Origin of the sequence: Pseudomonas sp. RIT-PI-a (assembly GCF_001187875.1) — a bacterium.
Taxonomy (GTDB): Bacteria; Pseudomonadota; Gammaproteobacteria; order Pseudomonadales; family Pseudomonadaceae; genus Aquipseudomonas; species Aquipseudomonas coleopterorum.
Genome location: NZ_LGIR01000031.1, coordinates 115,344 through 171,475, shown reverse-complemented (window position 1 = coordinate 171,475; position 56,132 = coordinate 115,344). Strand labels below are relative to the sequence as shown.

Annotated in this window: 52 protein-coding genes; 15 read left to right on the top strand and 37 right to left on the bottom strand. The window is 62.0% G+C overall.

The window, feature by feature from the left end:
- Nucleotides 1–520: 520 nt before the first annotated feature.
- From AC788_RS18005 to AC788_RS17985, 4 genes are all read right to left on the bottom strand, one after another.
- Nucleotides 521–1,270: a FadR/GntR family transcriptional regulator gene (locus tag AC788_RS18005; protein WP_049861925.1), complete on the bottom strand. Its 750-nt coding sequence runs from the start codon at nucleotides 1,268–1,270 to the stop codon at nucleotides 521–523.
- Between the two features lie 341 nt (nucleotides 1,271–1,611).
- Nucleotides 1,612–3,018: a hypothetical protein gene (locus tag AC788_RS18000; protein ID WP_152965764.1), complete on the bottom strand. Its 1,407-nt coding sequence runs from the start codon at nucleotides 3,016–3,018 to the stop codon at nucleotides 1,612–1,614.
- 474 nt (nucleotides 3,019–3,492) lie between these two features.
- Entirely contained in the window at nucleotides 3,493–4,053 is a 561-nt protein-coding gene (locus tag AC788_RS17990) for a response regulator transcription factor (protein ID WP_049861922.1), read from the bottom strand.
- Entirely contained in the window at nucleotides 4,050–5,309 is a 1,260-nt protein-coding gene (locus AC788_RS17985; RefSeq protein WP_049861921.1) for an ATP-binding protein, read from the bottom strand. The genes AC788_RS17990 and AC788_RS17985 overlap by 4 nt, the downstream gene beginning before the upstream one ends.
- Before the next feature lie 200 nt (nucleotides 5,310–5,509).
- Here AC788_RS17985 and AC788_RS17980 point away from each other — a divergent pair, with 200 nt between their 5' ends.
- From AC788_RS17980 to leuA, 13 genes are all read left to right on the top strand, one after another.
- Nucleotides 5,510–6,220, top strand: a complete 711-nt coding sequence (locus AC788_RS17980; protein ID WP_049861920.1) for an SIMPL domain-containing protein — start codon at nucleotides 5,510–5,512, stop codon at nucleotides 6,218–6,220.
- Between the two features lie 102 nt (nucleotides 6,221–6,322).
- The gene (locus AC788_RS17975) at nucleotides 6,323–7,924 is read left to right on the top strand and encodes an ABC transporter substrate-binding protein (RefSeq protein ID WP_049861919.1); all 1,602 of its coding nucleotides are present in this window, start codon (nucleotides 6,323–6,325) and stop codon (nucleotides 7,922–7,924) included.
- Between the two features lie 256 nt (nucleotides 7,925–8,180).
- Nucleotides 8,181–9,782, top strand: a complete 1,602-nt coding sequence (locus AC788_RS17970) for an ABC transporter substrate-binding protein (RefSeq protein WP_049861918.1) — start codon at nucleotides 8,181–8,183, stop codon at nucleotides 9,780–9,782.
- Nucleotides 9,783–9,994: 212 nt separating this feature from the next.
- Complete coding sequence (locus AC788_RS17965; protein WP_049861917.1) at nucleotides 9,995–11,593, top strand: ABC transporter substrate-binding protein; 1,599 nt, start codon at nucleotides 9,995–9,997, stop codon at nucleotides 11,591–11,593.
- Between the two features lie 162 nt (nucleotides 11,594–11,755).
- Nucleotides 11,756–13,135 (top strand): OprD family porin, encoded by a 1,380-nt coding sequence (locus AC788_RS17960; RefSeq protein ID WP_049861916.1) that lies wholly within the window; start codon nucleotides 11,756–11,758, stop codon nucleotides 13,133–13,135.
- Between the two features lie 72 nt (nucleotides 13,136–13,207).
- A complete protein-coding gene (locus AC788_RS17955) occupies nucleotides 13,208–14,803 on the top strand; it encodes an ABC transporter substrate-binding protein (protein WP_049861931.1) in 1,596 nt (531 codons plus the stop codon).
- 76 nt (nucleotides 14,804–14,879) lie between these two features.
- Nucleotides 14,880–15,890, top strand: a complete 1,011-nt coding sequence (locus AC788_RS17950) for an ABC transporter permease subunit (protein WP_049861915.1) — start codon at nucleotides 14,880–14,882, stop codon at nucleotides 15,888–15,890.
- Between the two features lie 10 nt (nucleotides 15,891–15,900).
- Entirely contained in the window at nucleotides 15,901–16,812 is a 912-nt protein-coding gene (locus AC788_RS17945; protein WP_049861914.1) for an ABC transporter permease subunit, read from the top strand.
- A gap of 10 nt (nucleotides 16,813–16,822) precedes the next feature.
- The gene (locus AC788_RS17940) at nucleotides 16,823–17,791 is read left to right on the top strand and encodes an ABC transporter ATP-binding protein (RefSeq protein ID WP_043186595.1); all 969 of its coding nucleotides are present in this window, start codon (nucleotides 16,823–16,825) and stop codon (nucleotides 17,789–17,791) included.
- A complete protein-coding gene (locus AC788_RS17935) occupies nucleotides 17,791–18,759 on the top strand; it encodes a peptide ABC transporter ATP-binding protein (protein WP_049861913.1) in 969 nt (322 codons plus the stop codon). Before AC788_RS17940 ends, AC788_RS17935 begins: the two co-directional genes overlap by 1 nt.
- Nucleotides 18,760–18,852: 93 nt before the next feature.
- The gene (gene xseA / locus AC788_RS17930; protein ID WP_049861930.1) at nucleotides 18,853–20,232 is read left to right on the top strand and encodes an exodeoxyribonuclease VII large subunit; all 1,380 of its coding nucleotides are present in this window, start codon (nucleotides 18,853–18,855) and stop codon (nucleotides 20,230–20,232) included.
- 3 nt (nucleotides 20,233–20,235) lie between these two features.
- Nucleotides 20,236–21,057, top strand: a complete 822-nt coding sequence (locus AC788_RS17925) for a M23 family metallopeptidase (protein WP_049861912.1) — start codon at nucleotides 20,236–20,238, stop codon at nucleotides 21,055–21,057.
- A gap of 383 nt (nucleotides 21,058–21,440) precedes the next feature.
- Nucleotides 21,441–23,111 carry a 2-isopropylmalate synthase gene (gene leuA / locus AC788_RS17920; protein WP_049861911.1) on the top strand — a complete coding sequence of 557 codons (1,671 nt, stop codon included), beginning with the start codon at nucleotides 21,441–21,443 and terminating at the stop codon, nucleotides 23,109–23,111.
- A gap of 115 nt (nucleotides 23,112–23,226) precedes the next feature.
- Here the strand turns inward: leuA and AC788_RS17915 are convergent, their stop codons facing one another.
- From AC788_RS17915 to trmJ, 21 genes are all read right to left on the bottom strand, one after another.
- Nucleotides 23,227–24,036: an amidohydrolase gene (locus AC788_RS17915; protein ID WP_049861910.1), complete on the bottom strand. Its 810-nt coding sequence runs from the start codon at nucleotides 24,034–24,036 to the stop codon at nucleotides 23,227–23,229.
- Nucleotides 24,024–25,172 (bottom strand): pyridoxal phosphate-dependent aminotransferase, encoded by a 1,149-nt coding sequence (locus AC788_RS17910; RefSeq protein WP_049861909.1) that lies wholly within the window; start codon nucleotides 25,170–25,172, stop codon nucleotides 24,024–24,026. The genes AC788_RS17915 and AC788_RS17910 overlap by 13 nt, the downstream gene beginning before the upstream one ends.
- A 198-nt stretch (nucleotides 25,173–25,370) precedes the next feature.
- Complete coding sequence (gene der / locus AC788_RS17905) at nucleotides 25,371–26,834, bottom strand: ribosome biogenesis GTPase Der (RefSeq protein ID WP_049861908.1); 1,464 nt, start codon at nucleotides 26,832–26,834, stop codon at nucleotides 25,371–25,373.
- A 120-nt stretch (nucleotides 26,835–26,954) separates the two neighbouring features.
- Nucleotides 26,955–28,109 (bottom strand): outer membrane protein assembly factor BamB, encoded by a 1,155-nt coding sequence (gene bamB, locus AC788_RS17900; RefSeq protein WP_049861907.1) that lies wholly within the window; start codon nucleotides 28,107–28,109, stop codon nucleotides 26,955–26,957.
- The gene (locus AC788_RS17895) at nucleotides 28,102–28,743 is read right to left on the bottom strand and encodes a YfgM family protein (RefSeq protein ID WP_049861906.1); all 642 of its coding nucleotides are present in this window, start codon (nucleotides 28,741–28,743) and stop codon (nucleotides 28,102–28,104) included. Before AC788_RS17895 ends, bamB begins: the two co-directional genes overlap by 8 nt.
- A 42-nt stretch (nucleotides 28,744–28,785) precedes the next feature.
- Complete coding sequence (gene hisS, locus AC788_RS17890; protein WP_049861905.1) at nucleotides 28,786–30,075, bottom strand: histidine--tRNA ligase; 1,290 nt, start codon at nucleotides 30,073–30,075, stop codon at nucleotides 28,786–28,788.
- 22 nt (nucleotides 30,076–30,097) lie between these two features.
- Nucleotides 30,098–31,207, bottom strand: coding sequence for a flavodoxin-dependent (E)-4-hydroxy-3-methylbut-2-enyl-diphosphate synthase (ispG, locus tag AC788_RS17885; RefSeq protein ID WP_049861904.1), 1,110 nt, complete (start codon nucleotides 31,205–31,207; stop codon nucleotides 30,098–30,100).
- Between the two features lies 1 nt (nucleotide 31,208).
- Entirely contained in the window at nucleotides 31,209–32,207 is a 999-nt protein-coding gene (locus tag AC788_RS17880) for a RodZ domain-containing protein (protein WP_049861903.1), read from the bottom strand.
- Complete coding sequence (gene pilW / locus AC788_RS17875) at nucleotides 32,204–32,959, bottom strand: type IV pilus biogenesis/stability protein PilW (protein ID WP_049861902.1); 756 nt, start codon at nucleotides 32,957–32,959, stop codon at nucleotides 32,204–32,206. The genes AC788_RS17880 and pilW overlap by 4 nt, the downstream gene beginning before the upstream one ends.
- 14 nt (nucleotides 32,960–32,973) lie before the next feature.
- Complete coding sequence (gene rlmN / locus AC788_RS17870; RefSeq protein ID WP_049861901.1) at nucleotides 32,974–34,122, bottom strand: 23S rRNA (adenine(2503)-C(2))-methyltransferase RlmN; 1,149 nt, start codon at nucleotides 34,120–34,122, stop codon at nucleotides 32,974–32,976.
- Between the two features lie 28 nt (nucleotides 34,123–34,150).
- Nucleotides 34,151–34,576 (bottom strand): nucleoside-diphosphate kinase, encoded by a 426-nt coding sequence (ndk, locus tag AC788_RS17865; RefSeq protein ID WP_043186559.1) that lies wholly within the window; start codon nucleotides 34,574–34,576, stop codon nucleotides 34,151–34,153.
- A gap of 88 nt (nucleotides 34,577–34,664) precedes the next feature.
- Nucleotides 34,665–34,865 carry a Fe-S cluster assembly protein IscX gene (gene iscX, locus AC788_RS17860; RefSeq protein WP_049861900.1) on the bottom strand — a complete coding sequence of 67 codons (201 nt, stop codon included), beginning with the start codon at nucleotides 34,863–34,865 and terminating at the stop codon, nucleotides 34,665–34,667.
- A gap of 13 nt (nucleotides 34,866–34,878) precedes the next feature.
- The gene (fdx, locus tag AC788_RS17855) at nucleotides 34,879–35,220 is read right to left on the bottom strand and encodes an ISC system 2Fe-2S type ferredoxin (protein ID WP_043186555.1); all 342 of its coding nucleotides are present in this window, start codon (nucleotides 35,218–35,220) and stop codon (nucleotides 34,879–34,881) included.
- Between the two features lie 3 nt (nucleotides 35,221–35,223).
- Nucleotides 35,224–37,086 (bottom strand): Fe-S protein assembly chaperone HscA, encoded by a 1,863-nt coding sequence (gene hscA / locus AC788_RS17850; protein WP_049861899.1) that lies wholly within the window; start codon nucleotides 37,084–37,086, stop codon nucleotides 35,224–35,226.
- Between the two features lie 46 nt (nucleotides 37,087–37,132).
- On the bottom strand, nucleotides 37,133–37,654 hold the full coding sequence (gene hscB / locus AC788_RS17845; RefSeq protein ID WP_049861897.1) for a co-chaperone HscB: 522 nt from the start codon (nucleotides 37,652–37,654) through the stop codon (nucleotides 37,133–37,135).
- A gap of 9 nt (nucleotides 37,655–37,663) precedes the next feature.
- Nucleotides 37,664–37,987: an iron-sulfur cluster assembly protein IscA gene (gene iscA / locus AC788_RS17840; protein WP_049861896.1), complete on the bottom strand. Its 324-nt coding sequence runs from the start codon at nucleotides 37,985–37,987 to the stop codon at nucleotides 37,664–37,666.
- A 90-nt stretch (nucleotides 37,988–38,077) separates the two neighbouring features.
- Nucleotides 38,078–38,464 carry a Fe-S cluster assembly scaffold IscU gene (gene iscU, locus AC788_RS17835; protein ID WP_043186545.1) on the bottom strand — a complete coding sequence of 129 codons (387 nt, stop codon included), beginning with the start codon at nucleotides 38,462–38,464 and terminating at the stop codon, nucleotides 38,078–38,080.
- A 53-nt stretch (nucleotides 38,465–38,517) separates the two neighbouring features.
- Nucleotides 38,518–39,732, bottom strand: coding sequence for an IscS subfamily cysteine desulfurase (locus tag AC788_RS17830; RefSeq protein ID WP_049861895.1), 1,215 nt, complete (start codon nucleotides 39,730–39,732; stop codon nucleotides 38,518–38,520).
- A gap of 34 nt (nucleotides 39,733–39,766) precedes the next feature.
- Nucleotides 39,767–40,264, bottom strand: coding sequence for a Fe-S cluster assembly transcriptional regulator IscR (gene iscR, locus AC788_RS17825; RefSeq protein ID WP_049861894.1), 498 nt, complete (start codon nucleotides 40,262–40,264; stop codon nucleotides 39,767–39,769).
- A gap of 159 nt (nucleotides 40,265–40,423) precedes the next feature.
- Nucleotides 40,424–41,203, bottom strand: a complete 780-nt coding sequence (gene cysE / locus AC788_RS17820) for a serine O-acetyltransferase (RefSeq protein ID WP_049861893.1) — start codon at nucleotides 41,201–41,203, stop codon at nucleotides 40,424–40,426.
- The gene (trmJ, locus tag AC788_RS17815) at nucleotides 41,204–41,956 is read right to left on the bottom strand and encodes a tRNA (cytosine(32)/uridine(32)-2'-O)-methyltransferase TrmJ (RefSeq protein ID WP_049861892.1); all 753 of its coding nucleotides are present in this window, start codon (nucleotides 41,954–41,956) and stop codon (nucleotides 41,204–41,206) included. It lies immediately after the preceding gene.
- Nucleotides 41,957–42,090: 134 nt separating this feature from the next.
- Between trmJ and suhB the strand changes: the two genes are divergently transcribed.
- Complete coding sequence (gene suhB / locus AC788_RS17810) at nucleotides 42,091–42,906, top strand: type III secretion system regulator SuhB (RefSeq protein WP_049861891.1); 816 nt, start codon at nucleotides 42,091–42,093, stop codon at nucleotides 42,904–42,906.
- 69 nt (nucleotides 42,907–42,975) lie between these two features.
- Here suhB and argE read toward each other — a convergent pair whose 3' ends face one another.
- The 8 genes from argE to AC788_RS17770 form a co-directional block, all read right to left on the bottom strand.
- Nucleotides 42,976–44,130: an acetylornithine deacetylase gene (gene argE / locus AC788_RS17805; protein WP_049861890.1), complete on the bottom strand. Its 1,155-nt coding sequence runs from the start codon at nucleotides 44,128–44,130 to the stop codon at nucleotides 42,976–42,978.
- Complete coding sequence (locus AC788_RS17800) at nucleotides 44,127–44,804, bottom strand: DUF1028 domain-containing protein (RefSeq protein ID WP_049861889.1); 678 nt, start codon at nucleotides 44,802–44,804, stop codon at nucleotides 44,127–44,129. The genes argE and AC788_RS17800 overlap by 4 nt, the downstream gene beginning before the upstream one ends.
- Nucleotides 44,805–44,817: 13 nt before the next feature.
- The gene (locus tag AC788_RS17795) at nucleotides 44,818–45,228 is read right to left on the bottom strand and encodes a RidA family protein (protein ID WP_049861888.1); all 411 of its coding nucleotides are present in this window, start codon (nucleotides 45,226–45,228) and stop codon (nucleotides 44,818–44,820) included.
- A gap of 49 nt (nucleotides 45,229–45,277) precedes the next feature.
- Entirely contained in the window at nucleotides 45,278–46,573 is a 1,296-nt protein-coding gene (locus AC788_RS17790) for a flavin-containing monooxygenase (protein WP_049861887.1), read from the bottom strand.
- Nucleotides 46,574–46,705: 132 nt separating this feature from the next.
- On the bottom strand, nucleotides 46,706–47,437 hold the full coding sequence (locus tag AC788_RS17785; protein ID WP_049861886.1) for a class II aldolase and adducin N-terminal domain-containing protein: 732 nt from the start codon (nucleotides 47,435–47,437) through the stop codon (nucleotides 46,706–46,708).
- Nucleotides 47,438–47,508: 71 nt separating this feature from the next.
- Complete coding sequence (locus tag AC788_RS17780) at nucleotides 47,509–48,342, bottom strand: transporter substrate-binding domain-containing protein (RefSeq protein WP_049861884.1); 834 nt, start codon at nucleotides 48,340–48,342, stop codon at nucleotides 47,509–47,511.
- A 25-nt stretch (nucleotides 48,343–48,367) separates the two neighbouring features.
- On the bottom strand, nucleotides 48,368–49,240 hold the full coding sequence (locus AC788_RS17775; protein WP_049861883.1) for a phytanoyl-CoA dioxygenase family protein: 873 nt from the start codon (nucleotides 49,238–49,240) through the stop codon (nucleotides 48,368–48,370).
- 29 nt (nucleotides 49,241–49,269) lie between these two features.
- A complete protein-coding gene (locus AC788_RS17770) occupies nucleotides 49,270–50,790 on the bottom strand; it encodes an amino acid ABC transporter permease/ATP-binding protein (RefSeq protein WP_049861882.1) in 1,521 nt (506 codons plus the stop codon).
- Between the two features lie 508 nt (nucleotides 50,791–51,298).
- Here AC788_RS17770 and AC788_RS17765 point away from each other — a divergent pair.
- Entirely contained in the window at nucleotides 51,299–52,258 is a 960-nt protein-coding gene (locus AC788_RS17765) for a LysR family transcriptional regulator (protein WP_152965765.1), read from the top strand.
- On the opposite strand, the gene AC788_RS17760 is transcribed toward AC788_RS17765, so the two are convergent.
- The 4 genes from AC788_RS17760 to yajC all read right to left on the bottom strand — a co-directional run bounded on the left by AC788_RS17760 (nucleotide 52,243) and on the right by yajC (nucleotide 56,099).
- The gene (locus AC788_RS17760; protein ID WP_049861881.1) at nucleotides 52,243–52,791 is read right to left on the bottom strand and encodes a glycine zipper 2TM domain-containing protein; all 549 of its coding nucleotides are present in this window, start codon (nucleotides 52,789–52,791) and stop codon (nucleotides 52,243–52,245) included. The genes AC788_RS17765 and AC788_RS17760 overlap by 16 nt on opposite strands.
- 120 nt (nucleotides 52,792–52,911) lie before the next feature.
- Nucleotides 52,912–53,823 (bottom strand): protein translocase subunit SecF, encoded by a 912-nt coding sequence (gene secF, locus AC788_RS17755; protein WP_043186504.1) that lies wholly within the window; start codon nucleotides 53,821–53,823, stop codon nucleotides 52,912–52,914.
- Nucleotides 53,824–53,832: 9 nt separating this feature from the next.
- Entirely contained in the window at nucleotides 53,833–55,701 is a 1,869-nt protein-coding gene (secD, locus tag AC788_RS17750; RefSeq protein ID WP_049861880.1) for a protein translocase subunit SecD, read from the bottom strand.
- Between the two features lie 62 nt (nucleotides 55,702–55,763).
- Nucleotides 55,764–56,099, bottom strand: coding sequence for a preprotein translocase subunit YajC (gene yajC / locus AC788_RS17745; RefSeq protein WP_043186500.1), 336 nt, complete (start codon nucleotides 56,097–56,099; stop codon nucleotides 55,764–55,766).
- Nucleotides 56,100–56,132 lie beyond the last annotated feature (33 nt).

The following is a 56,132-nucleotide window of genomic DNA, read 5'->3' as shown; positions in this document are numbered from 1 at the left end:
GGGCGAGGCGCGTGAGGCGTCTAGTGGGGTGTGGTGTGTGCGGTCGGCTGCCGCGCGCGCGCAGGAAGCGTCCACCGCGGGGTATCAGACAGATCTTGGCCGCCGACGCGGCTTGCGCCGCTGCTACAGGGATCGCGGTACTGCTGTAGCAGCGGCGCGAGCCGCGTCAGGCTTCACCGCGGGGTATCAGACAGATCACCTTGTCCGCCGACGCGGCTTGCGCCGCTGTTACAGGGGTGCGGTACTTCTGTAGCAGCGGCGCGAGCCGCGTCAGGCTTCACCGCGGGGGATCAGGCAGATCACCTTGTCCGCCGACGCGGCTCGCGCCGCGGCTCCAGGGGTTGCGGTACTGCTGTAGCAGCGGCGCAAGCCGCGTCAGGCTTCACCGCGGGGTATCAGACAGATCACCTTGGCCGCCGACGCGGCTTGCGCCGCTGCTACAGGGGTGCGGTACTTCTGTAGCAGCGGCGCGAGCCGCGTCAGGTGCACCGCGGGGTGTCAGGCAATCACTTTGGGGTGATCAGACCCTGCCGGCTTCGGCTTCCTGGTGGGCTTGGCGCAGGCGCTCGCGGCTGTTGGTCAGGTGCAGGCGCATGGCGGCGCGTGCCGCATCGGAATCCTGACGGGCAATGGCGTCGTAGATTTCCTCGTGCTCGCGGCTGAGCCGGGTCATGTAGTGCTGCTGGTCGTCGTGCGCCAAGCGCGCCGAATTCAGCCGGGTACGGGGAATGATGCTGGTGCCCAGGTGCGTCATGATGTCGGTGAAGTACCGGTTACCAGTGGACAAGGCGATCTGCAGGTGGAACTGGAAATCGGATGCCACGGCGTCACTGGCATGGGCCGCGCTTTCGTTCAGCGCATCGAGCGCCGCGCGCATGGCCGCCAGCTGTTCGTCGGAGCGTCGGCTGGCAGCCAGACCGGCGGACTCCACTTCCAGGCTGATGCGCAACTCGAGCACCGCGAGCACGTCGCGCAAGGTGACGATGGTCGCCGGATCGATGCGAAAGCCACTCGGGCTCGGCGTGTCCAGCACGAAGGTGCCGATGCCGTGACGGGTCTCGACCTGCCCCGCCGCCTGCAGCCGGGAAATGGCTTCGCGCACCACCGTTCGGCTGACGCCCTGCTCTTCCATGATGGCCGACTCGGTAGGCAGTTTGTCGCCCCGCTTGAGTTCGCCATCAAGAATACGCTGGGTCAGCACGGCCACCAGTTCCTGGGCCAGGCTGCGCGGTTTGCGACGGGCGCGTGGGGCGGCGCTCAGATTGTCCATAGTCAACAGTTGTCTCGAAAACGGGCGGTGAGGTGCACATCATAGCCCAAGCTGGTTGTACGATCACGCTATGAGTGGAGCCACTCGAGTTCATAAAGCAACAGTGGATCAGGGAGAAGTAGTTCTGAAACGGCTCAACGAGCCCCAATGTTTGGCGATCACCGAGATATCTACATCGATGAGAGATCACGCATCTATCCTGGGCGGATGGTCGAAACACACCAAAATATGGCGAATCAAAATGCTCAAGCCAGCTATAACGAGCTCGCCTCGCTCCCCTCCCCTGGTAGCGGAGTGAAGAGCGAGCGGGCCAGAATAACGGACAAGCGGGCCTGGGCATCTTATGCTTTGAGACAAGCCACGCACGCAAATCCAGATTGAGGTCCTCCACGGATCATACCTGTCACATAGAGACGATCGTCTACCACAGCCATTCGCCCTATCTCGGACATGTATTCCAAAGGGTAAACCTGCCAGCCAGCCCCCTCACCTTCCGAGTTGGGCAGACCAAAGCTTTTATCCAAGGCGCCATCTGGAAGAAACCGCGCCAATAGCAAGCAATCGAAATCCGTAGAGGATTCAATGTACCTTCCATGCGCCAAAACACGATCACCGAAATCCCATAGCTGCAGATAAGTGCCTGGGGAAGGAGCCGGAGGCACAGCCAGTACAGCCCCACTATTAAAATCAGGATCAGGCAATCCATTCTGATCGATCGCGTAAACCGAGCAATTAGAGAATTCCGGATCCCGCCCCATGCCCGCAGTCAAAAAGTTTCTGCCGAATGCGGAGATAACATCCTGCACCAACTCGTATTGCACCCCGGGCCCGAACTGAAAACCTTCCTGTCCAAAGCTCGTGTCTATAAGACCTTCAAGCGTAATTCTCACGAATCCAGCATACGGTACCATCCCCTCCTTATAAAGCTGTCCAGCCAACAGCAGTTTCCCGTCCGACGGGTAAATAGCTTTTATCTCGGCACCTACGGGCATGCCTGGTTTTGGAGCGCTCAAATCATAGAGCTTCAATATGCCGTCAGTACCGAAACTCCAATCGACACGTCCGTCATCAAAAAAACTGATGATCGCATGACCAAATGCTATAGCTGGGAGGGCGATGTAGATTCGATCATTGTAACGCAGCCCGGTGAGGTAGTTTGGCGGCGGGCGAACGATGCCGGGTGCCGGTGCAGCTTCGGCCTCGCTCCCAAGCACTCCTTGAGTTGCCCCTTTATCCCATTGACTGCCCTCCAGCCCCGCGAAAATAGCCGTCCCCGTCCCCAACTCCCCGAACGTTGCGTCCAGTTGGCCATCCAGCGTGTAGCGCGCCAAGGCAGGGTACAAGCCTATATCATTGCCAATAGGGATACCTACTGTTCCCAACATCAGCAATTTAGCTGGCGTGCTGCCTTGCGCCTCAATATAAAATACTCTATGGATAGCGGACTTTATATCCACACCTTCCTGCTTGTGAAACTGCCCAGTCAATTTACCGTTTTGACTGAACGACCCATCAGGCTCGCCATTTTTCTTTACGGCGTACACAATATATTCTTCAGTATCCCTGGGGAAATTTCCACCGACGCCTCCCGCATACAGCGTTCCATCCGGTCCTGCGACGACATCATAGAGACGAGTACCACTATAGTCTGGATTCTCCCGACCAAGAACGACCTTGCCGGTTTTATCGGGCCCAAACTCCAGATCGGGCTCACCTGGGTATAGCTCTGCAGAGTGTTGATTACTCATATGCTATTGATACCTCCCGCCCATGACGCACTTGTCGTCGCCGCAAGGCAATCGTCCTGACTAGCTGTCTCAGGGCGCCACGAACTTTCAGCATCACTCCTGAACGAGATGATTGAAAGACGGAAACCCAACAGAACTGAATACTTGATGAGTAAGTCCGCTACCGCATAGATAACTGTAGCCAAGCAGAAGAGAAACTCAAGGGAATTTAGTTATGTATCTTTTGATACGAGGCATTAGCTGATGAACAACTAATTACACTTCAAACACCCTGCAATTGCTTCATTTTTATAGACCGCACTGCACCCATTCATCCACGGTAGCAAAGTGCGTTGCCGGGTTTACGGCACGCGGTTTGGAGATGGATCAACGCGCACGGATCGATCACGCCGACAAAACAAGCATTTCTTCGAAAAAAAGGCCCACACGATGATCACACCGCTGGGCCATTGCGCACACCAGGTGGCCGCAGATTCAGCGCCGAACCGGACGCTTCTGCAATTTGCGTTGCAGGGTGCGTCGGTGCATACCCAACGCCCGCGCCGTGGCGGAAATGTTGCCTTCGTGCTCGGTGAGCACCCGCTGGATGTGCTCCCATTGCAGACGGTCCACCGACATGGGGTTTTCCGGCACCAGGGTATCGAGGTCGGCGTGTTCGGCCGACAGCGCAGCCAGCACGTCGTCGGCATCGGCCGGCTTGCACAGGTAGTTGCAGGCGCCACGCTTGATCGCCTCCACTGCGGTCGCGATGCTGGAATAGCCGGTGAGGATCACCACACGCATCTCCGGGTCCAGCTCCAGCAGCTTGGGCAGCAGCACCAGGCCCGAATCGCCTTCCATTTTAAGGTCCAGTGCGGCGTAGTCCGGGATGTCGTCCTGGGCCAGCTTCAAGCCTTCCTCGGCGCTGCCCGCGGTACTCACGCGAAAGCCTCGGCGGCTCATGGCGCGGGCCATGACGCGGGTGAAGGTGGCGTCATCATCTACCAACAACAAATGTGGCAGTTCTTCGCCTTCGACTTGGTGTTCGTCAGTCATCGATCATCTCCTCGGACGCCACGGGGCAGACGCAGCTCGGTGAGCGTGCCGCCCTCTTCATGACTATAGAGTTTTACCGAGCCGCCGGCGCGAGTCACGCTGGCTTTGCTCAAGAACAGGCCGAGGCCGAAGCCTTTGCCCTTTGTGGTGAAGAACGGCTTGCCGATCTGCTCGGCAATCGCCAGGGGAACACCCGCTCCGTGGTCGCGGATCGAGATGAAAATGTCAACGCTGTCCCAGTCCAGCCTGACCTCGAGGTTGTCGGGGCAGGCATCGGCGGCGTTGTTGAGCAGGTTGAGCAGCGCCTGGGTCAGATCCGGCGGCGGCGCCAGATGGGGAACCTCGCCCTGGCCCTGGCGGTGGAAGCGATAGCTGGATTCGGGACGCATCAGGTGCCAGCGATTCAGGGCCTCGTCGAGCCAGGCGGTCACGGGTTGATCGACCACAGCCATGCGCCGATTGGCCTCGGCGGCGCGCACCAGCTGCTGCAGGGTTTCCTTGCACAGCTTGACCTGATCCTGCAGCACCTGCAGGTCTTCCTGCAGTTCGGGCTGGGGATGGTCCTGGCGCATCTCCTTGAGCAGCACGCTCATGGTGGCCAGTGGCGTACCCAATTCATGGGCGGCACCGGCGGCCTCGGTAGCCACGGCCAGCAGTTGCTGGTCACGCAGACCCTCTTCGCGGCGCTGCGCGCGCAGTTGTTCCTGCCGGCGCAGCTCTTCGGCCATCTTGGCGGCGAAGAAGGTGATTACCGAAGCCGCCAGGGCAAAGCTCAACCACATGCCGTATATCTGCAGGTTTTCCCGGCCGATCGGCAAGGCGTCGAGCGGGTAGAAATGCGCCAGCATGAAGGTGTAGCACGCCAGGGCGATCCCGGACAGCACCAGGGAATAGACCCACGGCAGGGTCACGGCGGCAATGGTCAGCGGCACCAGGTAATAGGAAACGAACGGGTTGGCGCCGCCGCCCGAGTAATACAGCAGGACGCTGTGGATGAGCAGGTCGCAGGCCAGTTGCAAGGCGTATTCAAGTTCGGTGACCGGCAAAGAGAAGCGCAGGCGCAGCACGGTCAGCGCGCAGAGTATGGCCGACACCGCCAGGGTGGTGCTCAACGCCAGCCAAGGCAAGGGCAACAGGTGCGTGAGGTAGGCGAAGCCAACCGAGCCGGCCTGCGCGGCCAGTACCAGCGTGCGGATGAAGGTCAGGCGCCAGAGGTTCTGGCGTGAAGCGGAAAGAGGCATAGGGTGGGCGAGCATTTGCTCTCCAGTGAGCGCTGCAGGCGGATCGGTGCAAGTATAACCAACTCGGCGCGCTGGCAGCGAAAAGTGCGGCAAATGACCGCGTCGCAAGTGCCGGCCTCCGGTTTATCGTAAAAGGTAACCTGTCCATCCAGCCCCCTCAGGAACCGCATCCGGCCTGGCCAGTCTTACGCAGCACCTACAACAAGGAGTTTTCCATGCCCGTCATCACCCGCAGCGCCGCCCTGGTCCTTGGCGCAAGCCTGTTGTCCAGCCTCCCTGCCCTGGCCGACGAGGCCCGCTACAACCAGATTTCCCTGCGTGCCGAGGTCAGCCAGGAAGTGCCTCGCGACCTGATGCTCGTGACTCTCTACAGCGAGGAGCAGAATGCCGACCCGGCCAAGCTGGCCGCCGGTATCAGCGACACGTTGAACAAGGCCCTGGCCCAGGCTCGCGAAGTCAAAGGCGTGATCGTCCGCCAGGGCAGTCGCAACAGCTATCCGATCTACGATGACAAGGGCCAGACCATCACCGGCTGGCGCGAGCGCGCCGAAGTGCGCCTGGAAAGCGCCGACTTCCCGGCCCTGTCCAAACTCACCGGCGAACTGCTGCAGAGCCTGAAGATGGGCGCCATGGACTTCTCCATCGCCGACAAGACCCGCAAGCAGAGCGAAGACGCCCTGCTCAAGGAAGCCGTGGCTGCGTTCAAAGCCCGCGCGCAACTGGCCACCGACGCCCTGGGCGGCAAGAGCTACAAGGTGGTCAACCTCAACCTCAACAGCGCTGGCTACCCTCGCCCCTACGCCTCGGCGCCGATGATGATGAAGGCCGCTCGCGCCGACGCGGCTCCAGTGACCCCGGACGTAGAAGCGGGCACCAGCGAGGTCAGCATCAATGCCGACGGCGTCATCGAAGTCGTGATGCCTTGATAGGCTGACGCTTTCGTCAAAGGCAGAATCCGCTCCCGCAGGACGGATTCTGTCCGCAAACATCACTCCCCGAGTCCCTCCCTTCGTCTATCGAGGCCCAATATGGATATCCCCGCCTTCAAGCCCCTGCTCCTTACCGCCGCCCTGTGCGCCGGGATGCCCATGGCCCAGGCCGCGAGTACGCTGGTGTACTGCTCCGAAGCCAGCCCTGCCGGTTTCGATCCCAGCCAGTACACCAGTGGTACCGATTTTGACGCCTCGGCGGAAACCGTCTTCAATCGCATGACCCAGTTCAAGCGCGGCGGCACCGAAGTCGAACCGGGGCTGGCCACTTCCTGGGACGTCTCCCCGGACGGCTTGACCTACACCTTTCACCTGCGCGAAGGCGTCAAGTTCCACACCACCGACTACTTCACGCCCACCCGCGATTTCAACGCGGACGACGTGCTGTTCACCTTCCAGCGCCTGCTCGACCCCGAGCATCCATTCCGCAAGGCGTACCCTTCGGAATCGCCCTATTTCACCGACATGGGCCTGAACACCAACATCAAGACGGTCAGCAAACAAGACCCGCATACCGTGGTCTTCACCCTGAACACCGTCGACGCCGCCTTCGTGCAGAACCTGGCGATGAGTTTCGCTTCGGTGCAGTCCGTCGAATACGCCGACCAGTTGCTCAAGCAGGGCAAGGCCGCCGACATCAACCAGAAACCCATCGGCACCGGCCCGTTCGTGTTCAAGCGCTACCAGAAGGATTCGCAGATCCGCTACACCGCCAACAAGGCGTACTGGAAACCCGAGGACGTCAAGCTCGACAACCTGATCTTCTCCATCAGTACCGATGCTGCGGTGCGCCTGCAGAAGCTGAAGGCTGGCGAATGCCAGGTCAGTGGCTATCCACGGCCTGCCGACATCGACGTGATGAAACAGGACCCCAACCTGCGCGTGCTCAGCCAGCCGGGCTTCAACCTGGGTTTTCTGGCCTACAACGTGACCCATCCGCCGCTCGACCAGCTCAAGGTGCGTCAAGCCCTGGACATGGCGATCGACAAGCCGGCCATCATCAAGGCGGTGTATCAGAGCGCCGGTCAGTTGGCGCAGAACGCTCTGCCCCCTGCGCAATGGTCCTATGACACCCGAATCAAGGACGCGCCCCACGACATTACCAAGGCCCGAGCCCTGCTCAAGGAAGCCGGAATAAAAGAGGGCACGACCATTGATCTGTGGGCCATGACGGTGCAGCGCGCATCCAATCCCAATGCACGCATGTCGGCGCAGATGATCCAGAACGACTGGGCCAAGATCGGCATCAAGGCCAACATCGTCAGTTATGAATGGGGCGAGTACATCAAGCGCGCCAAGAATGGCGAGCACGACACCATGATCTACGGCTGGACCGGCGACAATGGCGATCCGGACAACTGGCTCGGCGTGCTCTACAGCTGCGCGGCGGTCAAGGGCAGCAACTACGCCAAATGGTGCGATCCGGCCTACGACAAGCTGATCCAGCAGGCCAAACTGAGCAGCGATCGCGATGAACGCGTGAAGCTGTACCAGCAGGCGCAGGCGATACTCAAGCAACAAGTGCCGATCACACCGATCGCAAACTCCACGGTCTTCCAACCCATGCGCAAGGAAGTCCAGGATTTCCGCATCAGCCCCTTCGGCCTGACGCCCTTCTATGGTGTCAGCCTTTCGCAGTGATACCGAACGCCCCATTGCAGTGCGTCATCGTGGTGCAATGGGGTCGATAAGTGTGCATTGAGCGGCAAAATGTAGTTGAACATGCGTTCAACTACCGAAAAACTTACATCGATGCGACATTCGTGTACGCCCGTCCCACCGTTTCAGGTGCGATACACCGCAAACAGTTGATTTGGGTATGCCGCCTGCATAAGTATCGGCCAGGTCGACTCACAAGGTCGCCCTCATTCTTAAAATGACAACAACTGAGGCCACCATGCTCAAAACCGCGGTCATTCCGTTCATCGTCGGGGCCGGCCTGCTCGCCAGCGCCCCTTTCGCCCATGCTGCGAGCAACCTTGTATTCTGCTCTGAAGGCAGTCCGGCGGGTTTTGACCCGGCGCTGTATACCAGTGGTACGGATTTCGACGCTTCGGCAGAAACCGTCTTCAACCGTCTGAGCCAGTTCGAGCGTGGCGGCACCGCAGTCATCCCGGGTCTGGCCACCAGCTGGGACATCTCCGAAGACGCCCTGACCTACACCTTCCACCTGCGCGAAGGGGTCAAGTTCCACACCACCGACTACTTCAAGCCGTCCCGTGAATTCAACGCCGATGACGTGCTGTTCACTTTCAACCGCATGATCGACAAGAACATGCCGTTCCGCAAAGCCTATCCGACCGAGTTCCCGTACTTCACCGACATGGGCATGGACGAGAACATCACCAACATCGAGAAGCTCGACGATCACACCGTCCGCTTCACCTTGAAGACGGTCGACGCCGCGTTCATCCAGAACATGGCCATGAGCTTCGCTTCGATCCAGTCCGCCGAATACGCCGCCCAGCTGCTCAAGCAGGGCAAGGCCGCCGACATCAACCAGAAGCCTATCGGCACCGGCCCGTTCGTGTTCAATCGCTATCAGAAAGACGCGCAGATTCGCTACAAGGGCAACAAGGACTACTGGAACCCGGCTGACGTGAAGATCGACAACCTGATCTTCGCCATCACCACCGATGCATCCGTGCGTATGCAGAAGCTCAAGAAGAACGAATGCCAGGTCAGCGTCTATCCACGTCCAGCCGATCTCAAGCCGCTCAAGGAAGACAAGAACCTGCAGATGCCCGACCAGGCTGGCTTCAACCTGGGCTACATCGCCTACAACGTCACCCACGAACCACTGGGCAACCTCAAGGTTCGCCAGGCGCTGGACATGGCGGTGAACAAGCAGAGCATCATCGAGGCCGTGTACCAGGGCGCCGGTCAATTGGCCGTCAACGCCATGCCGCCGACCCAATGGTCCTATGACACGAGCATCAAGGACGCCGGCTACAACGTGGAAGAGGCCAAGAAGCTGCTCAAGGAAGCCGGCGTCAAGGAAGGCACCGAGATCACCCTGTGGGCCATGCCGGTGCAGCGTCCCTACAACCCCAACGCCAAGCTGATGGCCGAAATGCTGCAGTCGGACTGGGCCAAGGTGGGTATCAAGGCCAAGATCGTCAGCTACGAGTGGGGTGAATACCTCAAGCGCGCCAAGGCCGGCGAGACCGATGCCATGCTGATCGGCTGGAGCGGCGACAACGGTGACCCGGACAACTGGCTGGGCACCCTGTACGGTTGCGATGCGGTGAACGGCAACAACTTCTCGAAGTGGTGCGACAAGGACTACGACCAGTTGATCAAGACCGCCAAGGCCACGCCCGATCAGGCCAAGCGCACCGAGCTGTACAAACAGGCCCAGGTGCGCCTCAAGCAGCAGGTGCCGATCACCCCGATCGCGCACTCCACGGTCTACCAGCCCATGAGCGCCAAGGTCACCGACTTCAAGATCAGCCCCTTTGGCTTGAACTCGTTCTATGGCGTGGGCGTGAAGGACTGAACCAGGCACCTCCCCTAATGGAAGCGGGCGATGGACCGGCAGGTCCAGCGCCCATTCGCTTGCATTAACGCCAGGATTTTTCCCACAGCTCTACCGGAATACGCCGACATACGCCCTCGCCAAATGGGACTAGCTTCCTTTGGCGACGGCCGCCGTATTCCCGCTAGGGGACTGGCGCCCCACGATCGGAAAACAACAAGACAGGGACTATCATGCGACATACCCAGCTTTGCTCCGCCATGCTTGCTCTGGGCCTGCTCGGCCAGGTCGGCCTCAGCCAGGCCGCCAACAGCCTGGTGTACTGCTCCGAAGGCAGCCCCGCCGGCTTCGACATCGCCCAGTATACGAGCGGCACCGACAACGACGCTGCGCAACCGATCTACAACCGCCTGACCGAATTTGAAAAAGGCGGCACCAGCGTCATTCCCGCGCTGGCTACCAAGTGGGACATCTCCGAAGACGGCTTGACCTACACCTTCCACCTGCGCGAAGGGGTCAAGTTCCACAGCAACGAAACGTTCAAGCCGACCCGTGACTTCAACGCCGACGACGTGCTGTTCACCTTCAATCGCATGCTCGATCCCAACCAGCCGTTTCGCAAGGCGTACCCGACCGAGTTCCCGTACTTCGTCAGCATGAGCCTGGACAAGAACATCGCCAAGGTCGAGAAAACCGACGACCACACCGTGGTGTTCACCCTCAACGCAGTAGACGCCGCGTTCGTGCAGAACATCGCCATGAACTTCGCGTCCATCCAGTCCGCCGAATACGCCGAGCAGTTGCTCAAGAGCGGCAACATGCGCGACATCAACCAGAAGCCGATCGGCACCGGTCCGTTCGCCTTCCAGCGTTACCAGAAAGACTCGCAGATCCGCTACAAGGCCAACCCGCAGTACTGGGACATGAGCCAGGTGAAGGTCGACCAGCTGATCTTCGCCATCAACACCGACGCTTCGGTGCGCATGCAGAAGCTCAAGAAGAACGAGTGCCAGGTCACCGCCTACCCACGCCCCGCAGACCTTGCAGGCCTCAAGGCCGACCCCAAGCTCAAGGTCATGGAGCAGGCCGGCTACAACCTGGGCTACATCACCTACAACGTTCGCCACAAGCCGTTCGACCAGCTGGAAGTTCGCCAGGCCATGGACATGGCGGTGAACAAGGACGCCATTCTCAAGGCCGTCTACCAGGGTGCCGGGCAGAAGGCCGTCAACGCCATGCCGCCGACCCAGTGGTCCTACGACGAGAGCATCAAGGACGCGCCCTTCGATCCGGAGAAAGCCAAGCAGATGCTGCAGGCCGCCGGCGTCAAGGAAGGCACCGAGATCACCCTGTGGGCCATGCCGGTGCAGCGCCCCTACAACCCCAATGCCAAGCTGATGGCTGAAATGCTGCAGGCCGACTGGGGCAAGATCGGCCTCAAGGTCAAGATCGTCAGCTACGAGTGGGGCGAGTACCTGGACCGCACCAAACGCGGCGAACACGACGTCTCGCTGATTGGCTGGACCGGCGACAACGGGGACCCGGACAACTGGCTGGGCACGCTGTACAGCTGCGACGCCATCGGCAGCAACAACTACTCGATGTGGTGCAACCAGGACTACGACAAGCTGGTCCAGCAGGCCAAGCGGGTCACCGACCGCGAAGAGCGCAGCGTGCTCTATCGTCAGGCCCAGCAGTTGCTCAAGCAACAGGTGCCGATCACCCCGATCGCCCACTCCACCGTCAACCAGCCGGTCAGCGCCAAGGTTGAAGGTTTCAAGGTCAGCCCGTTCGGGCGTAACGACTTTGGCGGCGTGAGTCTGCGCGACTAGATAAACCAGGCCTTCCCCACACCCATGACCGTGCCATGGGTTTGGGGAGCTTTTGGCAAAAAAGAGCAAGCAAACGTTTGCAACTGTCATCACGGGCCATGGACTGGCCATCAGCCGCACTAGAAGACGCGGCCATAAAACTAAAAAAGTAAGGAGCTTCAGTTGAAAATTACCAAGACAGCAGTCTTCACCTTGTCGTTGAGCGGGTTCGCGCCCCTGGTCCTGGCCGATGAAGCCAGCCAGGCGTTCATCCCGCTTACCGTCAAGACCAGCAGCGCACAGGATGAGGCCAAGGGCTTCATCGAGGACTCGAGCCTGACCGGCTCGACCCGCAACTGGTTCGCCAAGGAGAAGGGCAAGCGTGGCCTGACCTGGGGTATCAACAAGGGCGATGGCGTGACCGAACGCACCGGCAGCCGCGACACCTGGGTTCAGGGCACCATCGTCAACTACACCTCGGGCTTCACTCAGGGCACCGTGGGGTTCAGCACCGAAGTGGCGGCCTACAACACCGTGGCGCTGGAGCAGGGCAAAGGTCGCGTGGCCGGCGGGGGGAACCGCACACTGACCGATCACGATGGCGACGTGGTCGACCAGTGGACCAAGGCGGGCCTGGCCAACCTCAAGGCGCGGGTGTCCAACACCGTACTGACCGCCGGGCGTCAATCGATGAACACGCCGGTACTGGCCTTCATCGGCAACCGTGCCCTGCCCTCCAGCTTCGAGGGTGTCAGCCTGCACAGCGCCGAGTTCGACAACCTCGACTTCGACCTGGGCACCTTCAGCCGCGTCTCGCCGCGAACCGAACAGAGCCTGAGCAAGTTCAGGACCGAGTACGGCGACGGCACCACCACCGACCAGGTCAACATCTTCGGCCTCAACTACCAGCCGCTGAAAAGCCTGACCACCAGCCTGTACGCGTCCAACGTCAAGGATGTGTGGAACCAGTACTACTTCGGTGCCTCCCATGAACTGGGCGATGCCTCGGTGCTGGGCCTGACCACCGGTTTCAACTACTACAAGACCAAGGATGCCGGCAGCTCGAAGATGGGCGCCATCGACAACGACACCTACAGCCTGTCGTTGACCGCCACGCACAAGGCGCACAGCCTGACCCTGGCCTTCCAGGAAGTGAACGGCAACGAATACTTCGACTACCTGCACGAGACCAACGCCATTTTCCTGGCCAACTCGCTGTTTTCCGACTACAACGGCCCGAACGAAAAATCGTTCCAGATCGGTTACGGGCTGGACATGGCCGGCTATGGCGTACCAGGCCTCAAGTTCAGCGTCTATACCGCGCGCGGCTGGGGTATCGATGGCACGCACTACAAGGGCGGCGGCTATGATGGCATCCAGGCCCAGGACGGCGAGAAGCATTACGAGTACGGCTTCGGCACCTCGTATGCCGTGCAGGGCGGGCCGTTGAAGGCCAGCACCATCCGCGCGACCTACAGTGCCCACCGCGCCAGCGCCAATCAGGTCGATGGCAGCCTCAACGAGCTGCGCATCGTCACCACCATTCCGTTCCAGATTCTTTGATCGGCAACCGCTGCCCGGGGTTCGACGAATCCCGGTCAGCGGCTACGCTTACGTGCGATTGCGAGGGCAATGATGAAAACGCTATCTCTGAAGGCTGCCGTGGCAGCCGCCCTGCTCGGCCTGACCTTGGGCGCCAGTGCCAAACCGCTGGTGGTCTGCACCGAAGCCAGCCCCGAAGGTTTCGATATCGTTCAATACACCGGCGCTGTCACGAGCGATGCCTCGGCCGAGACGGTGCTCAACCGCCTGGTCGACTTCACGCCGGGCACCACCGACATCCAGCCGGGGCTGGCCAAGAGCTGGGACATCAGTGAAGACGGCAAGACCTACACGTTCCACCTGCGCGAAGGCGTGAAGTTCCACACCACCGACTACTTCAAGCCGACCCGCACACTGAATGCCGACGACGTGCTGTGGAGCTTCATGCGCCAGTTCGACGCCAAGCACCCCTGGCATGACAAGTCGACCATGGGCTATCCCTATTTCGAATCGATGGGCATGGGCGATCTGATCCAGAGCATCGACAAACTCGACGACATGACCGTGCGTTTCGTGCTCAAGCGTCCCGAAGCGCCGTTCCTGCGCGACATGGCGATGCCCTTCACCTCGATCTACTCAGCCGAATACGCCGACCAGTTGCTCAAGGCCGGCAAGACCGCCGACTTGAACAGCAAGCCGATCGGCACCGGGCCGTTCGTGTTCGTGCGCTACAGCAAGGACGCCCAGGTTCGCTTCAAGGCCAACCCCGATTACTACAAGGGCAAGCCACCGGCCGACCCCCTGATTTTTGCCATCACGGTGGACAACAACGTGCGGGCGCAGAAGCTGCGTGCCAACGAATGCCAGGTGGCGGTCTATCCCAAGCCGGACGACGTACCCGGCATCAAGGCCGATCCTCAGCTCAAGATCGCCGAGATGGACGCCCTGATGACCAGCTACGTGGCCATCAACACCACCCACAAATACCTGAGCGACGTACGCGTGCGCCAGGCCATCCAGATGGCCTTCGACAAGCAGACCTTCGTTCGTACCCTGTTCGGCGAGGGCAACGCGACACCGGGCGTGGGGCCCTACCCGACCACGCTGCTGGGCTACAACCACAGCCTCAAAGACCTGCCCTACGATCCGGACAAGGCCCGCGCCCTGCTCAAGGAAGCTGGCGTTCCGGACGGCACCTCGTTCACCATCTTCGCGCGCAACGGCAGCAGCCCGACCAACCCCAACTCCAGCCTCGCAGCGCAACTGTTGCAGGCCGACCTGGCCAAGGTTGGCATCAAGCTGGATATCCGCGTGCTGGAATGGGGCGAGTTGATCAAGCGCCTGAAACTGGGCGAACATGACCTGGCTTTCTACGGTTGGGCCGGCGACAACGGCGACCCGGACAACTTCCTCAGCCCGAACCTTACCTGCGAAGCAGCGAAGAACGGCGAAAACGCCGCGCGCTGGTGCAACAAGGAATTCGACGCCCTGGTCAGCCAGGCCCGCGAAACCACTGAACCGGCAGCACGCGCGGCGTTCTACGAACAGGCGCAGGTCATTTTTCTCAAAGAGCAACCTTGGTTGAGCCTGGCGTATCCACGTCTGTTCTCGGCCATGCGCAAGAACGTCGAAGGCTTCCACATAAGCCCGATGACCAATAACAACTTCGCCACCACCCAGGTGAAGTAGAAAAAGACGCCGCGTATCGGCGCCCACCCGGGCGGATGCGCGGCTTGCCTAACCGGCTGATGAGGTACTACGCACGATGTTTAGTTTTATTGCCCGACGTGTGGGATTGCTGATCCCCACTTTCTTCGGCATCACGCTATTGACCTTCGCGTTGATACGCCTGATTCCCGGTGACCCTGTCGAAGTGATGATGGGCGAGCGTCGGGTCGACCCCGAAATGCACGCACAGGCGATGGAACGCCTGGGTCTGAACAAGCCCCTGTATGCTCAGTACCTGGATTACATCGGCAATCTCGCCCAGGGCAACCTGGGTGAGTCGCTGCGTACGCGCGAGAGCGTGTGGACCGAGTTCACTGCACTGTTTCCGGCCACGCTGGAGCTGTCCATCGCCGCGCTGATCTTCGCCGGGGTGCTCGGCCTGCTGGCGGGGGTGATCGCCGCGCTCAAGCGAGGATCGCTGTTCGACCATGGGGTCATGGGTATTTCCCTGGCCGGCTATTCCATGCCCATCTTCTGGTGGGGCCTGATCCTGATCATGTTCTTTTCGGTGACCCTGGGCTGGACGCCAGTGTCGGGGCGCATCGACCTGCTCTACGACATCCAGCCCAAAACCGGCTTCATGCTCATCGACACGTTGTTCAGCGAAGACGAAGGCGCCTGGCTGGACGCCCTGCAGCACCTGATTCTGCCCGCCATCGTGCTGGGCACCATTCCGCTGGCGGTGATCGCCCGCATGACGCGTTCCTCGATGCTCGAAGTGCTGCGCGAGGACTACGTGCGCACCGCCCGCGCCAAGGGCCTGTCGCCGACCCGCGTGGTGTTCGTGCACGGCCTGCGCAACGCGCTGATTCCCGTGCTCACGGTGTTCGGCCTGCAGGTCGGCACCTTGCTGGCCGGTGCGGTCCTGACCGAAACCATCTTCTCGTGGCCGGGCATCGGCAAGTGGCTGATCGAGGCCATCGGCGCCCGTGACTACCCTGTCGTGCAGAACGGCATCCTGTTGATCGCCTGCCTGGTGATCCTGGTCAACTTCGTGGTGGATATCCTCTACGGCCTGGCCAACCCACGCATCCGTCATCAGCGTTGAGACCCTATCCATGACTACGAAAATCGAAACGGTCGCAGTGGATCAGAGCCTGCTCTACCCCTCCCCGTACAAGGAATTCTGGCAGGCATTCGCCAAGAACAAAGGCGCCGTGGCGGGCCTGGTGTTCATGCTGATCATCGTCTTCTGCGCGCTGTTCGCGCCGTGGGTGGCGCCGCACAATCCCAGCGAGCAGTACCGTGACTTCCTCCTCACCCCGCCGGTATGGCTGGAAGGCGGCCAGTGGCAATTCATCCTGGGCACCGACGAGCTGGGCCGTGATTTGCTTTCGCGCTTGATCCAGGGCTCGCGGCTGTCGCTGCTGATCGGCCTGTCGTCGGTGGTGATGTCGCTGATCCCGGGCATTCTCATGGGCCTGCTGGCCGGATTCTTCCCGCGCATTCTCGGGCCGTCGATCATGCGCCTGATGGACGTCATGCTGGCGCTGCCATCGCTGCTGCTGGCCGTGGCGATCGTCGCCATCCTCGGCCCTGGCCTGATCAACACCGTGATCGCCATTGCCGTGGTGTCGCTGCCCTCCTACGTACGCCTGACCCGCGCTGCGGTGATGGGCGAACTGAACCGTGACTACGTGACCGCCGCGCGCCTGGCCGGGGCTACGTTGCCGCGCCTGATGTTCATCACCGTGCTGCCCAACTGCATGGCGCCACTAATCGTGCAGGCCACCTTGAGCTTTTCCTCGGCGATTCTCGACGCTGCCGCCCTGGGTTTCCTGGGCCTGGGCGTACAACCGCCAACGCCGGAATGGGGCACCATGCTGGCTTCGGCGCGTGACTACATCGAACGCGCCTGGTGGGTGGTGAGCCTGCCGGGCCTGACCATTCTGCTCAGCGTGCTGGCAATCAACCTGATGGGCGACGGGCTGCGCGATGCGCTGGACCCCAAACTCAAGAACGCCGCCTGAGGAGCCGATCATGTCACTTTTGAATATCAACAACCTGAACGTACGTTTCGGCGATGCCAAGGCCGTACCGGTCGTGGACGGGCTGGACCTGAGCGTGGACAAGGGCGAAGTGCTGGCCATCGTCGGCGAATCGGGCTCGGGCAAATCGGTGACCATGATGGCCCTGATGGGCCTGATCGATGCACCCGGCATCGTCACCGCCGACTCGCTGGTCTTCGACGGCCACGACATGCTCAAGCTCAACGCCCGGCAACGGCGCAAGGTGGTCGGCAAGGACCTGGCGATGATTTTCCAGGACCCGATGACTGCGCTTAATCCCAGCTACACCGTGGGTTTCCAGATCGAGGAAGTCTTGCGCCAGCACCTGGGCATGTCCGGCAAGGCCGCGCGCCAGCGTGCTCTGGAATTGCTCAAGAAGGTGGAAATCCCGGCAGCCGAAAGCCGCCTGGATGCCTATCCGCATCAGCTGTCCGGGGGCATGAGCCAGCGCGTCGCGATCGCCATGGCGATTGCCGGTGAGCCCAAGCTGCTGATTGCCGACGAACCGACCACCGCACTGGACGTGACCATCCAGGCGCAGATCATGGAGTTGCTGCTCAGCCTGCAACAAGAGCAGAACATGGGTCTGATCCTGATCACCCACGACCTGGCCGTGGTGGCCGAAACCGCCCAGCGCGTGTGCGTGATGTACGCCGGTCAGGCAGTGGAAGTGGGCCATGTGCCGCAATTGTTCGACATTCCCGCGCACCCCTACAGCGAAGCGTTGCTGATGGCCATCCCAGAGCACAGCGAAGGCGCCGAGCGCCTGGCCACCCTGCCCGGCATCGTCCCCGGCCGCTACGACCGTCCGCAGGGCTGCCTGCTGTCGCCGCGCTGCCCGTACGTGCGGGAAAACTGTCGCACCGAACGCCCGGCCCTGGACCCCAAAGCCCAGAGCCTGGCGCGTTGTTTCTACCCACTCAATCAGGAGGTGGCGTGATGAGCGTCGTACTGACCGCCCGCGACCTTACCCGTCATTACGATGTTTCGCGCGGGCTCTTCAAGCCCCATGCCGTGGTGCGTGCCCTCAATGGCGTCTCCTTCGAGCTGGAAGCCGGCAAGACCCTCGCCGTGGTCGGTGAGTCGGGCTGCGGCAAGTCGACCCTGGCCCGCGCGCTGACCCTGATCGAAGAACCATCCTCCGGTTCGCTGCAGATCGCCGGCCAGGAAGTGGCAGGCGCCAGCAAGGCCGAGCGCAAGCAACTGCGCAAGGACGTGCAGATGGTGTTCCAGAGCCCCTATGCTTCGCTCAACCCTCGGCAGAAGATCGGCGACCAACTCGGCGAGCCGCTGCTGATCAACACCTCCCTGAGCAAGGCCGAGCGCCGCGAGAAGGTCCAGGCGATGATGCAGCAGGTCGGCCTGCGCCCCGAACACTACCAGCGCTACCCGCACATGTTTTCCGGTGGCCAGCGCCAGCGCATCGCCCTGGCCCGCGCCATGATGTTGCAACCCAAAGTGCTGGTCGCCGACGAACCCACCTCGGCACTCGACGTGTCGATCCAGGCGCAGGTGCTTAACCTGTTCATGGACCTGCAGCAGGAGTTCAACACGGCCTATGTGTTCATCTCCCACAACCTGGCCGTGGTGCGTCACGTGGCCGACCAGGTGCTGGTGATGTACCTGGGCAGGCCGGCGGAAATGGGGCCCAAGGAAGACATCTACACCCGTCCTCTGCACCCCTATACTCAGGCCCTGCTGTCGGCCACGCCGACCATCAAGCCGGACCCGCTCAAGCCCAAGATCAAGATCGTCGGCGAGTTGCCCAACCCGCTGAATCCACCGTCGGGCTGTGCGTTCCACAAGCGTTGCCCGTACGCCACCGAGCGCTGCAGCACCGAAGTACCGGCGTTCCGGCCGGTGGATACGCGGCAGGTGGCGTGTCACTACGCCGAGCAGTTCCTGTAACGCCTGCAGGCCTCTTCGCCAATCGGTGAAGAGGCCTGTACCTCTCCCTTCTCCCCAGTGCATCCGCAGACGAATGTCTCTATGATGCCGAACATGATCAAAGACCCCTTTGCCCGCCTGAACCTCGATCGCGAGGTCATCACCGTCAGCCAGCTCAATGGCCGCGCCCGTGTGTTGCTCGAAGATGTCTTCAGCAATATCTGGGTCGAAGGTGAAATCTCCAACCTGGTGCGTCCGGCGTCCGGCCACGTCTATTTCACGCTCAAGGACAGCGGCGCCCAGGTGCGCTGTGCGCTGTTCAGGCAGAACGCTCAACGCGTGCGCCAGGTGCTCAAGGATGGCGCAGCGGTGAAAGTGCGCGGCAAGGTCTCGCTGTTCGAAGGCCGTGGCGACTATCAACTGATCCTCGACACTGTGGAGCCTGCCGGTGACGGCGCGCTGCGCATGGCGTTCGACGCGCTCAAGGTAAAGCTCGACGCCGAAGGCCTGTTCAGCAGCGAACGCAAGGTGGCCCTGCCGCCGCATCCGCAACGTATCGGTATCGTCAGTTCGCCGACCGGCGCGGTGATCCGCGACATCATCAGCGTGTTCCGTCGGCGTGCCCCGCAGATCCAGCTGACCCTGATCCCGACCGCCGTGCAGGGCCGCGAGGCCACCGCACAGATCGTCCGCGCCCTGCGTCTGGCCGACGCGCGTGGCTTCGATGCGATCATCCTCGCCCGTGGCGGCGGCTCGCTGGAAGACCTCTGGTGCTTCAACGAGGAAGCCGTGGCGCGCGCCGTCGATGCGTGCGTCACGCCCATCGTCAGCGCCGTGGGTCACGAGACCGACGTCTCCATTAGTGACTTCGTGGCCGATGTGCGTGCGCCGACGCCTTCTGCGGCCGCCGAGTTGCTGGCGCCCGATGCCGGCGACCTGCAACGGCGGCTCGACAGCCTGCAGCGACGCCTGGTGTTGCGCATGCACAATCGTCTGGCCCACGAACGCCTGCGCGTCGAAGGGCTGACCCGACGCCTGCGCCACCCCGGCGAGCGCCTGCGCCAGCAGGCACAACGCCTGGATGATCTGGACATGCGCATGCGCCGCGCCTTCGAGCGGCAGATGACTGCGCGTGCGCATCGCCTGGCGCAGTTGCAGACACGCCTGGCCGGGCAGCATCCGGACCGTGTGCTGCGTCTGCTCAAGCAGCGCCTGGACGGCCTCGCCGAGCGCTTGCCGCGCGCCATGCGTGACACGCTCAAGGACCGTCGCCAGCAGTTGCAGAGCCAGGTGCAGACCCTGCACGTGGTCAGCCCACTGGCCACCCTCGGACGCGGCTACAGCATCCTGCTCGACGAGCACGGGCAAGCCATCCGCAGCGCCGAACAGACCCAGCGCGGTCAGCGCCTGATCGCAAGATTGGGCGAAGGCGAGCTTGAAGTGCGGGTGGAAGACAATCACCTCACGCCCGTAACCCTTTCTTTACTGGATTGATCCATGCCGCGTTTTCTCGTTGTTGCCCTGCTGTTGTGCCTGTCCTCGTTCGCTCAGGCGGACAGCTACATCACCCGGCTGCTGAACAAGCCGGTGCCCGGCGGCGTGGCGGTGGTGGATCTGGGCAACGCCAGCCAGGCGCCCAAGGCGACCTACGATGGCAAGCGCGTGCTGGTGGTCAATGAGCAAGGTACCTGGCGCGCGATCGTCGGCATCCCGTTGACTGCCAAGCCTGGCCAGGCGCAGGTCAGCGTGGCCGGTCGCGCAATCGGTTTCGAGATTGGCAGCAAGAAGTACCCCGAACAGCGGATCACTCTGAAGAACACTCGCCAGGTCAATCCCAACCCGGCGGACATCAAGCGCATCGACGGCGAACTCGCCGAACAGCTGCGCGCCTACCGCAGCTTCAGCCCCGGCACACCGAGCAATCTGCTGCTGGACAAGCCGGTCAGCGGACCCTTGTCGAGCAAGTTCGGTGTACGCCGTTTCTTCAATGGCGAGGAGCGCAATCCGCACGCCGGCCTGGATTTCGCAGTGCCCGCCGGCACGCCGATCAAGACGCCTGCCAATGGCAAGGTGATCCTGGTGGGCGACTACTTCTTCAACGGCAACACGGTGTTCGTCGACCATGGGCAGGGGTTCATCAGCATGTTCTGCCACATGTCAAAGATCGACGTGAAGGTCGGCCAGGACCTGGTGCGCGGCGCCGTGGTCGGACGCGTAGGCTCCACAGGCCGCGCCACCGGGCCGCACATGCACTGGAACGTCAGCCTGAACGATGCCCGGGTCGATCCGGCAATCTTCATCAACGCCTTCCAGCCTTGATCCACCGGAAATCCTCTCAGCACTGCTTGACCTGTGGGAGCGGGCTCTGCCCGCGAAGGCCGCAACGTCGACCCAATGCATTGCGCCGCCCCTTGAAGCCACGCAATCTCTGGCACCCCTTTCCAAATCTTCAGCAATAAAATCTCGCCTGCTCCAAGATAGCCAACTCTCCTACCATTTTCCTCAATACCCTTGCCATTTTTCACCCCAATGGTTAGGGTTGAGGTCATGAAAACCGCCCATACCCTCATCCAGCTCCGCCAGCACCGTAGCCTCTGCCTGGTCAGTGCACGACTGCCTGGCTGAAACGCGTCGCCTCGCCCCTCACCTTTTCGAATGACCGGCAGGCCCTTTCCCCAGGCTGCTCACCAAGGATTTTCACCATGTCCATGCTCAAAGACCCGTCGCATAAGTACCGCGCGTTCCCGACTATCGACCTCCCCGATCGCACCTGGCCGTCGAAGTCCATCACCGCCGCGCCCATCTGGTGCAGCTCCGACCTGCGCGACGGCAACCAGTCACTGATCGAACCCATGGATGCGGTAAAGAAGCTGCGCTTCTGGAAAACCCTGGTCGCCGTGGGCGTGAAGGAAATCGAAGCCTCCTTCCCTTCCGCGTCGCAAACCGATTTCGATTTCGTGCGCACCTTGATCGAAGACGGCCACATCCCGGACGACACGACCATTCAGGTCCTGACCCAGGCCCGTGAAGACCTCATCGCGCGCACCTTCGAATCGCTCAAGGGCGCCAAGAAAGCCATCGTTCACCTGTACAACGCTACTTCGCCATCCTTCCGCAAGATCGTCTTCAACCAGGACAAACAGGGCGTCAAGGACATCGCGGTAAATGCCGCCAAGCTGTTCGTCAAATACGCAGCGCAGCAGCCGGAAACCCAGTGGACCTTCCAGTACTCGCCGGAGACGTTCAGCGCCACCGAGCTCGAGTTCGCCAAGGAAGTCTGCGATGCGGTGATCGAAGTGTGGAACCCCACACCGCAGAACAAGGTCATCCTCAACCTGCCGGCGACCGTGGAAGTGTCCACCCCGAACATCTATGCCGATCAGATCGAATGGTTCGGCCGTCACATCAATCGTCGCGACAGCGTGCTGCTCAGCCTGCACACCCACAACGACCGTGGCACCGGCGTGGCCGCCACCGAACTGGGCCTGATGGCCGGTGCAGATCGCGTGGAAGGCTGCCTGTTCGGCAACGGCGAGCGGACCGGCAACGTCGATCTGGTGACCCTTGGCTTGAACCTGTACACCCAGGGCGTCGATCCTGAACTGGACTTCTCCGACATCGACGGCATCCGCAAGGTGGTCGAGGAATGCAACCAGTTGCCGGTGCATCCGCGTCATCCGTACGTGGGTGATCTGGTTCATACCGCGTTTTCCGGCTCGCACCAGGACGCCATTCGCAAGGGTTTCACCCAGCAGAAGGAAGGCACGGTGTGGGAAGTGCCCTACCTGCCGATCGACCCGGCCGACATCGGGCGCAGCTATGAGGCGGTCATCCGCGTCAACAGCCAGTCGGGCAAGGGCGGCATCACCTACCTTCTCGAACAGGAATACGGCATCAGCCTGCCACGTCGCATGCAGATCGAGTTCAGCCAGGTGGTACAGGGCGAGACCGACCGCCTGGGCCTGGAAATGACCGCTCAGCAGATCTATGCGCTGTTGCGCAAAGAATATCTGCAGGCCAACACGCCCTATGCGTTGATCAGCCATCGGTTGCAGGAAGAGAACGGCAACAGTGCGGTTGACGTGGAAGTGCACAGCGACGGTGAAACCCAGCACTGGCGCGGCAAGGGCAACGGCGCCCTGGAAGCGCTGGTGGCCTCCATGCCGGTCGCGGTCGAGATCATGGACTACAACGAACACGCTATTGGCGCTGGCACCAACGCCAAGGCCGCGGCCTATATCGAGCTGCGTGTGGCCGGTGGACGTCCGGTGCATGGCGTTGGCGTGGATGAAAACATCACCACCGCCAGCTTCAAGGCACTGTTCAGCGCACTGAATCGCTCGCTGAGCCAGCAGGAAGCGAAAGCTGCCTGACGGGCAGCCACACAGGAACCGGCCTTCAGGGCCGGTTTTTTTATGCCTGCGCTACCCCGTAGGAGCGGTCATCGGCCGCGAAAAACACCCCGCGGTGTGTCAGGCATGAGCGTTCCTAGCGCAACTCGTATTCGTCAGCGTCCAGGTGGGCCGGGAACTTGCTGCGATAGGCGTGCAGGGCCTGGGCATCGAGGCTGGCATGAAACACGCCGTCGGCCTCACCCGCGCACAACAGGGTTTCGCCCTGAAAGTCCAATAACTGGCTGTCACCCGTGTAGGCAAAGCCCTTGCCGTCGGTGCCCACCCGATTCACCGCCGCCACGTAGCAGAGGTTCTCGATCGCACGGGCCGGCAGCAGGCGGTTCCAGTGCATGCGCCGCGCGCCCGGCCAGTTGGCCGTGTACAGCAACAGGTCGGTACCCTCGCCATCTCGGCTCCACACCGGAAAACGCAGGTCGTAACAGATCAACGGACGCACGCGCCAGCCCCTCACGGCGAACACCGCTTGCCGCTCGCCGGGGCTGTAGTGTTCGTGCTCTCCCGCCATGCGAAACAGATGACGCTTGTCGTAGTGCAGCATCCGCCCATCCGGGCAGGCCCACAGCAGGCGATTGCGGTAGCTGCCATCGGCAGCCTGGACGATCACGCTGCCGGTGACCACCGCATCGAGCTTGTTGGCCCACGCCAGCAGCCAGTCGTGGGTCACCCCGTTCTCCGGCTCGCAAAGGCTTTCGGACTCCATTGAAAAGCCGGTGGTGAACATCTCGGGCAAGACCACCAGATCGGCGCCCTGGGCTTGTTCCAGCAAGGTATCGAAGTGTTCGAGATTGGCCTCGCGGTCGTGCCAGGCCAACTGGGTCTGGATTAACGCGATCTTTAGCTCAGGGGCCTGCTCGGCCAGGGTTGCTTCCGTCAGATTCGGCATAGTTTGTGGGCTGCCTCGCGCAGCGTCTCCTCACGTTTGGCGAAACACAAGCGAACCAGGCGCTGGTCCGCAACCGGCGTGCGATAGAACACCGAAACCGGAATGCTGGCTACGCCATGCTCACGCGTCAGCCACAGCGCCATGTCGACGTCGTTGAGGTCGGGGCGGATCGCCGAATAGTCGACCAGTTGGAAATAGGTGCCCGGCGTAGGCACAAACGTGAACCGCGAATCGGTCAGCAGATCGCAGAGCAGATCGCGCTTGCCCTGATAGAACCCAGGCAACGCATCCACGTGGTCGGGGTGTTCAGCCATGTACTCGGCCAGGGCATGCTGCAAGGGCGTGACGCCACAGAAACTGACGTACTGATGCACCTTGCGCAGCTCCCGAGTCAGCGCGGGCGGTGCGATGACGTAGCCGGTTTTCCAGCCGGTGACGTGATAGGTCTTGCCGAACGAGCTGACCACGAACGCCCGCTCGTATAGCCGCTCGCAGGCCAGCACGCTGGCATGGGCGACGCCATCGAACACCAGGTGCTCGTAGACCTCGTCGCTGAGGATGTAGATGTCGCGGTCGGCGATCAAGGTCGCCAGGTGGTCGAGTTCGGCGGCAGTGATCAGGGCACCGCTGGGGTTGTGCGGCGTGTTGATCACGATCATTCGGGTACGCGCGTTGATGGCTTGGCCCAGTTGCTGCCAGTCGATGCTGAAATCCGCAGCATTCAGTTGCACGTGCACGCACGTGCCGCCCGCCAATTCGACCGCGGGCTCGTAGCTGTCGTAGCAGGGATCGAACACGATCACTTCATCGCCGTGGCGAATGGTGGCCTGAATCGCGCAGAAAATCGCCTGTGTGGCGCCGGGGGTGATGGTGATTTCGCTTTCGGCATCCACACGACGCCGATACAAACGCTCGACCTTGGCCGCAACCTGTTCGCGCAGGGCGGGCAGCCCGGTCATGGGCGAGTATTGGTTATGCCCGGCCAGCACATGCCGCCCGACGGCTTCGAGCAAGGCAGGCGGACCGTCGAAATCAGGAAAGCCTTGAGACAGGTTCAAGGCGCCGGTTTGTGCGGCGAGCTGAGACATGGTGGTGAAGATGGTGGTGCCGACATTCGGCAGCTTGCTGCTGATCATGGGCCGCTCCCTGGGAAAACGTTCCCCAGTGTAGCAGGCAGACCGCATACACCGCCGACGCGGCTTGCGCCGCTGCTACAGGGATTGCGGGGGGCCTGATGGAACGCATGGAACGTTGACGCGGCGTGCGTCGCTGATACGGGTTACACATTCCCCTGTAGCAGCGGCGCGAGCCGCGTCCGGCACCACCGCGGTGTATCAGCGCTTGTCGCGGCGCTTCTTGTCGGCCTTCTTGTGGTGCGACATCAGGCGACGCTTCTTGTTGACCTGGCGGTCGGTGAGCGTGTTCTTGTTGCCTTCGTACGGGTTCTCGCCACCCTTGAACTCGATACGGATCGGCGTACCGACCAGCTTGAGCACGCGGCGATACGTGTTTTCCAGATAGCGCACGTACGACTTCGGCACCTTCTCCACCTGGTTGCCGTGGATCACGATCAACGGCGGGTTGGCACCACCCAGGTGAGCGTAGCGCAGCTTGATCCGGCGGCTGTTGACCATTGGCGGCTGGTGCTCCTGCACCGCGTCCTCGAGGATCTGGGTCAGGCGGCTGGTCGGCCAGCGGGTGATCGCCGACTTGAACGATGCCTGCACCGAAGCATACAAGTTGCCCACGCCGGTGCCATGCAGCGCCGAAATGAAGTGGATGTCGGCGAAGTCGACGAAGAACAACCGCCGCTCCAGCTCGACCTTCACATAGTCGCGTTCGCTGGGCTGCATGCCGTCCCACTTGTTCAGCGCGATGACGATGGCGCGCCCGGTTTCCAAGGCGAAGCCCAGCAGGTTCAGGTCATGGTCGACCACGCCTTCGCGTGCATCCATGACGAAGATCACCACGTTGGCGTCCTTGATCGCCTGCAGCGTCTTGACCACCGAGAACTTCTCGACTTCCTCGTGGATCTTGCCGCGCTTGCGCACACCGGCCGTGTCGATCAAGGTGTACTTCTCTTCGTTGCGTTCGAAGGGAATGTAGATACTGTCGCGAGTCGTACCTGGCTGGTCATAGACGATCACCCGGTCTTCGCCGAGCATGCGATTGACCAGCGTCGACTTGCCGACGTTGGGTCGACCGATGATGGCGATCTTGATGCCATCTTTCTCGCTCGGGCCCGGAATGCGCACGGCTTCCTCGCCCTCGGCCACCTCGGCGTTGAGGTCGACTTCTTCCTCGTCGCGCGGGAACTCGCTCAAGGCGGCTTCGAGCAGCGCGTTGACACCGCGGCCCTGGGCACCGGCCACGGGGATGGCGTCGCCCATGCCCAGTGGGGCGAATTCGGCCTTGGCCATCTCGGGGTCGACGTTGTCGACCTTGTTGGCGACCAAAAGCGAGCGTTTGTTACGCTTGCGCAGGTGCTCGGCAATCATCTGGTCGGCGGCGGTGAAACCCGCGCGCGCATCGACCAGGAACATCACGACATCGGCTTCTTCGATGGCCAGCAGCGACTGCTCGGCCATCTTTTCGTCCATGCCGTGTTCGTCACCGGAAATACCACCGGTGTCGACCAGAATGTAGGAACGCCCTTGCCAGCGCGCCTCACCGTATTGGCGATCACGGGTAAGACCAGACAGGTCGCCGACGATGGCGTCACGGCTTTTGGTCAGGCGGTTGAACATGGTGGATTTACCGACGTTGGGTCGGCCCACCAGGGCGATTACGGGAACCATGCGGCTCTCCACTGCGTTGATTCAGAAAATACAAAGGCCGCTGCAGGCAGCGGCCGGAGTTCGAGGCGCTTCAAACGAAGCGGCTTCCAGGCACCCGTGGGTGTCTGAAAGCATAGTCAATCACTGCTTGACGGTCAGGGCTTCCAGCTTGCCACTGTTGCCGTAAATATAAAGCATGTCGCCAACGACCAGCGGGCGAGCCCGGACACCGTCACTGTCGACCCGAGTACGGCTGACGAAACGACCGTCGACCTGACTCAGCAGGTGGACGTAACCTTCCAGGTCGCCCACCGCGATGTAGCTGGAAAACACTTCGGGAGCCGACAGCTGCCGACGGGCCAGTTGGTCGTTGCTCCACAGGGCGGTGGTGGAACGTTCGTCGACGCCCTCCACGGTGCCCGAGGCCAGGCTGGTGTAGACGTTGCCGAAGCCCTGCGCGACACCTGCGTAACTGGAAGCATCGCGCTGCCACAGCACACGCCCGCTTTCCAGGTCCAGGCCGGCCATGCGGCCCTGGTAGGTGGTCACATACAGCGTGCCGCCGGACAACAGCAGGCCGCCGTCGATGTCGACCACGCGATCCAGTTCGGAACGGCCCTGAGGCACGGCGACCCGAGCTTCCCAGACCGGCACGCCGTTGGAGATGTCCAGTGCCACGACCTTGCCAGTCGACAGACCGGCGATCGCCAGCTGGTTGGTCACCAGGGGGGCGCCCGTACCGCGCAGGGTCAACACCGCTGGAGTGCTGTCGTAGATCCAGCGCTGATCACCAGTGCTGGCATCCAGACCGATCAGGCGATCGTCCTGGGTCTGCACCACCACGACGTTGCCGTTGTTGGCCGGTGGTGCCAGCACTTCGCTGTTCACGCGTTTTTTCCAGCGTTGCTCACCGGTGTCGGCGTCGAGTGCGATCACGTCGCCGCGCAACGTGCCCAGGGTCACCAGGCCGTAGCTCACGCCCACGGCACCGGAAACCGGCTGGTCCAGGTCTTTTTTCCACAGCACGTCACCGGTCATGCGGTTCATCGCGACCACTTCGCCGGTCACATCGGCGGCGTAGATGCGATCGTTCTCGATCGCTGGCACGAGCATGTTGTAGGTCTTGCCTTGGCCGTCGCCGATACCGCGGCTCCAGACCTTCTGCAAGGACACTTCTTCCTTGAAGTCGGTGAGTTCGGCCGGGGGCAGTTCCTTCTTGCTGTTGCTGCTGCAACCCACGGCCATCAAGGCCAGGGCCAGCAATGCTGCATGTTTCCAACGGATCACGTCACGCATCCCCTTTGGCCAGGTCGTCGAGCTTGATTTGAAGGCCACCCACCGCCGCTTCATCGGACAGCGCAGCCTTGGCTTTTTGATAGGCGGCATAGGCGTCGTCGCTGCGGCCCAGTTGCACCAGCAGGTCACCCTTGAGTTCTTCGCGGGCTGCCAGGAACGCCTTGTCGGCATCGCCGTCGAGCAGCTTCAAGGCGTCTTCGGCCTTGTTCTGCGCGGCCAGGACCTGCGCCAGGCGCTGACGCGCCACTTCGCCCAGGGTGGTGTCGACCGGCTTGTCGACCACCGTCTTGAGTTCGGCGGCGGCATCATCGAGCTTGCCGGCATCGACGGCGGCCTTGGCCAGGAACAGGCTGGCGTACTGCGCATAGGCAGTACCACCGAACTCGTTCTTGAGCTTGCCGGCCAGGTCTGCCACCTGGGCGGTATCGGGCTTGCCGGTCGGGGTCAGGCTGGCTTCCAGCAACTGCTGGTACAGGTTGGAAGCGCTCTGCGACTGGTTGCTCTGATAGCGGGTCCAGGCTTGCCAGCCGAACACGACCACCAGGGCCAGCAGGCCACCGGTGACCAGGGGCTTGCCGTTACGCTGCCACCAGTCCTTGAGTTCGCCCATTTGTTCGTCTTCGGTACTCGACACCCCAATGCTCCTATTCGCGCAAATGCTTGATACTTGCTTGATTCAGCCCTGCACAACGCAGGTCGCCAGATGATCGGCCAACGCCGACCAGGCAATGTTCTGTTGTTCGCCCTGGCCGCGCAGGGGTTTGAAACCTACCACTTGTTGGGCCAGTTCGTCGTCCCCCAGGATCAAGGCGTACAAGGCACCGCTCTTGTCGGCCTTCTTGAACTGGCTCTTGAAACTGCCGGCACCGGCGTTGACCATCAGGCGCAGACCCGGTACCTGGTCGCGCAGCCGCTCGGCGAGGGTCAGACCTGCCAACTCGGCCTGCTCGCCGAAAGCACAAAGGTAGACATCGACCTGCCGGGCAATGGATTCGGGCACCTGTTCCAGGGTTTCGAGCAACAGGATCAGACGTTCGATGCCCATGGCAAAACCCACGCCCGGCGTCGGTTTGCCACCCATCTGCTCGACCAGGCCGTCATAGCGGCCGCCGGCACAAACGGTGCCCTGAGCGCCCAGCTTGTCGGTGACCCATTCGAAAACGGTCTTGCTGTAGTAGTCCAGGCCCCGCACCAGCTTGGGATTGATCACGTAGGGAATGCCGGCGGCATCCAGACGCGCCTTCAAGCCCTCGAAATGCACGCGCGACTCTTCGTCGAGATAATCGGCCAGCTTCGGCGCGTTGACCAATACCGCCTGGGTTTCCGGATGCTTGGTATCGAGCACGCGCAACGGGTTGGTCTTCAGACGGCGCTGGCTGTCTTCGTCGATCTGGTCCAGGTGCGCGGTGAGAAATTCCACCAACGCCTCGCGGTAGCGACCGCGGGCTTCGCTGGTGCCCAGGCTGTTAAGCTCCAGGGTGACCGCGTCGCGAATGCCCAGCAGTTTCCACAGGCGCCAGGTCAGCACGATCAGCTCGGCGTCGATGTCCGGACCGTCGAGGTTGAACACTTCCAGGCCGATCTGGTGGAACTGGCGATAGCGCCCCTTCTGCGGCCGTTCATGGCGAAACATCGGGCCCATGTACCAGAGCTTCTGCACCTGGCCACCACCGCTCAGGCCATGTTCGAGCACCGCGCGGACACAGGCTGCGGTGCCTTCGGGGCGCAGGGTGAGGGAATCACCGTTGCGATCCTCGAAGGTGTACATCTCCTTTTCGACGATATCGGTGACTTCGCCGATGGAGCGCTTGAACAGGTCGGTGAACTCGACGATGGGCATGCGGATCTGGCGGTAGCCGTAACCGTCCAGCAAACCGGCCACGGTGCCTTCGAAGTAACGCCACAGCGGCGTCTGCTCCGGCAGGATGTCGTTCATGCCACGAATGGCTTGCAGAGTCTTGCTCACAAAATATCCTTAGAAATCCCTGTTAGCCGCGGACGATCAACGCCGCATCGGCTTCGACCTTTTCCGCAGCCTTCTGCCGGATCAGCTTCTCGAGCTCATCCACCAGATTGTCGTTGGTCAGTTTCTGCGACGGCTTGCCGTCGATGTAGATCAGGTTCGGTGTGCCACCAGTGAGGCCGACATGGGCTTCCTTGGCTTCGCCCGGACCGTTGACCACGCAACCGATGACCGCGACGTCCAGCGGCACCAGCAGGTCTTCGAGACGGCCTTCGAGTTCGTTCATGGTCTTGACCACGTCGAAGTTCTGCCGCGAGCAGCTGGGGCAGGCGATGAAGTTGATGCCGCGCGAACGCAGGCGCAACGACTTGAGAATGTCGTAGCCGACCTTGACCTCTTCCACCGGATCGGCCGCCAGCGAGATGCGAATGGTGTCGCCGATGCCGTCGGCCAGCAGCATGCCCAGACCGACCGCCGACTTGACCGTACCCGAACGCAGGCCCCCGGCTTCGGTGATGCCCAGGTGCAATGGTTGGACGATCTGCTTGGCCAGCAAGCGATAGGCGTCGACGGCCATGAACACGTCGGACGCTTTCACGCTGACCTTGAAGTCGTGGAAATCCAGGCGCACCAGATGCTCGACATGACGCAGCGCCGACTCGACCAGCGCTTCCGGGGTCGGTTCGCCGTACTTCTTCTGCAGGTCCTTTTCCAGTGAGCCTGCGTTGACGCCGATACGGATCGGGATGCCACGATCGCGCGCGGCATCGACCACCGCGCGCACGCGGTCTTCGCGACCGATGTTGCCGGGGTTGATGCGCAGGCAGTCCACACCCAGCTCGGCCACCCGCAGGGCGATCTTGTAGTCGAAGTGGATGTCGGCCACCAGCGGCACGCTGACGCGCTGCTTGATGCGCCCGAAGGCTTCGGCGGCGTCCATGTCGGGCACGGACACGCGCACGATGTCGGCGCCAGCATCGACCAGGCGCTGGATCTGCCCCACGGTGGCGTCGACATCATTGGTGTCGGTGTTGGTCATGCTCTGAACGGCGATGGGCGCATCGCCCCCCACCGGTACCGAGCCGACCCATATTTTGCGCGATTCGCGGCGCTTGATTGGAGATTCACCGTGCATGTTATTGCCCCAGCTTCATGCGAGCAGTATTGCCCTTGGTAAAGGGTGCGACATCCACCGCTTGACCGTTGTAAGTCACCTGGGCGGCATTGGCCACGCCCAGGCGTATGGAAAGCGGCGGCTTGCCGCTGACCTGAAGATTTTCGCCACTGCGCTTGAGACCGCTGTACAGCACCTTGCCGGTGGCATCGGTGACCTGGGTCCAGCAGTCGGCGACGAAATTCATGCCGACCTGGCCCTGCCCGGCCACGGGCGCCTCGACTGGCGCAGGCGTTGCGACAGGGGCCGGCGCGGCAGGTGTTGTCGCTGCATTAGGTACAGGTGCGGGAACAGGCGTGGCAACGGTTGCAGGGGTCTGCGCAACGGTCGCAGATGGCTGGGTAGTCGTGGTCGCCGGTGTGCCGGTAGTGGCCGGGTCAACCGGGGTTTGGCCCTGCCCCAGGCTCAACGCGGTGGGTTCGCCTTCGCGAGCAGCCACCACGGCCTGGTCTTCAGGCTCGTCCAATGGATGAATCTGGGTCGTGCCGTCGGCGCTTTCGACTTCGACGTGCTCCAGCGCAACGTTGGTCGGATCGGTGCCACGGGTGGTGGTCTTGTCCTGCCACCAGAGGAAGCCGCCGCCCACCAGGGCCAGCACCAGCATCAGGCTGACGATGCGCAGCAGGTTGTGGGCCAGGCGCGAAGGTTCTTCGATGCGGCCCAGGCCATGCACGTTGCTGCCCTGCGCATTGGTGCCGGTGTACTGATCGAACGCCTGCACCAGCACGGCCTGATCCAGGCCGAGCAATTTGGCATAGGCGCGAATGTAGCCACGGGAAAACGTGTGGCCGGGCAGCTTGTCGAACGCGCCCGCTTCCAGGTTGGCCAAAGAGGCCGGGGTGAGGTTCAGCCGCGCGGCCACCTCGGGCAACGACCACGCTTTGCCTTCACGGGCCTGACGCAAGGTATCGCCGGGGTTTACACGAGAGCCTGCTGCTACTTCGGGATGCGCCGCTTTCATCTTTGCTCCGACAGGTATTGCTGATATTCCGGCGTACCGGGATAAAGCCGTTTGAGTTGCAGGCCATAACTGGCGGCCTTGTTCTTGTCTTCGTAGACTTTCGCCAGACGCGTGCCAAGCAGCAGGCTGCGCGCGGTTTGCTCGCTCAACTGGGTGAACCGGTCGTAATACTCCTTGGCCGGCACGTATTGCATGTCCTGGTACGACATTTCGGCCATTTCCAACAGCGCCCGCGGCTGCTGGCGGTTGAGCCGCAGCGCTTTCTCCAGGTTCTGCCGTGCCACCTCACGCTGGCCCAGGGCCGCCGCTGTCATGCCAAGGTTTTCGAAGACCCGCGAGCGCTCTGGATAGAGCGTGTCGGCGGCGGCCTTCTCGAACAGTTCGTAGGCTTCCTTGTAGCGTTTCTGTTCATACAGGAAGCTGCCGTAGTTGTTCAGGATACGGGCATCGCTGCGTGCGTTCAAAGCCTTGCGAAAATGCTGTTCGGCAAGCTCGGGCTCCATTTCCGCCTGGAACACCAGGGCCAGTGCCGCATTGGCGTCGGCGTCGGAACCGTTGAGCTCCAGGGCCTTCTTCAAGGGAATCTTGGCCCGCTCGGTACTGCCTTCCTGCAGGTACCCCAGACCCAGTTGCACGTAGGCCTGACGCGCCTCGTCCCGACCCTTGCTGGTGTCCATCGGATTGACCTTGCCCGTGGTGACGCAACCGGTCAGCAAGGCGAAGACGATCAGCAGCGCGGCGCGCAGGGTCATGGAGTTCCTCTCGTTCAGTTCCGATTCGCGGCAGTTTGCGGCATATCGGCCTCAGCGCCTAATTGGCGTACGGCGATGTAGCGTTCACTGCGACGCGTGCGGTCCATGACCTGCCCCACCAACTGACCACAGGCGGCGTCGATATCCTCGCCACGGGTGGTGCGCACGGTCACGTTGAAGCCGGCCTGGTGCAGGTGATCCTGGAAACGGCGGATGGCGTTGTTGCTCGGCCGCTCGTAACCGGAATGAGGGAACGGGTTGAACGGAATCAGGTTGATCTTGCACGGCACGTTCTTGAGCAGTTCGACCATTTCGATGGCATGGTCGAGCTGATCGTTGACGTCCTTGAGCAAGGTGTACTCGATGGTCAGCACACGCTTCTCGCCCAGTTGCGACATGTAGCGCTGGCACGACTCGAGCAGCATCTTGAGCGGGTACTTCTTGTTGATCGGTACCAGCTGGTTGCGCAGTGCGTCGTTGGGCGCATGCAGCGACAGGGCCAGGGACACGTCGATGTGATCGGCGAGCACGTCGATCATCGGCACGACACCCGAGGTCGACAGGGTGACCCGGCGTTTGGAGATGCCATAGCCCAGGTCATCCATCATCAGGCGCATGGCCGCGATGACGTTGTCGAAGTTCAGCAGCGGCTCGCCCATGCCCATCATCACCACGTTGGTGATGGCACGGTCGACGGTCGCCGGGACGCTGCCGAAGGATTTGTTGGCAATCCACACCTGACCGATGACTTCGGCGGCGGTGAGGTTGCTGTTGAAGCCTTGTTTGCCGGTGGAGCAGAAACTGCAATCCAGGGCACAGCCCGCCTGGGACGAAACACACAAGGTGCCGCGCTTGCCCTGGGGGATGTAGACGGTCTCGACGCAGCTGCCGGACGCCACGCGCACTACCCATTTGCGGGTGCCGTCGGTGGAGATGTCCTCGCTGACCACTTCGGGGCCGCGGATCTCGGCACAGGCCTTGAGCTTTTCGCGCAGGGCCTTGCCGACGTTGGTCATGGCATCGAAATCGTCCACGCCAAAATGGTGAATCCACTTCATGACCTGACCGGCACGAAAGCGCTTCTCCCCGATCGAGTCGAAGAACTGTTCCATTTCCGGTTGAGTCAGCCCCAACAGGTTCGTCTTGCCAGTCATATCAGTCATGGATTCACCTTCACTCGTGAGCCGTAGCTTAGCGAGTGGTTACTTCGGTAGTAGCGAAGAAGTATGCGATTTCGCGAGCAGCAGCGGCTTCGGAGTCCGAACCGTGAACGGCGTTGGCATCGATCGACTCGGCGAAGTCGGCGCGGATGGTACCGGCAGCGGCTTCTTTAGGGTTGGTGGCACCCATCAGCTCGCGGTTCAGGGCGATGGCGTTTTCGCCTTCCAGAACCTGAACGACAACCGGGCCGGAAGTCATGAAGGCAACCAGTTCACCGAAGAAGCCACGAGCGCTGTGCTCGGCGTAGAAGCCTTCGGCCTCGGCCTTGGACAGTTGCTTGAGTTTCGAGGCAACGACGCGCAGACCGGCTTTTTCGAAACGAGTGGTGATCTCGCCGATGACGTTCTTGGCGACAGCGTCGGGCTTGATGATGGAGAAAGTACGTTGAACAGCCATGTGAAACTCCAGAAACGGTGATTGAAGCGAAAAATTAAACCCGCGAATTATACGCGGGTTCCGGGGTATTGCCTAACCTGCAAATCGATCAGTCTTTTTCGGCAGCCCAGAGGGTCTGCACAGCTTCGAGCACCTTCTCGCCGACGCGACCGGAGGTGTCGTCGAAATCCGGAAGCGCCTTGATCATCTGCTGCAGGCGGGTGAAGCCGATCGAATACGGGTCCAGATCCGGGTGCTGCTCTTCCAGCTCCTCGGCGATGCGCTGTACATCATTCCAACCATAGCTCATGACAATCCCTCGGTCAGTGCGGCGCTTCGGCGGCGTGATTGAGCGAGTACTTGGGAATCTCGACGGTGATGTCCTCGGTGCCGACCTTGGCCTGGCAGCTCAGACGCGAAGTCGGCTCCAGCCCCCAGGCGCGGTCGAGGAAGTCTTCTTCCAGCTCGTCGGCTTCTTCCAGCGTGTTGAAACCGGCGCGGATCACGCAGTGGCAGGTGGTGCAGGCGCAGACGCCGCCGCAGGCACTCTCGATCTCGATGTGATGATCGTGGGCGACGTCGAGCAGCGACCTGCCGGTTTCAGCCTCGACCACCATACCGTCCGGGCAATGCTCGGCGTGGGGCAGAAATGTCACCTTCGGCATCAGTTATTCCTCAATTTCATTCAGGTTGCGCCCTGACAGGGCGTCTTTCACGGCATTGTTCATGCGACGCGCGGCGAACGCATCGGTCACCTGCGACAGCAGCTTGGTCTGCTGTTCGATGGCCGGACCGTCACTGCCTTTGACCAGCGCGCGCAACTCGTCCATCTGCAGGCCGATCACCATGCGCTCCTCGTCGTCGAGCAGACGCTCGCCGTCGGCGTCCAGCGCGGCCTGTACGGCCTCGATCAGACGCTCACCGTCGACCTGGTGTTCACGCAACTGGCGAGCGACCTTGTCATCGCCGGCGTACTGGAAGGAATCGGTGAGCATCCGGGCGATCTCGCCGTCGGTCAGACCGTAGGACGGCTTGACCTGAATGCTCGCCTCGACGCCCGAACCCAGCTCGCGGGCGGACACACTGAGCAGGCCATCGGCGTCGACCTGGAAGGTGACGCGGATCTTCGCCGCACCAGCCACCATGGCAGGAATGCCGCGCAGTTCGAAACGAGCCAGGGAACGGCAGTCGCTGATCAGCTCGCGCTCACCCTGCAGCACATGCACCAGCAGCGCCGACTGGCCGTCTTTATAAGTGGTGAAATCCTGGGCACGGGCGACGGGAATGGTGGTGTTGCGCGGAATCACCTTCTCCATCAGCCCGCCCATGGTTTCCAGCCCCAGGGACAGTGGAATGACATCGAGCAGCAACAGCTCGCCGCCGTCACGCTTGTTGCCGGCCAGGGTATCGGCCTGGATGGCGGCACCTATAGCCACGACCTGATCCGGGTCGATGTCGGTCAGGGGCTGGCGCCCGAACAGCTCGCCCACTGCTTCACGCACACGCGGAACGCGAGTGGAACCGCCGACCATGACCACGGCGAGAATCTCGTCGATCTCGATGTTCGCGTCACGCACGGCGCGTCGGCACGCCTTGAGGCTGCGCGCGACCATGGGTTCGATCAGGGCCTGGAAAGCATCACGGGTGAGCTCCGCGCTCCAGCTACCGTAGGTGATGGTGGTGCTATGCGCCTGGCTCAACGCTTCCTTGGCAGCGCAGGCCGCCTGGAGCAATTGGCGTTGTGCACCAGGATCGAGGTTGGCGGATACACCGGCCTGCTCGACGATCCAGCCGGCGATGGCATGGTCGAAGTCATCACCGCCCAGCGCGCTGTCGCCGCCGGTGGCCAGTACTTCGAACACACCGCCGGTGAGGCGTAGGATGGAAATGTCGAACGTCCCGCCGCCCAGGTCGTAGATCGCCACCAGCCCTTCGGCGTGTTGATCCAGGCCATAGGCCACGGCCGCGGCGGTGGGCTCATTGAGCAGGCGCAAGACGTTCAGACCGGCCAGACGTGCAGCGTCCTTGGTGGCCTGGCGCTGGGCATCGTCGAAATAGGCAGGCACGGTGATCACCGCCCCCACCAGCTCGCCACCCAAGGTGTCTTCGGCACGCTGACGCAGGGCCTTGAGGATGTCGGCAGACACCTCCACCGGACTCTTCGGGCCCTGCGCGGTTTCGATGAACGGCATGTGCGACTCGCCACCGACGAAGCGGTAGGGCAATTGCTCGCCCAGTTGCTTGACGTCGGTCAGGCCGCGGCCCATCAGACGCTTGACCGAGAGCACGGTGTTGAGCGGATCGCTGGCAGCGGCGGCCTTGGCAGCCGCTCCCACTTCGATGCGGTCGGCATGATAGCGCACGGCGGACGGCAGGATGACCTGCCCGTCTGCGTCCGCCAGGGGTTCGGAGAGACCGCTGCGCAGCGCAGCGACCAGCGAATTGGTAGTGCCCAGGTCGATCCCCACGGCCAGACGACGCTGGTGTGGTTGAGGACTCTGGCCAGGTTCGGCGATCTGCAGTAGGGCCATGCTTATCAGGTCAGGAATTCAGGCGTGCGGCCGTAGCGACACTGGGTTAATCGTCGAGGCGCTCTTCGAGCTGGCGCACTTCATAGGAAAGCTTGTCGAGGAACTGCATGCGCCGCATCAGGCGTTCGGCCTGTTCGCGTTGCGCAGCGTCATCCCAACAGGCAGCGAAGCTGTCTTCGAGTTCAGCCTGCGCGGTCTTGACCCGGCGCTTGAACGTTGCCACGCCCGCCAGGTCGGCGCTGTCCTGCAGGTCTTCGAGCTCTTCGCGCCACTGCATCTGCTGCAGAAGAAAGTCCGGATCGTGGACCGTGACTTCCTGCGGTACTTCCTGGCCACTGATGGACAGCAAATAGCGCGCACGCTTGGGCGCAGCCCTCAAGGTCTGGTAGGCGTCGTTCAGGCCCGCAGACTTTTCGAGGGCCTGGCGCTGCTCACGCTCGGAGGCATCGGCAAAGCGATCGGGATGGACCTCACGGGCCAACTCGCGATAGCGCGTGGCCAGTTGATCGAGGTCCAAGCGAAAGCCGGGCTTGAGGTCGAACAGGGCGAAATGACAAGGAGTACCCACGGATGTGCCTCAGATATTGAAGCTTTCGCCGCAGCCACATTCGCCGCGCACGTTGGGGTTGTTGAACTTGAAGCCTTCGTTCAACCCTTCCTTGACGAAATCGAGTTCGGTGCCGTCCAGGTAGACCAGGCTCTTGGGATCGATGATCACCTTGACGCCATGGTTCTCGAAGACCTTGTCTTCGCTACCGGCTTCATCGACGAACTCCAGCACGTAGGCCAGGCCCGAGCAACCGGTGGTGCGTACGCCCAAGCGAATGCCGTCACCCTTGCCACGCCCCTGGAGGGAACGACGAACATGGTTGGCGGCGGCTTCTGTCATGCTGATAGCCATCGTGACTCCTTACCTGCAAACGGTTTCGCGCGAGCGGTCACCCGCACCGCGCTGTATCGAACCTTCGACTGTGTCCAGCTTCGCTCTGACTCAGAGCAGACCTTTCTTCTGCTTGTAGTCGCGCACGGCCGCCTTGATGGCGTCCTCGGCGAGCACCGAGCAGTGGATCTTCACCGGCGGCAACGCCAGTTCTTCGGCCAGCTGGGTATTCTTGATGGTTTCGGCTTCGTCCAGGGTCTTGCCCTTCATCCACTCGGTGGCGAGGGAGCTGGAAGCGATGGCCGAACCGCAGCCGTAGGTCTTGAACTTGGCATCTTCGATGATGCCCTGTTCGTTGACGCGGATCTGCAGACGCATCACATCGCCGCACGCCGGAGCGCCGACCATGCCGGTGCCGACGTCGGCATCTTCGGCGTCCATCTTGCCCACGTTACGTGGGTTTTCGTAGTGGTCGATGACCTTTTCACTGTAAGCCATGGTATTGATCCTTACTGAAACTCATCAGGTAAGCCGCTCTTGTCGGCAGCTACTTAGTGCGCCGCCCACTCGATCTTCGAGATATCGACACCGTCTTTGTACATGTCCCACAGCGGCGACAGAGCGCGCAGCTTGGTGACGGCCTCGCAGACTTTCTGCGCGGCGTAATCGACTTCTTCTTCGGTGGTGAAGCGACCGAAGGTGAAACGAATGGAGCTGTGGGCCAACTCGTCGTTGCGGCCCAGGGCGCGCAGTACATACGAGGGCTCGAGCGAGGCCGAGGTGCACGCCGAACCGGAAGACACTGCCAGGTCCTTGAGGGCCATGATCAGCGACTCGCCTTCGACATAGTTGAAGGACAGGTTCAGGTTGTGCGGCACACGGGCCGTCAGGCTGCCGTTGACGTACAGCTCTTCGAGGTTCTCGACCTGCTGGTAGAAGCGATCGCTCAACGCCTTGATGCGCAGGTTCTCGCTGGCCATGGTTTCCTTGGCGATGCGGAAGGCTTCGCCCATGCCGACGATCTGGTGCGTGGCCAGGGTGCCCGAACGCATGCCGCGCTCATGACCACCGCCGTGCATGGCCGCTTCGAGGCGAACACGCGGCTTGCGGCTGACGTACAGCGCGCCGATACCCTTGGGACCGTAGGTCTTGTGCGCCGAGAACGACATCAGGTCGACCTTCAGTGCCGACAGGTCGATCTCGACCTTGCCGGTGGACTGGGCCGCATCGACGTGGAACAGCACGCCGCGCGAGCGAGTCAGCTCGCCGATGGCAGCGATGTCGTTGATCACGCCGATTTCGTTGTTCACATGGATGACCGAGACCAGGATGGTGTCGTCACGCATGGCCGCCTCGATCATGGCCGGAGTGACCAGACCATCGGTGCCGGGCTCCAGATAGGTGACGTCGAAACCTTCACGCTCGAGCTGGCGGGTAGTATCCAGGACCGCCTTGTGCTCGATCTTGGTGGTGATGATGTGCTTGCCCTTGGTCTGGTAGAAGTGCGCCACACCCTTGATCGCCAGGTTGTCGGACTCGGTGGCACCGCTGGTCCAGACGATCTCGCGCGGGTCGGCACCGACCAGGTCGGCCACTTGACGACGGGCGTTCTCGACGGCTTCTTCAGCCTTCCAGCCGAACACGTGCGAACGGGAAGCCGGGTTACCGAAGTTCCCGTCCATCTGCAGGCATTCGATCATCTTCTGTGCAACGCGAGGATCCACTGGCGTGGTCGCGGAGTAATCGAGGTAAATCGGCAACTTCATTGGTATCTCCTATCAGGCGGCTAACCTGGCTTTCTCATTCGACGGCAGACGTTTCGATCTTGTCCAGGCGCTGCATGCGGCCGTTGCTGTTGCAACGACGCAGATCCTGGCGCTGAGCGACTTCTTGCACCTCACGACGAGTGACAAGGTCGGACAGACTGATACCGCTCAAAAATTCGTGAATCTGCTGGCTGAGGTCACACCACAGGTGGTGGGTCAGGCAGGTGTCACCGGCGTGGCAATCACCCAGGCCCTGGCACTTGGTGGCATCGACCGATTCGTTGACCGCGTCGATGACCTGTGCAACCTGGATGCCTTCCATGTCGCGGGACAGCTGATAACCACCGCCGGGACCACGCACGCTGGACACCAGGTTGCCCCGGCGCAGCTTGGCGAACAGTTGCTCCAGGTAGGACAGGGATATGCCCTGGCGCTCGGAGATGTCGGCCAATGAGACCGGGCCACGCTGCGCGTGCAATGCCAGGTCGAGCATGGCAGTGACGGCGTATCGGCCTTTCGTTGTCAGTCGCATGGCTAGTACCACGGGTTCTCGGAATAGGTTCGATCATCCTATTTCCGAGTAAATTTGTCAACTATAAGTCCTACGGATTTACTAGGACTTGAGCGCAAAAACGGCGGCGCAATGGTAGCAGACTAATGATGCCGATTGGGGCCTGTGTGACGGCCCGGATCAAGACTGCGCCTTGCGCTCCGCGCCTTGCACGCATTCGAAGTCTTCGTCGCGCAAGGGCGGCAGGTCCTTGGCGCAGTAGTCGCTGCCCAGGCGGTTCAGCGCGCCACACATTCCTTCCAGACGCCCGTCCACCGCATGCAGGTGATCGAGCAGCTGGCCGATGGCCCGCGCGACCGGGTCCGGCATGTCCTCGCCGCCGACGCCATAGGCATCGAAACCGATCTTCTCGGCCATGGCCTTGCGCCGCGCGTCCAGCTCGTCATCGCTCTTGACGATGATCTTGCCGGGTATCCCGACCACGGTCGCGCCGGGTGGTACTTCCTTGGTCACCACCGCGTTGGAGCCGACCTTGGCCCCGGCACCCACCGTGAACGGCCCGAGCACCTTGGCGCCCGCCCCCACCACCACGCCATCGGCCAGGGTCGGATGGCGCTTGCCCTTGTTCCAGCTGGTGCCGCCCAAGGTCACGCCCTGATAGATCGTCACGTCGTCACCGATCTCGGCCGTCTCGCCAATCACGATGCCCATGCCGTGGTCGATGAAGAAGCGTCGCCCCACCGTCGCACCAGGATGGATCTCGATGCCCGTCATCCAGCGACCGAAGTTGGACACCACCCGCGCCAGCCACTTCAACTCGCGCTTCCACAAGGCATGGGCGGCCCGATGCAGCCAGATGGCGTGCATGCCCGGGTAGCAGGTCAACACCTCGAACGCATTGCGCGCGGCCGGATCGCGATGAAAAACACTCTGGATATCTTCCCGCAGACGTTCGAACATTTATTGATCCTTGCGCTTATGCGGCTCGCCCCGAGCGACCTTTTGGGTCTCGGTGAGAATGCCGCGCAAAATACTCATTTCCGACTTGTTCACGGCGCTGCGCCCGAACAGGCGGCGCAGGCGAGCCATCAGGTGCCGTGGCTTTTCCGGGTCGAGAAAGGCGATGTCGACCAGGGTGTCCTGCAGATGGCCATAGAAGCGCTCCATTTCGTCGCTGGTGGCCAGCTCCTCGGTTTTGTCCAGCGTTGGCGCCGGACGCTTGCCCGCCAGCCAGGCCATGCGCACTTCATACCCAAGCACTTGCACAGCCGCCGCCAGATTCAGCGAACTGAACTCCGGATTGGACGGGATGTGCACATGGAAATGACAGCGCTGCAGCTCATCGTTGGTCAAGCCCGCGTGCTCGCGGCCGAACACCAGCGCGATCTCCTTGCCCTGCCCGGCCTCCTCGATGACCTTCTCGCCACACTCGCGGGGATCCACCAGCGGCCACGGCAGGCTGCGGTCGCGGGCGCTGGTGCCCAGCACCACGGTGCAGCCCACCAACGCCTCTTCCAGGGTGGCGACCACCTGGGCGTTTTCCAGCACGTCGCTGGCGCCCGATGCGCGGGCGTCGGCTTCGGGCGACGGGAACTCGCGGGGCTCAACCAGGACCAGCCGTGACAACCCCATGTTTTTCATGGCGCGCGCCGCGCCACCGATGTTGCCGGGATGGCTGGTATTGACCAGGACGACTCGGATGTTATCCAGCACGGCTAGGGCTCTGTGTCGGGGAAAGGGCGGCAAATATTACAGAAGGCCTATAACTAAGGCTATGTCCCTCTTCTTGTCCACGACTTTTCTGCTAGAATGCGCGGCTTTCTTTAACGACCTTAGGTGAAACGTCCATGCAGCCCATGCTGAATATCGCGCTGCGCGCCGCCCGCAGCGCCAGTGAATTGATCTTCCGCTCCATCGAGCGCCTGGATACCATCAAGGTCGACGAGAAAGATGCCAAGGACTACGTGTCCGAAGTCGATCGCGCTGCCGAACAGAAAATCATCGACGCCCTGCGCAAGGCCTACCCGACCCACGGCATCCGTGGCGAAGAGACCGGTTTCCATGCCGGCAGCGGTGAAGGCGAAGACTACCTCTGGATCATCGACCCACTGGACGGCACCACCAACTTCCTGCGCGGCGTACCGCACTTCGCCGTCAGCATCGCGTGCAAGTACCGTGGTCGCCTGGAACACGCCGTCGTGCTCGATCCTGTCCGCCAGGAAGAATTTACCGCCAGCCGTGGCCGTGGCGCCCAGCTCAATGGCCGCCGCCTGCGCGTCAGCGGTCGCACCAGCCTGGACGGCGCCCTGCTGGGTACCGGCTTCCCGTTCCGCGACAACCAGATGGACAACCTGGACAACTACCTGGGCATGTTCCGCAGCCTGGTCGGCCAGACCGCCGGCATTCGCCGCGCCGGCGCCGCCAGCCTGGATCTGGCCTACGTTGCCGCTGGCCGCTTCGATGCGTTCTGGGAGTCAGGCCTGTCGGAATGGGACATGGCCGCAGGCGTCCTGCTGATTCAGGAAGCAGGCGGCCTGGTGAGCGATTTCACCGGCGGTCACAACTTCCTGGAAAACGGCCACATCGTTGCCGGTAACACCAAGTGCTTCAAGGCAGTCCTGACTGCCATCCAGCCGCACCTGCCGGCCTCGCTCAAGCGCTGAGACCTGGCACGACAAGAAAAGCACCCCACGGGGTGCTTTTTTCATGGGCGCAATTCAGCCCCCGCCCAGTCAACCTTCGCAGGCGAAAGCCAGTATCCGCCCCAGCATTTCGTCGCATCCGGCCAACTGCGCGACACTGATGAACTCATCGGGCTTGTGCCCCTGCGCCATGCTGCCGGGCCCGCACACCACGGTGGCGATGCCTGCCTGATCGAACAGCCCGCCTTCGGTACCGAAGGCCACCGTGGAAAACGCCTGCGAACCGCTGAACCGCGCGATCAAGCGGGCGGCCTCGCTGGCATGGCTGACGTCCAGGCCCGGATAGCTGGACAGCTCGCTGAACCGAATTGCACTCTGACCACTGATCGCCTGCATGGCCGGCAGCAGCGTGTGCTCGGCGTAGCGTTGCAGGGCTTCCGTCAACTGTCGCGGGTCTTCGGCAGGCAGCGAGCGCACCTCGAAATCGAAGCGGCAGTGCTGGGGGACGATGTTAAGTGCCGTACCACCCGCGATAACCCCCACCTGCACCGTGGAAAACGGCGGATCGAAGCGCTCGTTGCGGCCATCCGGGACCTGCAGCGCATCGCCCAGCCGACCCAGTTCGGCAATCAGTCGCGCGGCGTATTCGATGGCGTTGACCCCGCTCGGCGCGTGGGCCGAATGGCAGGCCAGGCCCTGCACCTCGCAGCGCATGGCCAGTTTGCCCTTGTGGCCGAGCACCGGCGCCAGCTCGGTCGGCTCGCCGATCACGCACAACATCGGCTGCACCGGTTTGCTCCGCAAAGCCTCGAGCAGCGAGCGCACGCCCAGGCAACCGACTTCTTCATCGTAGGACAAGGCAATGTGCACCGGCCGACGCAGGGGCGCCTGCACGAGCGTGGGCACCTGTGCCAGTACGCAGGCGATGTAGCCTTTCATGTCCGCGGTGCCGCGGCCGTACAACTTGCCGTCCGCTTCGCTCAACTGGAACGCAGGATACGTCCAGGCCTGGCCGTCCACCGGCACCACGTCGGTATGACCCGACAGGACGATGCCCGGCACATCGGCCGGGCCGATGCTGGCGAACAGATTGGCCTTGCTGCCGTCCTCGTTGTAGATCAGCTCGCTGCTCACGCCATGCCCGGTCAGGTAGTCGCGAACGAACTCGATCAGGGCAAGGTTGGATTCGCGGCTGGTGGTGTCGAAGGCCACCAAGTGCGCCAGCAGCTCACGGCTGACGCTCATCGCTCGTCTCCGGGCACGCCATAGCCCGGTGCTACCGCCGGATTCAGGGCACGGTCGATGTAGTCCTGCATCTGCGGTCGATAGGCCAGCCACAATCCCTGCAACTCGCCCAAGGGGTCATGCTCGGCCCAGTCAACGCGCAGATCGACAATGGGCCACGGCAGCTCGCCCACGACCTTCAGCGCCGCCGAATGCACCGGCCCGGCTTCGCCGCCCGCGGCCAGGCCGGCGAGCATGGCGTGCAGCAGACGCTCGGCCAAATGCCCGGAGGCGTGTTCGAACGCCTCGACCACGGCGTCGACCACGGCGGTTGTGGCCAGCATGTTGCCGGCGGCGACACACTGCTCACCGCTGCGCGCGTGATGAATGCCCAGGGTCTGGCTGCCACTGGCGTGGGCGCTCCGGCCTTGCGCATCGATGGCGATGATCTGGCGATACGCACCGAAGCCGTCGCGGTCCAGCACCTGTTGCAACGCCTGGTCAGGCGACACCTGTTGTTCCAGTTGCGCCAGTGTCTGCGGGCCGAGGGCTGGCAGCGTGATGTTCTGCGACGACACCGCGCCCACACCGGCCACAAGCCACGGGCAGCGAGCACCCACGGCGATGCTCGACGAACTGATGGCGATGCCCAACTGGCCGGTTTCGGCGCAGCGCGCTGCGATGGAAAAGGTCATGGCAGAGAACTCCTCAGTCCGGAATGACGGCGATCACATCGATTTCCATCAGCCACTGCGGCTGGCCCAGGGCCGAGACCACCAGGCCCGTGGAGATCGGAAAGACACCTTTGAGCCAACGGCCAACCACATGATAGACCGGCTCGCGATAACGCGGATCGATGATGTAGGTGGTGGTCTTGACGATGTGCGACAGGTCACTGCCTGCCTCTTCCAGCAACTGCTTGACGTTTTTCATGGCCTGCTCGGCCTGCGCCGCAGGGTCGCCCAGGCCGACCAGGTTGCCGTCGAAATCGGTGCCCACCTGACCGCGCACATACACGGTATTGCCGGCGCGCACCGCTTGGCACAAATCGTTGTCCAGGCTCTGATTGGGGTAGGTGTCCTTGGTGTTGAACATGCGGATGCGGGTATGGGTGACCATGAACGAAGCTCCTTGGCGTGCGCGTCGTAGTGAGGCGACACAGTGATGATCAAGCGTTGGCGCGCAACGGCGCGGGTGTCCGGGCAGCGGTCCGGGACTCGTCATAGGCGCGGTACTTGCGCTGCGTGGCGATCTGATCGGCGACATGCTTGGCGTCATGCCAGACGCCCCAGATAAAGGCCGACCCGCGCCGCGACAGCCAAGGCAGACCGACGAAATAGACGCCCTGCTCGCTGCTCACGCCGCGCTGATGACGTGGCTTGCCGTTGGCGTGGAAGGCGTCGACCTGCAACCAGCTGTAGTCCTGCGAATAGCCGGTGGCCCAGATGATCGTGGACACCCCCGCCTCGGTCAGGTCCAGCGCCTGCAACGGCTCGGCGATGCACGCCGCGTCGGCCACGCGCTCGCGGGCGGTCGGCTCCAGGGGCAGGTCCAGGCCGTTGCGCTCGGCGTAGGCGTCGGCAGCATCGAGCAGCGCCAGGTAGTTCTCGTCGCCTCGGTCCAGATTGTCGTTCAGATCCTGGGCGAAGCTGACCTTGCCGTCGGCAAACCGCTCGGTCAGACCCACCAGCACCATGCCCGCCTGAGCCAGTTGCCGAAAGTCCACGGTGTGCCCGCCGCGGGCACCGCTGACGGCGATGGTGACGTGCTCCCGGCCCGCCTGCACCGTTTCACTGTCCCACAGCCCGAGCACCCCCAGCCACCAGCAGAAGTCGCGCCCACGGTAGGCGCGCGGCGGCCGATCGTGGGGACCCACCGAGAGGTAGACCTTACGCCCGGCACGCAGCAACTCCTCGGCGATCTGCACCCCGGAGGAACCGGCCCCGACCACCAGTACCGCGCCTTGGGGCAATTGTTCAGGATTGAAATAGTGCGCCGAGTGAATCTGGTGGAGGGTCGAATCCGTAGGCGCGATGGCCGGGATCACCGGCTTCTGAAACGGCCCGGTGGCCGATACCAGGTGGTTGACGTAATAGGTGCCATCGCTGGTTTCCACGGTGAAGCCGGCACGGCCAACATTGCGCGTGACACGCCTGACCTCGACGCCGGTCTTGATCGGCGCATCAAACTTGCGGGCATAGGCCTCGAAATAGTCGGCCACCTGCTCCTTGCCGGCAAAGCCATCGGGGTCCATGTCGAATTCCAGGCCCGGGAACCGATCGTGCCAGGCCGGACCGTTGGCCACCAGCGAGTCCCAGCGGCCCGAGCGCCAGGCTTCGGCGATACGATGCCGCTCCAGCACCAGATGAGGGATACCCAGACGGCTCAGGTGCTCGCTCATGGCCACGCCGGCCTGGCCGGCGCCTACGACCAGGGTGTCTATTTCGGTGATCTGTTGGTTCATCTTGGCATCCTTCGACAGGCCGTCGGTGGCCAGTCGCTGTCTTCATGAAAATTCGAAAGCCGGGCGCACGGCGTCCTGCGGCACCCGCGAGGCTGTGTGCAAAGCTTCAATCATTCGGGCGCTCGGTTGCGCTCAGTCCACCAGCGAAGGGTCCGCCTGGATCATCAGGTGCTTCATTTCTTCGAAATGGCGCTGGGAAAAATCGGTGATCTTCTCCCAGTCCCGTGCGGTCTTTTCCGCCACGTCATCGGCGAGCAGCTTGAGCGGCTGGCCGGTCGACCAGGCCGTTACCAGAATCTGGCAGGCCCGCTCCAAGGTCCAGATGTCATCGAAGGCTTCGCCCACCGTGGCGGCGGTGACGATGACGCCGTGGTTGCCCATCAGCAGCCGGCGCTTGTCCTGCAGCAGGTTGGCCAGGCGAGCGCCCTCGGCGCTGGTATCAGCCATGCCACCATAGAGTTCGTCCACCGCCACACGGTTGAAATAACGCGCTGTGTTCTGGTCGACCGGCAGAATCTTGGGTTGCGCAAGGCAAGCTACGGCCGTGGTGTAGACCGGGTGCAGGTGCAGCACCACACGGGCATCGGGCAGGCACTGGTGAACCTGGCCGTGGATCGACCATGCCGTGGCGTCCACGTCCGGGCGGTGCGCGGCTTCGGTATCGTCGGCATCGAGCAGCAACAGATCACTGGCCCGCAGCCGCGAGAAATGCACCCACTTGGGGTTGAGCAGGAACTGCTTGCCGTCGGCGCTGATGGCGGCGCTGAAATGGTTGGCGACCGCCTCGTGCATGCCCAGGTGGGCGATGATGCGGAACGTTGCGGCCAGGTCGATGCGCGTCTGTTCTTCGAAACTCAGGGCCATGCTCTGGGCACTCCATTGAAACGTACCCGCCAGGATCGACGGATACTGTCGGCTGATGTCGAGGCGCGATATCAGGGCTTGGGCATCAAGGCGGCGATGTCATCGGCGGTCGGTGCCTGGAACTTGTACTTGTCCAGCAGCGCCGCGTATTCGGGGGTCTTGCTGTACTTCTCCAGGCCCTGGATCAGCGCGTTGCGGACCTCGTCGTTGCCCTTCTTCACACCGAAGCCGTTGAGCACCGGGTAGATCAGGGTCTGCGAGGAAATCACCACGCGATCGCCCAGCTTGTCGACCACCCCGCGAGCGACCGCCGCGTCGGTGATCTGCGCTTCCACCGCGTGGGCGAGCATGGCCTGGGTGGTTTGCGGGTCGGTGCCGTACTCACTGATGGCGATCGGCTGCAGACCGTTCTTCACGCAGTACTCGGCGGACAGCTTCTGCAACTGCTGCAACCAGGAGGTGGCGCCCATGGAGCCGATCTTGTGCCCGCAGAACTCTTCCGGCGTCTTGGGCTGATAAGCGCTGCCCTTGACCGCGAGGATCGACTCACCGCTTTTCAGGTAAGGGACCATGTCGATCACCTTCATGCGGTCGGCGGTGATGTACATCGACGAGTTGGTGATATCGAACCGTCCGGCCTGAAGCCCGCTGATCAGGTTGGGAAAGCGGGTGTCGATGTTTTCCGCAGTCATGCCCATGACCTTGGCGAGACCGTCGAGAAACTCGATATCGAAGCCGGCGGGCTTGTTCTTCTCCATGTATTCGTAAGGGAAGAACGTCATGTCGGACCCGGCGACGATCTTGCCGGGCTGCTGGAACGCCGAAGCGCTCAACGAACTGGCGGCCAGGATGGCGCCGAACACGGCCATGGCGACGGGGCGGGCTTTCAGGCTTGGCAACTTCATGGGGTATTCCTCGCAGTCAATGGATTCAGGCTGTTGCCAGGTCGGTACCGGCTTGCTGGACGAAAAACGATGCACCCTTGGGTTTCTGCGGCAGGCGAACATGGTTCTCGGTGCTGCGGATCAAGCCGCTCTCGCACCCGGCAACCAAGCGTCCGGCGTGCGCACTGGGCAGCGGGTTGTCGGCCAGTGGCAGAGCGTCCTCGGCGGCGTACACGCTGATGAACAACGTCCGCGGATCTTCGGTGTGGTTGGGGCTCGAAGCATGCAGCAGGCGGGTGTGCATGAAGCACACCGAGCCCGGCGGGCCGAAGCAGGCCACCGGCGCCTGGCAGTGCTCCTCGACCACGGCATCGGCCACCGCGCCGGTGAAACGCTCGTCGTGCCAGTGCGACCACAGCGGGCCTTTGTGGCTACCGGGTATCACCTTGAGCGGACCGTTCTGCGCGGTCACTTCGCTGACCATCAACAGCGCCGTTACCAGGTCGTCGTTGCTGTGCGGAGTGAAGAGGAAATCCTGATGCCATTTCACCTGGGTCGCGGTGTGCGGCAGCTTGGAGTTGATCTTGCTGTGATGAAAACGAGTGCCGCTTCCGCCGATCAACTGGCCGGCGATTTCGGCCATGCGCGATTCGAAGGCCGTCTGGCGATACGCCGGCGAAATCTCGGTGGGCGACGCTACCCGGCGCAGGGAGGGATGGTCGGCACGGTGATCGCTTTCCACATCGAAACGTGCGCGACCATCCAGGGTTTCACCCCAGGCCTGAGCCTGGCTGCGGCTGTCCTGCACCCATTGATCGAAGTCATGCTGCAGCGCCGCCACTTCAGGCGCCGCCAGCACGTCCTCGACCACCAGAAAGCCATCCTGGTGAAACTGGTCTATCTGCCATTGCTCGATCATGTTCTCTCCTCGCACCGGTAGGGTTGGCTTCAGGCCAACGAGACATCTTTCAGGAACGCTTCCACTCGCGGGTTGTGACCGCCACGCAGCGCCTGCGGGCTGTCGTCGCAGACCACTCGCCCCTTCTCCATGAAGACGATGCGATCGGAAACCTTGAAGGCAAAATTCATTTCGTGGGTCACGATGATCATGGTGATGCCTTCGCTGGCCAGGGCCTCGATGACCTGCAGCACCTCGTTGACCTTCTCCGGATCGAGCGCCGAGGTGGGCTCATCGAACAGCATGATCTGCGGGCGCATCATCAATGCCCGGGCGATCGCCACGCGCTGCTGCTGGCCGCCGGACAACTGATGCGGGTATTTCCATGCGTGGTCGAGCATGCCGACCTTGTGCAGCAAGGCGTAGGCCTGCTGTTTGAGTTCGGCCAGGGGCGCCAGACGGTGATAACGCGGCGCCATCAACAGGTTGTTCAGCACGGTCATGTGCGGGAACAGATTGAAGCTCTGGAACACCATGCCGATGTTCATGCGGTGCTCGGCGTGCTCCACATAGCGCGGCGGTTGCGCGCCCTGCCGGTTCAGATGAATGAACGGTTTACCGTTGATCTTGATGTCGCCGTTGTCGATCTGCTCCAGGCCATTGAGCAAACGAATCAGTGTGGTCTTGCCCGAACCCGAAGGACCGATCACCGACACCACTTCACCCGGCTCGATCTGCAGGCTTACCGCACCGAGCACTTCGACGTCGTTATAGGCCTTGTGCAGCTTGGTCGCCTGCAACGCAGGACCGGTGGCGGCGCTGTCGGGTCGCGTCACGGCGGCGCGGTGTTCAGTGGCCAGGCGCAGCACTTCGGCATCCGGCTGACGCGCGGCCTTGGTCTGGGTCACGTCCAGATAACGCTCCAGGCGTTTGAGCAGGAAATCGAACACGGTCACAATCAGCACATAGAAGAACGCCACCCCTGCCATGGTTTCCATGACCAGAAAGTTCTGCGAATAAAGGCGCTGACCCACCATGAGGATCTCGGTCAGCGAGATCACCGACACCAGCGAGCTGAGCTTGACGATGGAAATGAATTCGTTGGTGAGCGACGGCAGGGCCACCCGCAAGGCCTGGGGGATGACGATGCGCCACTGGGTGCCGGCAAAGCGCAGGCCCAATGCTCGTGCAGCCTCGCTTTGCCCCTTGGCGATGGACAGCAGCCCGCCGCGATGGATCTCCGCAACGTAAGCGGTTTCACTCAACACCAGCGCGATCAGCCCGGCCCAGAACGGGTTGGCCAGCACGGCCGAAGTGGACGGCATCGCCTGTGGCAGGTTGTAGACGAATATCAGCAGGACCAGCAGCGGCAGGCTGCGAAACAGCCAGATGTAACCGCGCGCCGGCAAGTTGAGCAATGGACGGGAAGATTGCTTCGCCAGCGCCAGTACGAAGCCCAGCACAATACTGACGACCCAGGTCAATACACTGAGTTGAATCACGGTCCAGGCCGCCATCCAGAACTCGGTATCGCCGAGCAGACCAAACATGTATTTCCAATCAAACGTCATCGTCGGCTCGCTTGGCAAGGTCAAGGGTGATGGGTGACTTCCTGTCGACTATGAACTTCGAACGTTGCCCGTTCTGCCCGTCTTAAACCCATCATGATTGATGCCAGGTTCCGCCGAAATTAGTAAATTCGGGCCCCTTGCATAGGAAAAACCTAAGCAGAAGTTCCCGAGTCGAACATCGCACTCCCTGTTTCTGCTTGGTTGGATACAAAGATCAGGAAATCCTGAAAACCACTGCACGGTTTTAGCGCAGCCTGTTTCCGGTCTTATGGCAGACGAGACTTTTTGGTGCGAAATGGGTTTTGCGCCTTGATTCATTGGGTGTGCCGGAATGCCGCACTTCAGAAGCTCGTTTGCAGAGCGCCGCTATTGCTGGGCGTGAAGTGTGATCAGGGTTCCGACAGTCCTGGTAGTTCAGGGTAGCCCAGGCAGTGGCATGGTCTTCGCAGGCATAGGTAAAACCTATTCAGGCGGCGCAGGGCTGCACGGCGCTGCCGAGGAGCTGAACTTGATGCACTTCACCCTTCGGCAACTCAAATACTTCGTCGCGGCCGTCGAACAGGACAGCATTGCCGAGGCCTCCAGGCAGTTGCATATATCCCAGCCGTCCATCTCCGTCGCAATCAAGAATCTCGAAGAAGCCTTCAATCAACCCTTGTTCGTCCGCCATCATGCCCAAGGTGTTTCACTCACGGCCGGCGGCGGCAGGATCTATGAAAAGGCCAAGGAGTTATTGAGGCTGTCTCAGGAATTGGAGCAGGATTCGCGCGCCGAGAATGGCAATGTTTCGGGCACCATTGCCATTGGCTGTTTCGAATCGGCCGCGCCGTTGTACATGCCCAAGTTGGTCGCCGGATTCAAAAGCCTGTATCCGGAAGTTGCCATTCAACTTTATGACGGCGAACAGCATGAACTGATGCACGGCCTGCACCGTGGTCGTTTCGACCTGGCCTTTCTCTACGACCTGGAACTGGGCAACACCATTCACAAACAGGCCCTCAACGCGCCTCACAAGCCCTACGCCCTGCTACCGCTCAATCACCCTCTGGCGCAACGAACCTCGGTCACTTTGCAGGCCCTGAGCGAGGAGCCGATGATCCTGCTCGATGCCGTTCCCAGCCGCAGTTACTTCATGGATATCTTCACCGAGAAGGGCTATGCCCCGGTCGTTGCCTACAGCTCCCCCTCCATCGAGATGGTGCGCTGCATGGTAGGGCAAGGATTGGGATTTTCGGTGTTGGTCACGCGGCCGTGCAGCCATATGACCTATGACGGCAAGCTGCTGGCGCATCTGGAAATCGAAGACTACATGCCGGCCTCAACGCTGGTGATGGCGCACCTGCGCAACAACCAGCCGAGTCGGGCGACTCGGCTGTTCATGGAGTATTGCCGGAGTGTGGAGCTGACGCCGCCGGGACCGGCGGCGCGTGTGAGCGAGGAGGAATCTGGAGCTTATTGCCCAGCCTGATTCTCACCAAGGATCAATTGACCCTGCTTGTTCACCGGGATCTGCGAGCCTGGGTCGCGGTCCATGCGCACTTGGCCGACCTTGCCGTCGAGCTGGTACTTCACGTTGTAGCCCACGACCTTGTCACTGATGTCGTTGACCGTATTGCAGCGGGTCTGAGTCGTGGTGTAGGTGTCACGACCCTGCATGCCCTCCTGGACCTTGTTGCCGGCGTAGCCACCGCCGACGGCACCGGCCACGGTGGCGATCTTCTTGCCGTTGCCACCACCGACCTGATTGCCGAGCAAGCCGCCCGCCACTGCACCCAATACACTGCCCACGATCTGATGCTGATCCTGCACCGGCTTCTGCCGAGTCACAGTGACATCCTTGCACACTTCGCGCGGCGTCTTGATCTGCTGTTTGATCGGCTCTGCGGCCAAGACGTCGGCGTACTCGGGGCCTTTGTTCACGAGGCTGTAGGTTGCAACGGCGCCTCCGGCGGTAACACCGACAGCACCCAGCACTGCACCAATCAGCAACGACTTATTCACTTTGAACCTCCTGACTACGGTCATGGCGCCAGGCCACGTTTCCCAGCCTTGGAGCATGAAAAAAGGCGCGAGTTCAATACTCGCGCCTTTCAGGCCTTGCCGCAGTTGACGTGGAACGTCTTATGGACGGTCGTCGACCTGGTCCTTGGCCACTGGAGGAATCAGATCCTCGCTGCTCAGGTTCAGCCAGATCAGTACCACGTTGGCGATGTAGATCGACGAGTAGGTACCGGCCATGACGCCGATGAACAGTGCCAGCGAGAAGCCCCACAGGTTGTCGCCACCGAAGAACATCAGGGCGGCGATGGCCAGCAGGGTCGACACCGAGGTCGCCACGGTACGCAGCAGCGTCTGGGTCGTGGAAACGTTGATGTTCTCGATCAGGGACGCCTTGCGCATCACCCGGAAGTTCTCGCGAACCCGGTCGAATACCACGATGGTGTCGTTGAGCGAGTAGCCGATGATAGCCAGTACCGCCGCCAGCACTGTCAGGTCGAAGGTGATCTGGAAGAACGACAACAGGCCCACGGTGACGATCACGTCGTGAATCAGCGACAGGATGGCGCCGACCGCGAATTTCCACTGGAAGCGGAACGCCAGGTAGACGAGTACGCCGCCAAGCGCCAGCAGCATGCCGAGGCCGCCCTGGTCGCGCAATTCTTCGCCCACCTGCGGGCCGACGAACTCGACGCGCTTGACCGTGGCCGGGTTGTCGCCACCGACCGTCTGCAGCGCCGCCGCGACCTGGTTGCCCAGTTGCGGGTCTTCACCCGGCATGCGCACCAGCAGGTCGGTGGTCGCACCGAAGTTCTGCACCACGGCGTCGTGATAGCCGGCTTTCACCAGCTCGTCACGGACCAGGCCCAGGTCGGCCGGCTTCTCGTAGGTCAGCTCGATGAGCGTACCGCCGGTGAAGTCCAGCCCGTAGTTCATGCCCTTGTGGAACATGCTGAACAGCGCCAGCACGGTAAGGAGCACGGTGATGGCGAACGCAATATTGCGCACGCCCATGAAGTTGATGGTACGTAACATGGCAGCCCCTTAAATCCACAACTTCTTGAAGTCCCGACCGCCGTAGATCAGGTTGACCATTGCGCGGGTCACCATGATGGCCGTGAACATCGAGGTAAAGATCCCGAGGGACATGGTAACGGCGAAGCCCTTCACCGGGCCGGTGCCCATGGCGAAGAGAATCCCGCCGACCAGCAGCGTCGTCAGGTTGGCGTCGATGATCGCGGTGTAGGCGCGGTCGAAACCTTCATGAATGGCGCGCTGGATGCTCATGCCATTGGCGATCTCTTCACGTATGCGCGAGAAGATCAGCACGTTGGCGTCCACCGCCATGCCCATCGTCAATACGATACCGGCGATACCCGGCAACGTCAGGGTCGCGCCCAGCAACGACATCAGCGCCAGCAGCATGACCATGTTCAAGGCCAGTGCCACGGTGGCGATCACACCGAAGAAGCGGTAGATGGCGATGATGAACAGCGAGACGAACAGCATGCCCCACAGCGACGCATCGATACCCTTGGTGATGTTGTCGGCACCCAGACTCGGACCGATGGTACGTTCTTCGGCGAAGTACATCGGTGCGGCCAGACCACCGGCGCGCAGCAGCAGGGCCAGCTCGGAGGATTCACCCTGGCCGTTGAGGCCGGTGATGCGGAACTGGCTGCCCAGCGGCGACTGGATGGTCGCCAGGCTGATGATCTTCTTCTCTTCGGTGAAGGTCTGTACCGCGACGTCCTTCTCCACACCATTGACCGTCTGCTTGACGTAGCGTGTGGTCGGGCGCTGTTCGATGAAGATCACCGCCATGCTGCGGCCGACGTTGCTGCGCGTGGCGCGGCTCATCAGGTCGCCGCCGTGGCCATCGAGCTTGATGTTTACCTGTGGCTGGCCATGTTCGTCGAAGCTGGCCTGGGCGTCGGTGACCTGGTCACCGGTGATGATCAGGCCACGCTCGACCGCCGCCGGGGCACGGTTGCCCTCGCGGAATTCGAAGGTCTCGGTGGTGGCCTTGGAATCGTCCGGGCCTGCGCCGAGGCGGAATTCCAGGTTGGCGGTCTTGCCCAGGATACGCTTGGCTTCGGCGGTGTCCTGCACGCCCGGCAGCTCGACCACGATGCGGTTGGCACCCTGACGCTGTACCAGCGGCTCGGCCACACCCAGTTCGTTGACCCGGTTACGCACCGTGGTCAGGTTCTGCTTGATCGAGTATTCGCGGATTTCCGCAACCTTGGCCTGAGTCATGGACAGGCGCAACACCGACAACTCGTTGCGCTCGCTGGCGGTCAGGTCGAAATCGGTGAAATTCTTGCGGATCAAAGCCTGGGCCTGGTCACGGGTCGCGGTGTCGTTGAAGCCCAGCTGGATGGCACCATCCTGCTGCGGCAGGCTGCGATAGCGCACACGTTCCTTGCGCAGCAGCGTCTTGACTTCGCCTTCGTAGACTTTCATGCGGGCGTCGAGCGCCTTGTCCATGTCCACTTCGAGCAGGAAGTGCACACCACCGGACAGGTCGAGGCCCAGCTTCATCGGGCTGGCACCCAGGCTGCGCAACCACGGCGGCGTGGTCGGGGCCAGGTTCAGGGCCACCACGTAGTCGTCGCCCAGCGCCTTGCGCACGACATCCTTGGCCGGCAGCTGGTCTTCGGCCTTGGTCAGGCGCAGCAGACCGCCCTTGCCGTTTTCGGCCAGGCTTGCGGATTTGACCTGGATGCCGGCGGCGTTGAGCGCCGTGCCGACGCGATCCAGATCGGCCTGATTGACCTGCAGCGCAGTGCTCGCGCCGCTGACCTGGATGGCCGCGTCATCAGGATAGAGATTAGGTGCGGAATAGATAAAACCGATCGCCAGCACCGCCAGGATCAGTACATATTTCCACAGAGGGTATTTGTTCAGCATCACGCCGCCCGTTCAAGACGCGGGGCGCCTTGCGCGCCCCGACATGGGTAAAAGTCTGCAGCTTAGATCGCTTTGAGCGTGCCTTTGGGCAGGGTCGCGGCGATGGCGCCCTTCTGGATTTTCAGCTCGACGGTGTCGGACACTTCGATGACCACGAAGTCGTCGGTGACCTTGTTGATCTTGCCGGCAATGCCGCCGTTGGTAACCACTTCGTCACCTTTCTGCAGGTTGCCCAGCAGGTTTTTCTGTTCCTTGGCACGCTTGGCCTGCGGGCGCCAGATCATCATGTAGAAGATGACCAGGAAACCGACCAGGAAAATCCACTCGAAGCCAGTGCCGGCAGGGCCAGCAGCCGGTGCAGCGGCGTCCGCGAAAGCGGCGGGGATCAAAAAGCTCATTCAACGCTCCAGTTACTTAGAAGTTATTGACTT

Bases quoted from the DNA above. Each gene is read 5' to 3' on its own strand.
- rlmN (WP_049861901.1), bottom strand. From the start codon at position 34,122: ATGACTGATATGACTGGCAAGACGAACCTGTTGGGGCTGACTCAACCG.
- AC788_RS17910 (WP_049861909.1), bottom strand. From the start codon at position 25,172: ATGATCAGCAGCAAGCTGCCGAATGTCGGCACCACCATCTTCACCACC.
- AC788_RS17985 (WP_049861921.1), bottom strand. From the start codon at position 5,309: ATGCTCGCCCACCCTATGCCTCTTTCCGCTTCACGCCAGAACCTCTGG.
- ndk (WP_043186559.1), bottom strand. From the start codon at position 34,576: ATGGCTGTTCAACGTACTTTCTCCATCATCAAGCCCGACGCTGTCGCC.
- AC788_RS17945 (WP_049861914.1), top strand. From the start codon at position 15,901: ATGACTACGAAAATCGAAACGGTCGCAGTGGATCAGAGCCTGCTCTAC.
- AC788_RS17990 (WP_049861922.1), bottom strand. From the start codon at position 4,053: ATGACTGACGAACACCAAGTCGAAGGCGAAGAACTGCCACATTTGTTG.
- AC788_RS18005 (WP_049861925.1), bottom strand. From the start codon at position 1,270: ATGGACAATCTGAGCGCCGCCCCACGCGCCCGTCGCAAACCGCGCAGC.
- AC788_RS17940 (WP_043186595.1), top strand. From the start codon at position 16,823: ATGTCACTTTTGAATATCAACAACCTGAACGTACGTTTCGGCGATGCC.
- AC788_RS17790 (WP_049861887.1), bottom strand. From the start codon at position 46,573: ATGAACCAACAGATCACCGAAATAGACACCCTGGTCGTAGGCGCCGGC.
- iscR (WP_049861894.1), bottom strand. From the start codon at position 40,264: ATGCGACTGACAACGAAAGGCCGATACGCCGTCACTGCCATGCTCGAC.
- fdx (WP_043186555.1), bottom strand. From the start codon at position 35,220: ATGCCGAAGGTGACATTTCTGCCCCACGCCGAGCATTGCCCGGACGGT.
- AC788_RS17975 (WP_049861919.1), top strand. From the start codon at position 6,323: ATGGATATCCCCGCCTTCAAGCCCCTGCTCCTTACCGCCGCCCTGTGC.
- AC788_RS17915 (WP_049861910.1), bottom strand. From the start codon at position 24,036: ATGCCGAATCTGACGGAAGCAACCCTGGCCGAGCAGGCCCCTGAGCTA.
- xseA (WP_049861930.1), top strand. From the start codon at position 18,853: ATGATCAAAGACCCCTTTGCCCGCCTGAACCTCGATCGCGAGGTCATC.
- secF (WP_043186504.1), bottom strand. From the start codon at position 53,823: ATGTTACGTACCATCAACTTCATGGGCGTGCGCAATATTGCGTTCGCC.
- hscA (WP_049861899.1), bottom strand. From the start codon at position 37,086: ATGGCCCTACTGCAGATCGCCGAACCTGGCCAGAGTCCTCAACCACAC.
- cysE (WP_049861893.1), bottom strand. From the start codon at position 41,203: ATGTTCGAACGTCTGCGGGAAGATATCCAGAGTGTTTTTCATCGCGAT.
- AC788_RS17970 (WP_049861918.1), top strand. From the start codon at position 8,181: ATGCTCAAAACCGCGGTCATTCCGTTCATCGTCGGGGCCGGCCTGCTC.
- suhB (WP_049861891.1), top strand. From the start codon at position 42,091: ATGCAGCCCATGCTGAATATCGCGCTGCGCGCCGCCCGCAGCGCCAGT.
- bamB (WP_049861907.1), bottom strand. From the start codon at position 28,109: ATGCGTGACGTGATCCGTTGGAAACATGCAGCATTGCTGGCCCTGGCC.
- pilW (WP_049861902.1), bottom strand. From the start codon at position 32,959: ATGACCCTGCGCGCCGCGCTGCTGATCGTCTTCGCCTTGCTGACCGGT.
- AC788_RS17880 (WP_049861903.1), bottom strand. From the start codon at position 32,207: ATGAAAGCGGCGCATCCCGAAGTAGCAGCAGGCTCTCGTGTAAACCCC.
- AC788_RS17795 (WP_049861888.1), bottom strand. From the start codon at position 45,228: ATGGTCACCCATACCCGCATCCGCATGTTCAACACCAAGGACACCTAC.
- der (WP_049861908.1), bottom strand. From the start codon at position 26,834: ATGGTTCCCGTAATCGCCCTGGTGGGCCGACCCAACGTCGGTAAATCC.
- AC788_RS17980 (WP_049861920.1), top strand. From the start codon at position 5,510: ATGCCCGTCATCACCCGCAGCGCCGCCCTGGTCCTTGGCGCAAGCCTG.
- iscX (WP_049861900.1), bottom strand. From the start codon at position 34,865: ATGAGCTATGGTTGGAATGATGTACAGCGCATCGCCGAGGAGCTGGAA.
- argE (WP_049861890.1), bottom strand. From the start codon at position 44,130: ATGAGCGTCAGCCGTGAGCTGCTGGCGCACTTGGTGGCCTTCGACACC.
- AC788_RS17955 (WP_049861931.1), top strand. From the start codon at position 13,208: ATGAAAACGCTATCTCTGAAGGCTGCCGTGGCAGCCGCCCTGCTCGGC.
- AC788_RS17785 (WP_049861886.1), bottom strand. From the start codon at position 47,437: ATGGCCCTGAGTTTCGAAGAACAGACGCGCATCGACCTGGCCGCAACG.
- AC788_RS17770 (WP_049861882.1), bottom strand. From the start codon at position 50,790: ATGACGTTTGATTGGAAATACATGTTTGGTCTGCTCGGCGATACCGAG.
- AC788_RS17830 (WP_049861895.1), bottom strand. From the start codon at position 39,732: ATGAAGTTGCCGATTTACCTCGATTACTCCGCGACCACGCCAGTGGAT.
- iscU (WP_043186545.1), bottom strand. From the start codon at position 38,464: ATGGCTTACAGTGAAAAGGTCATCGACCACTACGAAAACCCACGTAAC.
- ispG (WP_049861904.1), bottom strand. From the start codon at position 31,207: ATGCACGGTGAATCTCCAATCAAGCGCCGCGAATCGCGCAAAATATGG.
- yajC (WP_043186500.1), bottom strand. From the start codon at position 56,099: ATGAGCTTTTTGATCCCCGCCGCTTTCGCGGACGCCGCTGCACCGGCT.
- leuA (WP_049861911.1), top strand. From the start codon at position 21,441: ATGTCCATGCTCAAAGACCCGTCGCATAAGTACCGCGCGTTCCCGACT.
- AC788_RS17800 (WP_049861889.1), bottom strand. From the start codon at position 44,804: ATGACCTTTTCCATCGCAGCGCGCTGCGCCGAAACCGGCCAGTTGGGC.
- AC788_RS17935 (WP_049861913.1), top strand. From the start codon at position 17,791: ATGAGCGTCGTACTGACCGCCCGCGACCTTACCCGTCATTACGATGTT.
- AC788_RS17780 (WP_049861884.1), bottom strand. From the start codon at position 48,342: ATGAAGTTGCCAAGCCTGAAAGCCCGCCCCGTCGCCATGGCCGTGTTC.
- AC788_RS17925 (WP_049861912.1), top strand. From the start codon at position 20,236: ATGCCGCGTTTTCTCGTTGTTGCCCTGCTGTTGTGCCTGTCCTCGTTC.
- secD (WP_049861880.1), bottom strand. From the start codon at position 55,701: ATGCTGAACAAATACCCTCTGTGGAAATATGTACTGATCCTGGCGGTG.
- AC788_RS18000 (WP_152965764.1), bottom strand. From the start codon at position 3,018: ATGAGTAATCAACACTCTGCAGAGCTATACCCAGGTGAGCCCGATCTG.
- AC788_RS17950 (WP_049861915.1), top strand. From the start codon at position 14,880: ATGTTTAGTTTTATTGCCCGACGTGTGGGATTGCTGATCCCCACTTTC.
- iscA (WP_049861896.1), bottom strand. From the start codon at position 37,987: ATGGCTATCAGCATGACAGAAGCCGCCGCCAACCATGTTCGTCGTTCC.
- AC788_RS17775 (WP_049861883.1), bottom strand. From the start codon at position 49,240: ATGATCGAGCAATGGCAGATAGACCAGTTTCACCAGGATGGCTTTCTG.
- AC788_RS17965 (WP_049861917.1), top strand. From the start codon at position 9,995: ATGCGACATACCCAGCTTTGCTCCGCCATGCTTGCTCTGGGCCTGCTC.